This window comes from Leptolyngbya sp. AS-A5, assembly GCF_039962495.1.
Taxonomy (GTDB): Bacteria; Cyanobacteriota; Cyanobacteriia; order Leptolyngbyales; family Leptolyngbyaceae; genus Leptolyngbya.
In genome coordinates this window covers 1-57,671 of the sequence record NZ_JAMPLL010000018.1, presented here as the reverse complement: position 1 = coordinate 57,671, position 57,671 = coordinate 1, and the positions used below count along the sequence as shown (strand labels likewise).

Annotated in this window: 48 protein-coding genes, 3 tRNA genes and 1 pseudogene (1 of these 52 running past the window's edge); 24 read left to right on the top strand and 28 right to left on the bottom strand. The window is 47.9% G+C overall.

Going from position 1 to position 57,671, the window contains the following annotated elements; genetic code table 11:
• A protein-coding gene (purL, locus tag NC980_RS18325; RefSeq protein ID WP_190376094.1) for a phosphoribosylformylglycinamidine synthase subunit PurL crosses the window boundary here: on the top strand, positions 1-1,976 show its 3' portion. The gene continues 358 nt to the left of window position 1, outside the view; 1,976 of the gene's 2,334 nt are visible here — the last part of the coding sequence; its start codon lies beyond the left edge, outside the window; the stop codon is at positions 1,974-1,976.
• Positions 1,977-2,080: 104 nt separating this feature from the next.
• Complete coding sequence (purF, locus tag NC980_RS18320; RefSeq protein WP_190376070.1) at positions 2,081-3,559, top strand: amidophosphoribosyltransferase; 1,479 nt, start codon at positions 2,081-2,083, stop codon at positions 3,557-3,559.
• A gap of 58 nt (positions 3,560-3,617) precedes the next feature.
• Here the strand turns inward: purF and clpP are convergent, their stop codons facing one another.
• Entirely contained in the window at positions 3,618-4,223 is a 606-nt protein-coding gene (gene clpP / locus NC980_RS18315) for an ATP-dependent Clp endopeptidase proteolytic subunit ClpP (RefSeq protein WP_190376069.1), read from the bottom strand.
• Between the two features lie 151 nt (positions 4,224-4,374).
• Here clpP and NC980_RS18310 point away from each other — a divergent pair, with 151 nt between their 5' ends.
• Positions 4,375-5,115 (top strand): hypothetical protein, encoded by a 741-nt coding sequence (locus NC980_RS18310; RefSeq protein ID WP_190376068.1) that lies wholly within the window; start codon positions 4,375-4,377, stop codon positions 5,113-5,115.
• A 66-nt stretch (positions 5,116-5,181) separates the two neighbouring features.
• Here the strand turns inward: NC980_RS18310 and NC980_RS18305 are convergent, their stop codons facing one another.
• The gene (locus NC980_RS18305) at positions 5,182-5,538 is read right to left on the bottom strand and encodes a DUF1257 domain-containing protein (protein ID WP_190376067.1); all 357 of its coding nucleotides are present in this window, start codon (positions 5,536-5,538) and stop codon (positions 5,182-5,184) included.
• A 244-nt stretch (positions 5,539-5,782) separates the two neighbouring features.
• On the opposite strand from NC980_RS18305, the gene NC980_RS18300 reads away from it, so the two are divergent.
• Positions 5,783-6,247, top strand: a complete 465-nt coding sequence (locus tag NC980_RS18300) for a DoxX family protein (RefSeq protein WP_190376066.1) — start codon at positions 5,783-5,785, stop codon at positions 6,245-6,247.
• 92 nt (positions 6,248-6,339) lie between these two features.
• Here the strand turns inward: NC980_RS18300 and NC980_RS18295 are convergent, their stop codons facing one another.
• Entirely contained in the window at positions 6,340-6,468 is a 129-nt protein-coding gene (locus NC980_RS18295; RefSeq protein ID WP_277881337.1) for a hypothetical protein, read from the bottom strand.
• Between the two features lie 284 nt (positions 6,469-6,752).
• Positions 6,753-6,833 (bottom strand) — tRNA-Leu (locus NC980_RS18290).
• A gap of 137 nt (positions 6,834-6,970) precedes the next feature.
• Between NC980_RS18290 and murF the strand changes: the two genes are divergently transcribed.
• The gene (gene murF / locus NC980_RS18285) at positions 6,971-8,308 is read left to right on the top strand and encodes a UDP-N-acetylmuramoyl-tripeptide--D-alanyl-D-alanine ligase (RefSeq protein ID WP_190376065.1); all 1,338 of its coding nucleotides are present in this window, start codon (positions 6,971-6,973) and stop codon (positions 8,306-8,308) included.
• Positions 8,309-8,496: 188 nt separating this feature from the next.
• Positions 8,497-11,712, top strand: coding sequence for an MFS transporter (locus tag NC980_RS18280; RefSeq protein ID WP_190376064.1), 3,216 nt, complete (start codon positions 8,497-8,499; stop codon positions 11,710-11,712).
• Positions 11,713-11,945: 233 nt separating this feature from the next.
• On the opposite strand, the gene NC980_RS18275 is transcribed toward NC980_RS18280, so the two are convergent.
• The 5 genes from NC980_RS18275 to NC980_RS18255 all read right to left on the bottom strand — a co-directional run bounded on the left by NC980_RS18275 (position 11,946) and on the right by NC980_RS18255 (position 14,958).
• Entirely contained in the window at positions 11,946-12,182 is a 237-nt protein-coding gene (locus NC980_RS18275; protein WP_190376063.1) for a Calvin cycle protein CP12, read from the bottom strand.
• Between the two features lie 128 nt (positions 12,183-12,310).
• Entirely contained in the window at positions 12,311-13,267 is a 957-nt protein-coding gene (locus tag NC980_RS18270) for a hypothetical protein (RefSeq protein WP_190376062.1), read from the bottom strand.
• A complete protein-coding gene (locus NC980_RS18265; RefSeq protein ID WP_348253941.1) occupies positions 13,264-13,671 on the bottom strand; it encodes a hypothetical protein in 408 nt (135 codons plus the stop codon). Before NC980_RS18265 ends, NC980_RS18270 begins: the two co-directional genes overlap by 4 nt.
• 22 nt (positions 13,672-13,693) lie before the next feature.
• The gene (locus NC980_RS18260) at positions 13,694-14,089 is read right to left on the bottom strand and encodes a hypothetical protein (protein WP_190376061.1); all 396 of its coding nucleotides are present in this window, start codon (positions 14,087-14,089) and stop codon (positions 13,694-13,696) included.
• On the bottom strand, positions 14,086-14,958 hold the full coding sequence (locus tag NC980_RS18255) for a hypothetical protein (protein ID WP_190376060.1): 873 nt from the start codon (positions 14,956-14,958) through the stop codon (positions 14,086-14,088). The genes NC980_RS18260 and NC980_RS18255 overlap by 4 nt, the downstream gene beginning before the upstream one ends.
• Positions 14,959-15,159: 201 nt before the next feature.
• Between NC980_RS18255 and NC980_RS18250 the strand changes: the two genes are divergently transcribed.
• Positions 15,160-15,597: a WxcM-like domain-containing protein gene (locus tag NC980_RS18250; RefSeq protein WP_190376059.1), complete on the top strand. Its 438-nt coding sequence runs from the start codon at positions 15,160-15,162 to the stop codon at positions 15,595-15,597.
• A 66-nt stretch (positions 15,598-15,663) separates the two neighbouring features.
• Entirely contained in the window at positions 15,664-16,308 is a 645-nt protein-coding gene (locus NC980_RS18245) for a response regulator transcription factor (RefSeq protein ID WP_190376058.1), read from the top strand.
• A gap of 52 nt (positions 16,309-16,360) precedes the next feature.
• Here NC980_RS18245 and NC980_RS18240 read toward each other — a convergent pair whose 3' ends face one another.
• Together NC980_RS18240 and NC980_RS18235 are read right to left on the bottom strand one after the other, a co-directional pair.
• Complete coding sequence (locus tag NC980_RS18240; protein ID WP_190376057.1) at positions 16,361-16,837, bottom strand: Dps family protein; 477 nt, start codon at positions 16,835-16,837, stop codon at positions 16,361-16,363.
• A gap of 82 nt (positions 16,838-16,919) precedes the next feature.
• Positions 16,920-17,180 carry a sulfiredoxin gene (locus NC980_RS18235; RefSeq protein ID WP_190376056.1) on the bottom strand — a complete coding sequence of 87 codons (261 nt, stop codon included), beginning with the start codon at positions 17,178-17,180 and terminating at the stop codon, positions 16,920-16,922.
• A 170-nt stretch (positions 17,181-17,350) separates the two neighbouring features.
• Between NC980_RS18235 and NC980_RS18230 the strand changes: the two genes are divergently transcribed.
• A complete protein-coding gene (locus NC980_RS18230; RefSeq protein WP_190376055.1) occupies positions 17,351-18,502 on the top strand; it encodes an alanine--glyoxylate aminotransferase family protein in 1,152 nt (383 codons plus the stop codon).
• Here the strand turns inward: NC980_RS18230 and NC980_RS18225 are convergent.
• The 11 genes from NC980_RS18225 to rplI form a co-directional block, all read right to left on the bottom strand.
• The gene (locus tag NC980_RS18225) at positions 18,483-19,910 is read right to left on the bottom strand and encodes an O-antigen ligase domain-containing protein (RefSeq protein ID WP_190376054.1); all 1,428 of its coding nucleotides are present in this window, start codon (positions 19,908-19,910) and stop codon (positions 18,483-18,485) included. The two genes, NC980_RS18230 and NC980_RS18225, sit on opposite strands and share 20 nt — an antisense overlap.
• A gap of 198 nt (positions 19,911-20,108) precedes the next feature.
• Complete coding sequence (locus NC980_RS18220; protein ID WP_190376053.1) at positions 20,109-21,248, bottom strand: glycosyltransferase family 4 protein; 1,140 nt, start codon at positions 21,246-21,248, stop codon at positions 20,109-20,111.
• 17 nt (positions 21,249-21,265) lie between these two features.
• Positions 21,266-22,429: a glycosyltransferase family 4 protein gene (locus NC980_RS18215; RefSeq protein WP_190376092.1), complete on the bottom strand. Its 1,164-nt coding sequence runs from the start codon at positions 22,427-22,429 to the stop codon at positions 21,266-21,268.
• 11 nt (positions 22,430-22,440) lie between these two features.
• On the bottom strand, positions 22,441-24,273 hold the full coding sequence (hepA, locus tag NC980_RS18210) for a heterocyst formation ABC transporter subunit HepA (RefSeq protein ID WP_190376052.1): 1,833 nt from the start codon (positions 24,271-24,273) through the stop codon (positions 22,441-22,443).
• 38 nt (positions 24,274-24,311) lie between these two features.
• Entirely contained in the window at positions 24,312-25,262 is a 951-nt protein-coding gene (gene hepC / locus NC980_RS18205; protein ID WP_190376051.1) for a heterocyst development glycosyltransferase HepC, read from the bottom strand.
• 658 nt (positions 25,263-25,920) lie between these two features.
• Entirely contained in the window at positions 25,921-28,137 is a 2,217-nt protein-coding gene (locus NC980_RS18200; RefSeq protein ID WP_190376050.1) for a polysaccharide biosynthesis tyrosine autokinase, read from the bottom strand.
• Between the two features lie 56 nt (positions 28,138-28,193).
• Complete coding sequence (locus tag NC980_RS18195; RefSeq protein WP_190376049.1) at positions 28,194-29,282, bottom strand: glycosyltransferase; 1,089 nt, start codon at positions 29,280-29,282, stop codon at positions 28,194-28,196.
• A 329-nt stretch (positions 29,283-29,611) separates the two neighbouring features.
• Positions 29,612-29,812 carry a hypothetical protein gene (locus NC980_RS18190; RefSeq protein ID WP_190376048.1) on the bottom strand — a complete coding sequence of 67 codons (201 nt, stop codon included), beginning with the start codon at positions 29,810-29,812 and terminating at the stop codon, positions 29,612-29,614.
• Positions 29,813-29,880: 68 nt separating this feature from the next.
• On the bottom strand, positions 29,881-30,675 hold the full coding sequence (locus NC980_RS18185) for a SprT family zinc-dependent metalloprotease (RefSeq protein WP_242026689.1): 795 nt from the start codon (positions 30,673-30,675) through the stop codon (positions 29,881-29,883).
• 41 nt (positions 30,676-30,716) lie between these two features.
• Positions 30,717-32,078 (bottom strand): replicative DNA helicase, encoded by a 1,362-nt coding sequence (dnaB, locus tag NC980_RS18180; protein ID WP_190376047.1) that lies wholly within the window; start codon positions 32,076-32,078, stop codon positions 30,717-30,719.
• Positions 32,079-32,189: 111 nt separating this feature from the next.
• The gene (gene rplI, locus NC980_RS18175) at positions 32,190-32,648 is read right to left on the bottom strand and encodes a 50S ribosomal protein L9 (protein ID WP_190376046.1); all 459 of its coding nucleotides are present in this window, start codon (positions 32,646-32,648) and stop codon (positions 32,190-32,192) included.
• 148 nt (positions 32,649-32,796) lie between these two features.
• On the opposite strand from rplI, the gene NC980_RS18170 reads away from it, so the two are divergent.
• Together NC980_RS18170 and NC980_RS18165 are read left to right on the top strand one after the other, a co-directional pair.
• A tRNA-Gly gene (locus tag NC980_RS18170) sits at positions 32,797-32,867 on the top strand.
• Between the two features lie 120 nt (positions 32,868-32,987).
• Positions 32,988-33,527 carry an SH3 domain-containing protein gene (locus tag NC980_RS18165; protein ID WP_190376045.1) on the top strand — a complete coding sequence of 180 codons (540 nt, stop codon included), beginning with the start codon at positions 32,988-32,990 and terminating at the stop codon, positions 33,525-33,527.
• An 83-nt stretch (positions 33,528-33,610) separates the two neighbouring features.
• Here NC980_RS18165 and NC980_RS18160 read toward each other — a convergent pair whose 3' ends face one another.
• Together NC980_RS18160 and NC980_RS18155 are read right to left on the bottom strand one after the other, a co-directional pair.
• The gene (locus NC980_RS18160; protein ID WP_190376044.1) at positions 33,611-34,231 is read right to left on the bottom strand and encodes a fasciclin domain-containing protein; all 621 of its coding nucleotides are present in this window, start codon (positions 34,229-34,231) and stop codon (positions 33,611-33,613) included.
• Positions 34,232-34,330: 99 nt separating this feature from the next.
• Positions 34,331-35,380 carry a WD40 repeat domain-containing protein gene (locus NC980_RS18155; protein ID WP_190376043.1) on the bottom strand — a complete coding sequence of 350 codons (1,050 nt, stop codon included), beginning with the start codon at positions 35,378-35,380 and terminating at the stop codon, positions 34,331-34,333.
• A 112-nt stretch (positions 35,381-35,492) separates the two neighbouring features.
• On the opposite strand from NC980_RS18155, the gene NC980_RS18150 reads away from it, so the two are divergent.
• Positions 35,493-36,956, top strand: a complete 1,464-nt coding sequence (locus tag NC980_RS18150; RefSeq protein WP_190376042.1) for a hypothetical protein — start codon at positions 35,493-35,495, stop codon at positions 36,954-36,956.
• A 1-nt stretch (position 36,957) separates the two neighbouring features.
• On the opposite strand, the gene NC980_RS18145 is transcribed toward NC980_RS18150, so the two are convergent.
• A complete protein-coding gene (locus tag NC980_RS18145; RefSeq protein WP_190376041.1) occupies positions 36,958-37,698 on the bottom strand; it encodes a hypothetical protein in 741 nt (246 codons plus the stop codon).
• A gap of 191 nt (positions 37,699-37,889) precedes the next feature.
• Between NC980_RS18145 and NC980_RS18140 the strand changes: the two genes are divergently transcribed.
• The 12 genes from NC980_RS18140 to NC980_RS18085 all read left to right on the top strand — a co-directional run bounded on the left by NC980_RS18140 (position 37,890) and on the right by NC980_RS18085 (position 53,326).
• Positions 37,890-37,962 (top strand) — tRNA-Thr (locus NC980_RS18140).
• 983 nt (positions 37,963-38,945) lie between these two features.
• Entirely contained in the window at positions 38,946-41,450 is a 2,505-nt protein-coding gene (locus tag NC980_RS18135; RefSeq protein WP_347272584.1) for a glycosyltransferase, read from the top strand.
• The gene (locus NC980_RS18130; RefSeq protein WP_190376039.1) at positions 41,447-43,252 is read left to right on the top strand and encodes an ABC transporter ATP-binding protein; all 1,806 of its coding nucleotides are present in this window, start codon (positions 41,447-41,449) and stop codon (positions 43,250-43,252) included. Before NC980_RS18135 ends, NC980_RS18130 begins: the two co-directional genes overlap by 4 nt.
• Positions 43,249-45,063, top strand: coding sequence for an ABC transporter ATP-binding protein (locus NC980_RS18125; RefSeq protein WP_190376038.1), 1,815 nt, complete (start codon positions 43,249-43,251; stop codon positions 45,061-45,063). Before NC980_RS18130 ends, NC980_RS18125 begins: the two co-directional genes overlap by 4 nt.
• Positions 45,041-45,625 carry an acyltransferase gene (locus NC980_RS18120; protein WP_190376037.1) on the top strand — a complete coding sequence of 195 codons (585 nt, stop codon included), beginning with the start codon at positions 45,041-45,043 and terminating at the stop codon, positions 45,623-45,625. The genes NC980_RS18125 and NC980_RS18120 overlap by 23 nt, the downstream gene beginning before the upstream one ends.
• Complete coding sequence (locus NC980_RS18115) at positions 45,625-46,191, top strand: acyltransferase (protein WP_190376036.1); 567 nt, start codon at positions 45,625-45,627, stop codon at positions 46,189-46,191. The genes NC980_RS18120 and NC980_RS18115 overlap by 1 nt, the downstream gene beginning before the upstream one ends.
• A complete protein-coding gene (locus NC980_RS18110) occupies positions 46,184-47,365 on the top strand; it encodes a hypothetical protein (RefSeq protein ID WP_190376035.1) in 1,182 nt (393 codons plus the stop codon). Before NC980_RS18115 ends, NC980_RS18110 begins: the two co-directional genes overlap by 8 nt.
• Before the next feature lie 42 nt (positions 47,366-47,407).
• Positions 47,408-48,562, top strand: a complete 1,155-nt coding sequence (locus NC980_RS18105; RefSeq protein ID WP_190376034.1) for a hypothetical protein — start codon at positions 47,408-47,410, stop codon at positions 48,560-48,562.
• Positions 48,559-49,698 carry a glycosyltransferase family 1 protein gene (locus NC980_RS18100; protein WP_190376033.1) on the top strand — a complete coding sequence of 380 codons (1,140 nt, stop codon included), beginning with the start codon at positions 48,559-48,561 and terminating at the stop codon, positions 49,696-49,698. The genes NC980_RS18105 and NC980_RS18100 overlap by 4 nt, the downstream gene beginning before the upstream one ends.
• Positions 49,699-49,700: 2 nt before the next feature.
• Positions 49,701-50,900 carry a glycosyltransferase gene (locus NC980_RS18095; RefSeq protein WP_347272582.1) on the top strand — a complete coding sequence of 400 codons (1,200 nt, stop codon included), beginning with the start codon at positions 49,701-49,703 and terminating at the stop codon, positions 50,898-50,900.
• Positions 50,901-50,912: 12 nt separating this feature from the next.
• The gene (locus NC980_RS18090; protein WP_199298439.1) at positions 50,913-52,043 is read left to right on the top strand and encodes a glycosyltransferase family A protein; all 1,131 of its coding nucleotides are present in this window, start codon (positions 50,913-50,915) and stop codon (positions 52,041-52,043) included.
• A 56-nt stretch (positions 52,044-52,099) separates the two neighbouring features.
• Positions 52,100-53,326, top strand: coding sequence for a glycosyltransferase family 2 protein (locus NC980_RS18085; RefSeq protein WP_190376031.1), 1,227 nt, complete (start codon positions 52,100-52,102; stop codon positions 53,324-53,326).
• A 30-nt stretch (positions 53,327-53,356) separates the two neighbouring features.
• Here the strand turns inward: NC980_RS18085 and NC980_RS18080 are convergent.
• From NC980_RS18080 to NC980_RS18070, 3 genes and pseudogenes are all read right to left on the bottom strand, one after another.
• Positions 53,357-54,526, bottom strand: a pseudogene (locus NC980_RS18080) (SDR family oxidoreductase).
• A 57-nt stretch (positions 54,527-54,583) separates the two neighbouring features.
• Positions 54,584-56,074 (bottom strand): TolC family protein, encoded by a 1,491-nt coding sequence (locus tag NC980_RS18075; RefSeq protein ID WP_242026694.1) that lies wholly within the window; start codon positions 56,072-56,074, stop codon positions 54,584-54,586.
• 146 nt (positions 56,075-56,220) lie between these two features.
• Entirely contained in the window at positions 56,221-57,414 is a 1,194-nt protein-coding gene (locus tag NC980_RS18070) for an ABC transporter permease (RefSeq protein WP_190376028.1), read from the bottom strand.
• Positions 57,415-57,671 lie beyond the last annotated feature (257 nt).

The following is a 57,671-nucleotide window of genomic DNA, read 5'->3' as shown; positions in this document are numbered from 1 at the left end:
TTACGATGGGGGCACGACCGATCGCGCTACTCAATTCTCTGCGATTTGGAACGCTCGATGATGCCCGGACTCGTCGGATTGTAAACGGCGTTGTGGCTGGAATCTCACATTATGGAAATTGCGTGGGTGTTCCCACTGTTGGCGGTGAAGTGTATTTCGATCGCGCTTATTCCGGCAATCCCTTGGTGAATGTGATGGCATTGGGATTGATGGAAACGACCGAAATCGTGAAGTCAGGCGCAAAAGGATTGGGAAATCCGGTGCTGTATGTTGGCTCGACCACAGGACGCGATGGTATGGGCGGTGCGAGTTTTGCTAGTGCGGAATTGAGCGATCAATCGATCGACGATCGTCCGGCGGTGCAAGTGGGTGATCCGTTCTTAGAAAAATCTTTGATCGAAGCTTGTTTAGAAGCATTTAAAACAGGTGCAGTCGTTGCAGCCCAGGATATGGGCGCAGCAGGCATTACCTGTTCAACTTCAGAAATGGCAGCAAAAGGTGGAGTCGGAATCGAACTCGATTTGGATTTAATTCCAGTGCGGGAAACGGGGATGGTTCCGTATGAGTATTTACTTTCAGAATCACAGGAGCGAATGCTGTTTGTGGCAGAAAAGGGACGCGAACAGGAACTGATTGATATTTTTGAGAAGTGGGGACTTCATGCGACTGTTGCCGGGAAAGTGATCGAAGAAGAGATCGTGAGAATTCTCTTCCAAGGCGCGATCGCGGCTGAAATCCCCGCAACCGCTTTAGCAGATAACACTCCGATTTATCGTCGTGAACTGATCAGCGAACCCCCGGAATATGCTCAAAAAGCTTGGGCATGGACAGCCGAAAGTTTACCGAACTGTGATGAAAACGGGATTGCTAATCGGAACTGGAATGAGATTTTAGCAACTTTGTTGAATACACCGACGATCGCCTCAAAACGCTGGGTCTATCGCCAATATGATCATCAAGTCCAGAACAATACAGTATTGCTTCCCGGTGGTGCAGATGCGGCAGTCGTGAGAGTTCGTCCACTTGCTGATGCTCAGAGCGCCTCTGTCATTCCTGATTCAGCTTCATTAAACAAAGGGGTTGCCGCAACGGTTGATTGTAATCCTCGTTATGTGTACCTGCATCCCTATGAAGGTGCAAAAGCCGCTGTTGCAGAAGCCGCCCGAAATCTTAGCTGTGTCGGTGCCGATCCGGTTGCGATTACCGATAACTTAAACTTTGGCAGTCCAGAAAAGCCGATCGGCTATTGGCAACTTTCTGAGGCGTGTCGCGGACTGTCCGAAGCTTGTCGAGAATTCTCGACTCCGGTCACAGGGGGAAACGTTTCTCTATACAACGAAACCCTAGATTCTGAAGGCAAGCCAGAGCCGATTTATCCGACTCCGGTTGTGGGCATGGTTGGATTTATTCCGCAGCTCGATCGCATTGTTGGACAAAGCTGGAAACAAAGCGGAGATGTGATTTACCTCTTAGGATTGCCGATGTCGGATTCGTCCTTAACCTTGGGCGCATCAGAATACCTGGCAACAGTGCATCAAACTGTGGCAGGAAAACCGCCGATCGTTGACTTTGAACTAGAACGCAAAGTCCAAGCGGTTTGTCGATCGGGGATTCGCAGCGGTGTTATTCAATCGGCGCATGATAGTGCAGAAGGGGGAGTCGCGATCGCGCTTTCTGAATGTTGTTTCGGGCATCAGCTTGGGGCAGAGATCCAAATTCCAAATAGTGCGGCGCGAATGGACGAAGTTCTCTTTGCAGAAGGCGGAGCGCGGATCATTGTTTCTGTGAAACCGGAATCGGTTGCAGAATGGGAGGCAACTCTATCTGCGGAGCTCGGCGATCGTTGGCAAAAATTGGGAACCGTCGGCGGGGAATCCCTAAAGATTTCGGTCTCCCAATTTCATGTAATCGACGCTACGATCGCAGAGTTGTTCACAGGTTGGTCGAGTGCGATCGAGAAGGGGCTAACGGAATAGCTCTGCCGTTGTGTGCGATATTAAGGGAATGTTAAGACTCTGTGTTCAACAAGACCCGTGTTCTCAACGTTCTGATTGCTGTCTAACTACGCAAAACCAAGCTTATGCTGCCTGACGACAAGTTTTCTGTAGATCCTGCTGAGCATCGTCCTGACAAACCAGAAGAAGCCTGCGGGGTGTTTGGAGTTTACGCACCGGGAGAACCTGTAGCTAATTTGGCTTATTTTGGACTGTTTGCCCTACAGCATCGAGGTCAAGAATCTGCGGGAATTGCCACGTTTGAAGGAGATTATGTTCACCTTCATAAAGACATGGGCTTGGTGGCACAAGTCTTTAACGAAGCAAAGCTCAAAGAGCTACCCGGAGATTTAGCGATCGGTCATACTCGCTATTCGACGACCGGATCGAGTCGGGTAGTGAATGCTCAACCTGCGTTAGCAAAATCACGTTTAGGAACGCTGGCGTTAGCGCATAACGGAAACTTGGTGAATACTCGTGAACTCCGTGAAGCATTAGCTGAAACGAATCACGATTTTGCGACAACAACGGATTCTGAAGCGATCGCGCTTGCGATCGCAGAAGAAGTTAATCGAGGGAATGATTGGGTCAATGGCGCGATCGCGGCGTTTAAGCGGTGTCAGGGTGCGTTTAGTCTCGCGGTCGGGACTCCGGACGGCATGATTGGAACCCGTGACCCGAATGGGGTTCGTCCGCTCGTTTTGGGTACTTTGGCGCAGGAATCGCACGCTGCACCTTTGCGCTATGTTTTAGCCTCAGAAACTTGTGGACTCGATATCATTGGAGCCGATTACGTTCGAGACATTCAGCCGGGTGAACTGGTGTGGATTACCGAAGGCGGCATCGAGTCGATTTTCTGGGCAGAGCAACCCGCTCGCAAACTGTGCATTTTTGAAATGATTTATTTCGCCCGTCCTGATAGCATGATGCACGATGAAACGCTGTACAGCTATCGGCTGAGAATCGGACGGCAGCTTGCGAAAGAATCGACAGTGGATGCAGATATCGTGATTGCGGTGCCAGATTCGGGCGTTCCGGCTGCAATCGGGTTTTCTCAAACTTCGGGCATTCCTTATGCCGAAGGCTTGATCAAAAATCGCTATGTCGGTCGTACTTTCATTCAACCGACTCAAGGAATGCGAGAAGCGGGAATTCGGATGAAGCTTAACCCGCTTAAAGATGTACTCGCTGGAAAGCGTGTGATTATTGTCGATGACTCGATCGTGCGTGGAACGACGAGCCGCAAGATCGTGAGAGCACTGCGCGATGCAGGCGCGATCGAAGTTCATATGCGGATTTCTTCGCCTCCGGTGACGCATCCTTGTTTCTACGGCATTGATACTGACAGTCAGGATCACTTGATTGCGGCGACAAAATCAATCGAGGAAATTGCAAAGCAGATTGAGGTAGATTCGCTCCAATATCTCAGTTGGGAAGGAATGCTAGATTCAACTAGAGAAAATCCGGGTGAATTCTGCTCGGCTTGTTTTACTGGAGATTACCCGATCGCAATTCCTGAAACGGTGAAGCGATCGAAGTTAATGCTAGAAAAAACGGCGAAATAGCAAACATGCCCACCGAATTCGATTCGGTGGGCATGTTTCTTAAGAGCGAACGGCTAAACTACTGCACAACCGCAGGACGAGCCGCAGACGGACGACGATCGATCACTTGATCAACCAATCCATACTCTTTTGCTTCTTCAGCCGACATGAAGAAATCGCGCTCAGTATCTTGTTCAATCCGATCAAGCGGTTGTCCGGTGTGATCTGCCAGATACGAATTGAGTCGCTGCTTGAGATACAGAATTTCTCTCGCTTGAATTTCGATATCGGTCGCTTGTCCTTGTGCGCCCCCTAGCGGCTGGTGAATCATAATCCGCGAGTGGGGTAAGCTCATGCGTTTTCCTTTAGTTCCAGCGCTGAGCAAGAATGCACCCATGCTGGCAGCAAACCCGACGCAAATTGTAGACACCTGCGGGCGAATTTGCTTAATCGTGTCATAGATACCCATTCCCGCGGAAACCGAACCGCCGGGGGAATTGATGTAGAGATAGATATCTTTGTCCGGATCTTCGGCTTCGAGGAACAGTAGTTGCGCAACGACGAGGTTGGCAACATCCGAATCGATCGCGCTACCGAGGAACACGATTCGTTCCCGCAACAGTCGGGAGTAAATGTCAAAGGCGCGTTCGCCCCGTCCGGAAGTTTCAATAACGGTAGGAATCATGAATCCAGCCCAGTAATTTTTTTCATTTTAGCGAATGAACGCTCAGTCGTTGGGGTGTTTGCCGTACACAACGGGTGCGCTAGAGTTTGCCTAACCTGAATAAATGGACTAAATTATCGTCAAGAAATATAAAGGTTGATTTGAGGTAGCTGTGAAAAGATCAAAGATTCTACTTTTGTCATTAACAGGAATTGCAGTGGCAGCAGTATCCGGTGGTTATTATTTTTGGCGACAGTTCACCCAATTACCAGACTGGTACGCTGAGGAACAGTCTAGCCCTCGAACTTATACTCAAATTCAAGAATCCGGTGCTGCGATCGAAAGAAAAATTGCCGCTCAAATTCAAACCAATCCGCAGCCTGCCAGTACAAATATTACGCCCAATTTCCCGGAGCCTCAGCCCTCTAAGCCTGTTCAGGTTGCACTGAGTTCTCAAGAATTAAACGATTTACTTGTCACCAAAATCACTGAGAAAAGTGGCGGTAAAGGTTTACCCAATTCAGTGAAAGGGTTTCAAACTTCAGTGAAAAATGACCAGCTAAAAACTGGAGCGGTTGTGGATATTAAAGAGCTACAGAATAGCGGAATCGGATCGCAACACCAGGCATTGTTAACGCAAATTACCGAAAAGATTCCGATGAGCGATCGCAAAGTTTACATCGGAATAGAGGGCAAGCCTGAGATCCAAAACGGCAAGTTACACTTCGATCAAAACGCCAAAATTCAGGTGGGAAACATGAGCTTTACGATCACTGAAGTGGCGAACCGCTTAGGGGTGTCTCCTCAAAAAGTGCAAGACCAACTCAACCTCGAACTGAAGCTACGCAGCTTGACCGTAAAAGATATTAACTTCCAAGATGGCAATGCAGTTTTAAGCGGAGCCGCCAAATAAAACAAATCCTTTACAGGGTGCAGCAAGGACTCTGTAAAGGATTTATGAGATCTAGCGCTCGTGCAATTAGCCGCGAACCTTCACTTGAATGTTTGCATTCTGCAAACCAGGGCGTTTTGCAACCGCGCTAAGAGTTTGCTGTACTGCATACTTTTGGTTCACCGAGGTCATCAGTTCTGCAAGGTTGTGCTTTCTTGCGACACCCCACAAGTCTGCAACAATGCTGTACGTGCCATCTTCGTTATGTACCCAGCCGATGTCATAGCTACCATCTAAAACAGCAACGATGTCTGCGTGAACGCGCTGACAGCCCATTCCTCGAACTTCAGCGTTGGTTTCTACTGTGAAACCCAGATCGCGCAACGAAACTTTAAGCAATTCTGCATCGGTGATTTTACTGCGGAGTGTACTAAAGTGTGACATAAATTTTGTCCTTGCTTGAATGGGTGGTATGTAAGTTGTTTTGTTAACAGTAACAGTGGGAGAATCGAGCGATCGTCTACCTAAAGGCTTCTTTTTTAGGCTTATGTTTTTAAGCTTACAATAGTCTTGGGATAGACAGCCGTTTAGACGATTGAGTTATGTAACGATTCCAGTAACGTAAAGCTTCGATTTTTGATCTGGGTTCGGTAAGATGCAACCAGTACCATTTTTGAGAAGCTAACAAATGACCGTTACTCCGTCTGGGCGATCGCCCCTTTCAACGATTTTGCAGTCCGACCTTAGCCTCAATCCAGCGTTTCAAGCGGTTTGGTTGGGAGTGCGCGTTTTGGTGGGTGCATTAATGATTCACAATGGCTTTAGTAAATTAGCTGATGTTCAAGGCTTTGTTGATAATGTCATGAGTGTGATTGGCTTCCCGTTTCCATTATTTTTCACCTACTGTGCAGCGTATACGGAAATTGTTGCTTCAATTTTGCTAATTTTCGGATTCTTCACGCGAATCAGTGCGTTGTCCTTAACGTTCACAATGCTAATCGCGGTTTATTTCCATCTGAAAAAAACAGGATTAGACGTTGGGCCTGTAGAAACAGCTTCGCTGTATATGCTGATTTATCTTTTGTTTACTGTCGGGGGCGGCGGAAATTTCTCGATCGATCATCTGTTGTCGCGGGGACGATCGAATTCCTAAAACGAATGGTCTAGCTCGGTAAATCTGCAAAACTGCTTCAGCTTTGGAAATCTACAGGACTAGACCATTTTTTAAAAAACTTGGGTGAGGGATTATTCTTCCTCTTCGGTTTCGATCGGTTGTTCAACTGGCTCGTTTTCGGCTGTAATCTCTTCTAACGCTTTCTGAATCCAAATTCTCGATAAGTCGATTAAGCTAATGCTGTCGGGCACAGTGACCATTGATTTGTTCCTCCTTCATCTATCCTAAAGCGTAGCGAACTACACCTTTAGTGGCATGAATAGGGCTACTTATTGAAACATTTATTTACAATCTTAAATCTTGTCAAGATTGTATTTTAGATTGATTAACTTCGAGAATTGCAGAATCTCGGATTGCCCCCGTCCTTGGGAAGTTAGACGGAGACGATCATCAAATCTCTACTGTCTGTAACAGTCTCCTCGGCATTTGATTTTCATTGCAAAAATAAAAGGGAGAAGTTTATCACTTCTCCCTTCCAACTTCATGCGGATGGCGAGACTCGAACTCGCAAGGCAATGCCACACGCACCTCAAGCGTGCGCGTATACCAATTCCGCCACATCCGCCTAAGCCTTAACTACAATAGCAGATAAATCGCTATTTCGTGACAAAATTTTTCAAATTTTGTGGGATTGGCACGATCGCAGTTTTTGCACCCCCGATAGCGGTACACTCAAAACCTTACTGACTCCCGCAACTGCTCATGTCGTTTCACGCAACCCTAGATCAACTGGTTTCACTCCTCGGAGCATCAGCTCAAAATTTACCGGATGCAACTGCGATCGGTCTGACAACCGATTCGCGATCGATCCAATCGGGTGAGATTTTTCTAGCCTTGCGGGGTGAGAAGTTTGACGGGCATGATTTTGTAAAGACTGCAATCGAGCAAGGTGCGGTCGCGGCGATCGTGGATGCTCAATTTGAAGCGGGTGATTTACCTGTTCTCGTGGTTTCGGATACCTTGCAGGCGTATCAAACGATCGGGCATTGGTGGCGGAAACAGTTTAAAATTCCGGTGATTGCAATTACTGGATCAGTCGGGAAGACTACAACAAAGGAATTAATTGCAGCGGTTTTATCGAAATATGGCAAAGTCCACAAAACGCAAGCAAATTACAACAATGAAATCGGTGTTCCGAAGACACTCCTAGAACTAACTTCAGATCACGATTTTGCTGTGATTGAGATGGGAATGAGAGCGCCTGGGGAAATCGCATTGTTATCACAAGTTGCAGAGCCGGGTATTAGCGTGATTACGAATGTAGGAACCGCACATATTGGGAGATTGGGATCGAGAGCAGCGATCGCTCAGGCGAAATGTGAACTGCTGGCAGAAATGCCCAAAGATGCCATTGCAATTCTGAATCACGATAATGCTTTATTGCTCGAAACGGCTGAGAAAGTTTGGCAAGGTCAAACCATCACCTACGGATTGCAGGGGGGTGATTTACAAGGACAACTCATTGATGCAGAAACGTTACAGGTCGGTGAGTTGAAGTTTGTATTACCGCTCCCCGGTGAACATAACGCGCTCAACTTCTTAGCCGCTTTAGCCGTCGTTCAAACTCTAAATCTCGATGCTGCAAGGCTAACCGCAGGGGTCGAAGTTGAATTGCCCAGTGGCAGAGCGAAACGCTACGAATTACCCAACGATGTGGTGATTCTCGATGAAAGCTACAACGCAGGTTTAGAGTCGATGCTGGCATCTCTAAAGCTGTTAGCTCAGACTGAGGGCGATCGTAGAATTGCTGTGCTTGGCACGATGAAAGAACTTGGTGACTGGTCGGTTCAGTACCATCAGCAAGTCGGTGAACAAGTGAGAAATTTGCAGCTTGATCAATTGTTGATTCTGGCTGACCCGGATGAAGCGCAAGCCATGGCGATCGCGGCTTCTCCCGTTCCGTCCGAGACTTTCACAACACAGACAGAAGTGATATCGCGGTTGAATGAATTGATTCGATCGGGCGATCGACTTCTATTTAAAGCATCGAGAGCGGTGGGACTCGATCTCGTCGTAGCTGCCATCGTTCCATCCAAGTAAACACCTCCTATCGACTGATCCCCAAGCTAAAACAGACGATTTACTCCTTTCAGTTGAGGGGTCTATCACTTGAGAAAGATGCTTATCCGCTCTCGCCTCAGCGATTCTGGCATCAAAGGTAGTGTTTCAAAATTGCAGCCTCACTGACACATCTCTTGTGTTGGGCGAAGTCTGATGAGGGAATTTCTATGAGTCAAGTCACAAATTTAACTTGGGAACTCGGTCAGATCCTGGCACAAGTTCCAATCGATCGAGGAGTCACAACACCGGAGCAAGCTGCTTTGGTATTTTCAGGCCCTCGATTTTTTGTTGCTCTAATTTCGGGAATTGTATTAGCATTTGCATTCCAATTACTGTTTACGAATTTATCCGTTGCTGCCGGGATTTCTTACCTCGGACATTCTTCGGATGATCATGATTCGCATCATTCGCACTCTAGCGGTGGTGGCGGCACGATTCGCAAAATCGGTACTGCTGTGGGTCTCTGGACATTAATTACCGTCACCATTTCGCTGTTTATCGCTTGCTTGCTGGCGGTGAAACTCAGTTTATTAACGACCGCAGCGCTGGGTGCGATCGTCGGTCTAGTGATCTGGGCGGCATACTTTACTCTGCTCGTTTGGGTGAGTTCTACGACAGTGGGATCGCTGGTCGGTTCAGTGGTCAATACTGCAACGGCTGGATTCCAATCGATCGTCGGAACGGCAACGGCTGCACTCGGAGCAAGAGCCGTTAATCAGCAAGTTGTCTCGACCGCAGAAGCGGCAGCCGCAGCAGTCCGGCGGGAATTGGGTTCGGCGATCGATCCTGCCAATATTCGGGATTCTCTCGAAGACTACATCGAACGGCTTCGTCCTGCACAATTAGATTTTGGTCGGGTGCGGCGTGAACTCGAAACGTTGGTGAATGATCCAGAACTGCAAAGCGTGATGGGTAGTGGTTCTGCGGTCGAGGTGATGGATCGGCTGCGCCATATCGATCGCAATACGTTTGCGAAATTGATTAGCGATCGTAGCGATTTGTCGAAACAAGATGCAAACCGTTTGATCGATCAGCTTGATGCAGTTTGGAAAGATACGATCGGTCGCCATCAGCGCAAAGATCCGACGCAAGAGTTGGTGGAATATCTGAAGACTGTTCAATCCGGCCAAGTCAACATGAACGATCTCAATCGTCGTTTGGATCAGCTCACCGAAGAACTGCGCCGTCAAGGTCAGATGTTGCAAAATACGCAGCAAGATCAAGTGTCGGGAATGCGCGACCAAATGTCGGGAATGCGCGATGCGTTCTCGAACTTGGCGCAGCAAGGTGGAAAACAAGACCAAGCAGGTTTGGTCGATCGAGCGATGCAATTCGGTTTCTCAACTCTGATGGGAACCGTGATGGGGCGGACAGACCTGAAGGATCTCGATGTTGAAAAGATCATCGGACAGATTCAATCGGCTCGCGATAAGGTGATGTCGGGCGCACAAAAAGCCACGAGTCAAGTTTCGTCGGGCTTTAGTCCGATTAAAGCCGATGTTGAGAACTATCTGCTAAATACCTATTCCTGGCACTTCAATCGGGAAACCTTAGACAACGAATTCCGCGAATTGCTTCACGATCCGGAAGCCGATCCGGGTGCGGTGAGACGCGAACTCGAACGGCTAAATCGTGGCGATTTCGTCAATCTCTTAACTCAGCGTGGAGATTTACCGGCAGCACGAGTTGCTGAGATTGCCGATCAGCTTGAAACAATTCGGGCAGCGACTCTCAGCCAAGTTCAAACGGCTGAAGACCATCACGAAACGACCGATCTTCGCAGTCGCGTTGAGAACTACTTGCGATCGACGAACAAAGATGAACTCGACCCCGACGAGATCGAGCGGGAAGTGTCGCTGTTGCTCGAAGACCCCGAAGCAGGCTACGACGCGCTGAAGAATCGCTTGAGCCATTTCGATCGCGATACCCTGACGCAGTTGTTATCGCAGCGTCAGGATCTCACGCCGGAAGAGTCCGATCGCATTATTACTCGCTTTGAAAGCACGCGCGATCGTGTCCTCAACTCAGCTCAAGAAGCGCAAAACCGCGTTCGTTCTGAAGCCGAAGCCCTGCGACTCAGAGTCGAATCTTATCTGCGAAACACCAACAAATCCGAACTCGACCCCGAAGGCATTAAGCGCGATTTCCGCTTGTTGCTTGACGATCCGCAAGCTGGATCTTCTGCACTGCGGGCACGCCTGAGCCAGTTCGATCGCGATACGCTCGTTCAATTGCTATCGCAGCGTCAAGACCTCGCGCCGGAAGAAGCCGATCGGATCATCGGTCAGCTTGAAGATGTGCGAAACACGGTGATGCACGCGCCGCAAATCGCCGTTCACAAAGCGCAAGATCAAATCGATTACGTCATCAGCACGATCGAACGCTATCTCCGCAACACCCATCTCTCTGAACTTGATCCGGATGGCATCAAGAGCGATCTAAATGCGTTGCTGAGCGATCCGAAAACAGGCGGTTCTCGTCTAAGAAGAAGACTGTCGCAAGTCGATCGCGACACGATCGTCAAACTGTTAGCACAACGCCCCGATCTCAGCGAAGCGCAAGCCAATCAGATGGTCGATCAGGTGCTGTCGTCCATTCGGAGTGTAGCGCGATCGCCGCGTCGCCTGGCATCGAGAACCCAACAGCGGGTACTCAACTTCCAATCGGCTTTTGAGAGCTATCTGCGGAATACGCACAAAGAAGAACTCAACCCCGACAGCATCAAGCGCGATCTGCAATTGCTATTGCGCGATCCAAAAGCTGGATTTGGTAGCTTCGGCGATCGCTTATCCCACATGGATCGTTCAACGATCGTGGCGCTTCTAGCTCAACGAAACGACATGACCGAGGAAGAAGCGAACCGCGTGGTTGATCAAGTGCTTTCGGTGCGTGAACAGTTCATGGCACAGATCCAAGCGATCCAGAACCGGATTCAAGGTGTAATCGACGGCATCCTCGATCGCATTCGCAATTACTTGAATTCGCTGGATCGCCCGGAGCTGAACTATGAAGGCATTCGGACTGATCTGCGGACGCTGTTCCATGATCCGCAAGCGGGCTTTGATGCGTTGCGCGATCGTTTAGGTAGCTTTAACCGCGAGACGGTTGTAGCGCTGCTCTCGTCCCGCGAGGACATTTCGGAAGCAGAAGCAAACCGGATTGTCGATCAAGTGGAACACGCGAGAACTTCAGTTCTGCGACGGGCAGAACGGATTCAAACCGAAACCCAACATCGGCTTGAGGAAGTCAAGCGACAAGCCAAAAAGCAAGCCGAAGAAACCCGCAAAGCGGCAGAAACAGCAGCTTGGTGGTTGTTTGGAACCGCGTTAATCTCGGCAGGCGCATCGGCTCTTGCAGGCGCGATCGCGGTCGGTGGTCTCTAATTGACTCGCGTTTAGTCTAGCGACTTAAAGTTAGCCCTCCGCTACTCAAAAGCGGAGGGCTAACTTTTTTAAAACCAAGTTGCGAAACTGGTAAACACAGAAAGCCCCTCAAATCTCTAAAGCAAGAAGTTTTGACACCGATCCAATCTGTTGGTCTCAAAGCTTCTTACTGAGAAATTTGGGGGCAGCTATCCGCTCAAAACTAAAAACTCTGTAGCTCGCGCTCTGTCAAATTAAACATCGTAAATGCGACATTCAGCCGCATCAGGATTATCGTCGCAATAAGCAGCCAACGACCCTTTTCCATCTAATCGACGGTGCGAAATTTCAGCTTGAACTTCTTCGACTGCATCCCAAGCGGTTGCACATTCATCCGACATCGTTCCATTCGTACCGCAAGCATCACGCGCTTGATCAACAAGTTTGGTGAGGCGTTGTTTGATCGTAATGCCTTCTTTTGCTTCAGTCATAACCTTACCCCTGGTGTAGTGAAGATTGGGCGATTACTTTCAGTTTGCCTCTAGATTTCAGCGTTGTGTGGTCTTCTACCTTTAATTTAACAATTCACCTCCTATGCCTAAGACCATCTATCACAACCTTAGTTATTTCGGCTGACTCGGATATCATCGCTACGTTGGAGCGATCGTGCCATTTGCTGATGACTTTGAATTGCCTGGTAAATCGCATCTTGCCGTCGCGCCTGATCGCGCTTGATGCTGTAGTAATTGTTGCCAAGACCAGGAGCATCCCATTGATTCGTCCGAGGATCAAGATACGAATAGGTACGAGCGTGAAGAACTGCTTCCGAGCCGCGTAAACCCTCTGTATAGGCTTGCCGGAGACGATCGACATAGCCACCCTCTTCGAGTGCTGCGAGCGGTGCTTGGTTTGCCAAATCAATGCCATTTAGCTGTTCTTCGAGTCCAAGCCGCAACCCCGCAGAAATGGCATTCCGCTCGATCGCAGCATACTGATTCCGCAGGCGGGCAAGTTGACGACGATCGGCATCATCGGGAGAATCCGCACCATGTTGATAAGAGAAGCTACCCACGTTCCACACCCCGTTACCTGGATCGACGTGCCCCTTGTACGCCCAGGTTTTGCTGCCATCGGGAGTACGGGTTCCTTCCGCGCTTCCGACTGCCTTAGCAACCAGGGAGTCTGAACCGCCTTCAAACAGTTCATCAGGTGCAACTGCAACTAAGCGATCGTCCGATTGAGCGGCGGCTTGACCATTTTGATCATTGCCACAATTCCTACACGCCTCTGGCAGAGCGTTATTGGTTGCAACACTGGCTTGGGGTAATGCTTTCGGGCGCTTTACTCCTTCAGTTTCAGGAGATTGAGCAGGACGAGCAGGAGCTTGAAAGCCGATCGCGGCGGATTTCTTCGGGCTGGTTCCAGTGACAGATGATGTGATTTTAGATTGAGAAGTGACTGGATTTGCTTTAGAGGTGGGCGGGCTAAAGGTGAGTAGTCCTTGAGCTTGCGCCGATCGCATTCCGCTCAGCGTCAAGACGATGACGCTGACCATCAAAGAAGCAAGTTTTTTCATCGTGGCTTTAGAGTTCGTTGCAGTAAGCTTTTATCGGGTTCGACGAGTGCCCAGCTTTCGTCGGCTTGCTTGAGTAAGGTGGCAAATTGCAGAATGGTTCCGGTGGCGATCGCGTCTCCAGCTTTCAAGGTTCCAAGCTTCGGACGATCTAATCCACACAGACGGAACAAATATGCGGGTGTATCTGCACCTGCAAAGTACACACAGCCGCGTTTGTCGATGTACGCATCTCCGTCTGAGGGGGCATACACCGACTGACCGTTCAGAGCGATCGAAATATCTCCGAGTCCGCCCGTCACTTTTGCGCCTGCAATCTCATCTCCCGGCTTGAGTTGCCAGCTTTGATAGAGCTTGGGTTCTGAAATCAGGTTCTGACTGTGGGGGAAAGCAGAACAGCTAGACATTAAAAGCAGAATCAATCCCGCTTTAATGAATCCAGAACTTATACCCCAGATATTGATTCCCTTCATAAGAAACCACAATAAACGTTTGAGAAGTCGATCGTTCTAGTGCATCAGATGCCACTCGATAAGCTTCACGCTCAGTCTGTGTTCCAGTCCGGAGCGAGAGTGCAGAAAGGGTGCAGTAAGGCTCTTTTAAGGCTTTGCGGACTGCATCTTTCGGGTCTCCGTTTTTCAGCGTGATCAGCTTTGCAATCTGGTCTTCAGAAACGGTTTGCTGCGATCGTACTGATCCTTGACAGTCTAGCCCTGCATCTTTGCTTCCAAATGAAGGGAGTCCCATCGCTTGAAAGAAGATGCCCAGCGCTAAGATACCTGCAACCCCTGCTAACCATTGGTTAGAGGTAATTTTTTCAGTCATAGTTTGCCTCCGACGAACAATCCCAAAGTCACCAGCAACAATCGGTAAATTCCAATTCGATTGGCTTGAGGAATAAAGAAAGCGGCGTAAGCGGCTAACAATGCCGGAATACACATCAACACAATCACTGGAATGTTAAGAAATGGCATTGCTGCAACCCAGTATTTCAGCCCAATCCGCAGCCCTGCTGCTGCTAATATCCAAACGGCAGCATCGATCGCAAGTGCAGCATTCTGTTCGGGTAGTTTGAGGCAGCGCTGCAACAGGGGGTATAGAGGCTTGCGGCGACGGATACGAGTGGGATGAATGGGATTCACCCCACTCGTCGGGCGGAAGGGCGGAATCTCAGCTTGAGGCGGTCTGCGAGTAGATTGTGGAGCGCGAACGGGAGCGGGTTCAACCGGCAAGCGCACAGATGTAGATTGAGGCGGCGCTGGATGAGCAGAGCGAGTGCGCTCTTGTGCCTGCATATGTTCGACCGTGGATTTAAGCTCGTCGATCGCGACCCAAGTGGCGTTCAGTTGCTCGTTAAATTGGGCCAGCACAGCTTCGAGTGAGGGGGACGCTTCCCAGGTGAGCTTTACTCGCGTGGAAGCAGCTTGATTCGCTGCTTTATGAGTCGCTTGGCGCTTGGATGCGGAGATTTTTGTGCTAGCAGCTTTTGCAGTTGGTGCTTTTTCAGTTTTCGTGGTGCGGCGTTTTTTCGGAGAGGTCGCATCAGTGGTAGACTCATCGCTGCTTGCAGCGGACTCCGGGTTCGATTCACTCGCGCTCAGGGAATCAGCGATCGGTTGCGCAAGCTGCCGTTTTGTGCCTGGCTGAGTCTGAGTGATCCGGGTTGACTGGCTTTCTGATTTCAGTTCTGTCATCGCGGCTCCTGGGGCAAGTGAATTTTTAGTACCTTCGTACTATAATAGTATTAATGCGCTACCGGTCAAATGTCAATCTTATCGATCGAATTCATTCCAAAAAAGCGATATACCATAAAGCGTGAACTTTTGTGATAACAGGTACAAAAGTTTAATTTTGCCTCAATTAGATTAGGGAGAAAGCGGATATGGGAGGTCGGTATGGGGTTAAAGACACAGGTTGAAATTTTCCCACTCGAATCCATCAAGGGCGGCATGGCGGAGTTTTACACGCCGCAATCGAGCCATGAAACCATGCTGGTGAATATTCCGGCTCAGACGATCGACGATCTGTTCGTTCATCGCACTCAAACCGATCAGCTGCTAGTCGTGCGCGGCAGTTTTATTCTGGTTGTATTACAAAATCGTAAGTATCAATACATTCCGTTAAGCGAAGCGCAGCCGCAGGTGGTAAAAATTCCGCCGGGAGTACCGCATGGAGCCATTAATCTCAGCGATTCAGCCTGTGTATTGGTGAACGCCGTGTTAAGACATAGCGCTTCGATTGATCGAGATTATCGCCCAATGAGCCGACCAATCCCCTACGATATGAATATGGCTCACCAATTACAAAAAATTCATTCTTCTAGCCATGCTTAGTAAATTTTATTTAAGCTTGAATATGCCACTCATAACTGGCATCTAACTCTCTTTCCCCTGTGTTTCATGCCGCTCACAATTCTTGTTGCAGAAGATGATTTAGGAACCCGCCTCTCGATTTGCGACTATCTCGAATGTTCTGGTTATTCTGTGGTCTCAGCAGAAAACGGTAAAGATGCGATCGCCCTGCTCGAAACGCATCAGCCGCATTTGATCGTGACCGATGTTTCGATGCCGCTGATGGATGGGTATGAATTTGTGCGCCAAGTGCGGCGACGACCGGCGCTGCGTTTGTTACCGATCGTATTTCTCACCGGACGCACGGATACCGATGAGCGGGTGCGGGGGTATCAGCTTGGCTGTGATGTTTATCTTGCAAAACCGTTTGAGCTTCCAGAATTGGGTGCAGTCGTGCGGAATCTCCTCGATCGCAGCCAAATGATTGAATCCAGTTGGCGATCGCGGCAAGAGTTTGAAGTAGCCGCAGAAGCAGAGCGGGAAAAACCAGATATCAACATTGCTTTTACCGATCGCGAACAAGAGGTTTTGACGCTGCTGAGCGATGGATTATCGAATAATCAGATTGGAGATCGATTGCATCTGAGTTCGCGCACCGTGGAGAAGCATGTTAGTAGTTTGCTAAGAAAAACAGACACGAGCAATCGGGCTGAATTGGTGCGATTCGCAATGGAGCATCATTTAGTGCTATAAAAAACCGCCGGAGTATATCCGGCGGTTTTTTATAGCTTTATGACTTAAAATCCTACGATTCCAACAAGCTCCGCAGCATCCAAGCCGTCTTCTCATGAATCTGCATCCGTTGAGTCAGTAGATCAGCAGTCGGTTCGTCGTTGGCTTCATCCACTAAGGGGAACAACGACCGCGCCGTTCTCACCACCGCTTCTTGTCCTTCGACTAGGAGCTTGATCATTTCTTCTGCTTTCGGAACTCCCGGCGTTTCGGCGATCGAACTTAGCTTTGCATATTCGTTGTAAGTTCCTGGAGCCGGGTAGCCCAGTGCTCGGATGCGTTCTGCGATCGAATCCACTGCTAAAGCAAGCTCAGTGTATTGTGTTTCAAACATCGTGTGCAACGTTTGAAACATTGGACCTGTGACATTCCAGTGGAAATTGTGCGTTTTCAAATACAGCGTGTAAGTATCTGCTAGTAAACGCGACAAGCCTTCTGCAATTTCTTGACGCTTGTTATCTTCGATGCCAATAGCAACTTGACTAACCATAGTCTTCTCCTACTAAATTTCTAAAAAAGAGTGAGTAGTCCAAACCGTCTTGCTGGCTATTATCCCGCAGCCAACCTGAAAATTAAGCTAAATGTTGCTTAAGAACGGCTCTGGGTGCGCGTCGCACATTACACAAAATCGTTTCGTGTCCCAGTCGGCTACAGGCTTCGTAGCGATGACAGCCCGAAAATCCGTAATACTGTCCATCCACTTCTAAAACGTCGATCGGCTCTTGGAGTCCAATCTCCGAAATTGAAGCCATGAGATTTTTAACCTTCTCTTGATCGTTCTGCCGAAATAACGGGCGGCGAATCTGATTGATTGGGATTTCTTGAACTCTCATGCATCTTCTCTTCATTCAACTTCTATATCATACTCATAATGACTACGACTTGCAAGTTGTTTTTGCAGATTTGCTGACATTAAATTCAACGCGTCAAATTCCGCATTCTCAACCATCTGTGTAATCCTGGATCATGCACAAATTGTTCTAGCTTTCTAAGGGAACCCAACATGGACGACAAGCTGATGCTCATGATTCCGGGACCAACTCCGGTGCCGGAGCAGGTCTTATCGGCAATGGCAAAACATCCGATCGGACACCGGAGCGGTGATTTTGGCAAAATTGTGGCAGAAGTCACCCAAAATCTCAAATGGCTGCACCAAACGCAAAATGATTTACTCATCCTGGCTGCCAGTGGGACAGGCGCAATGGAAGCCGGAATTATTAACTTTCTCAGTCCGGGCGATCGCGTGTTAGTCGGATCAAACGGTAAATTTGGAGAGCGCTGGGCAGAAGTCACCGATGCTTATGGGCTGCAAACCGAGCGCGTCACGGCAGAATGGGGCAAACCGCTTGACCCCAAAGTATTTCGCGAGAAGTTGGAGAGCGATCGCGATAAGCAAATCAAAGCGGTGATTATCACGCACAGCGAAACCTCAACCGGAGTGATCAACGATCTCGAAGCGATCAATCGCCACGTTAAAGCCCACGGCGAAGCGTTAATCATTGTTGATACGGTGACGAGCTTAGGAGCAACCAGCGTTCCTGTCGATGAATGGGGTTTAGATGTGGTTGCATCCGGATCGCAAAAAGGCTACATGATTCCACCCGGATTAGGCTTTGTTGCCGTGAGTTCGAAAGCTTGGGAAGCGTACAAAACGGCAAAACTTCCCCGCTACTATTTGGATTTGGGCAAATATCGCAAGTCGAGTGCCAAAGATACCACTCCATTCACCCCTGCGATTAACTTGCTCTACGCAATGCAAGCCGCATTGAGAATGATGCAGGCAGAAGGATTAGAAAACATCTTTGCGCGACATGAACGGCATCGGCAAGCTACCCGTGCGGCGGTTCAAGGGTTGGGAATGCCCTTGTTTGCAGCAGATGAATGCAGCAGTCCGGCGATTACTGCGGTAATGCCGAATGGAGTTGATGCAGAAAAAATTCGTAGCATCATGCGGAAACGGTTTGATATTGCGCTGGCAGGCGGACAAGATCACCTCAAGGGTCAGATTTTCCGCATTGGACACCTGGGATTTGTTAGCGATCGCGACATTCTCACCGCGATTTCTGCGCTCGAAGCAACCCTGCAAGAACTCGGTTACGATGGCTTTACGCCTGGAGCGGGAATTACGGCGGCGGCTAAAGTTTTGGCAGGTTAGGGACGATCTCAATGGGGTTTGCTGCTTGCTGCGTTTCATACAATCGAGCCGCAGCAGTTAACCCCATAAATCCCCAAAGCACCATGCCAAACGGAATCAGCATGACGGTATTGAGACTGATTTGCGACATGATCGCAATTACAATAGCGCGACAGGCTCCGACAAATGGATCGCTCGAAGCTTGCCGGACTTGCAGCGCTCCAAACACCAGCAGTGCCATTCCTGCAACATAAGGAATGGTGCCAACCCAGCCTAAATTGAGGAATAACGTAAGAATACCGCTATCGTTTCCCCCAATATTTGAATCTCGAATCACGTATCCTAACCCGCGTCCTTCAAATTCGCTGAGGGCGTCGTTGAGAAGATTGGTATAACCGATACTGCGATCGATAAAGCTGCCATCCTGCTGCCCCGCAAAGAATGTTTGTAGCCGCGAATTGATCACCGTTGAGAATGGCTCAACCATCGTTAAGGGCAACACAACCAGCGACATCAGCATCAACGTGACGATCAATCGCATTTGCAGCCTGGGTTTCAACGATGGGAGATAGACAATCAATCCGATGAGCCAGCTTAACCAAGCGGTTCTCACCAACGTTAGCAGCAATGCAAGATATCCGAATCCTGATGATACAAGCTTCAACGGACTCTTAATCGCAAACAGTAATAAGACACCCGCCACCATCGTTGCGGCGAACGGCTGTGGAGAGTGCATCGTGCTAAAGACTCGCATCGATAACGGGTTTGGTGTTCCAAATGAATAAATCATCAGAACGTTAATCAGATTTTGTAGCCAATACTGATCCCACAAAGGCGCAACTAGGAACTGAATGACACCGTAAACGCCCATTACCAGTGTTCCCCAGAGAAATACTCGCTCTGTAACGCGCTTGAGTTCTGGAAATCGTCGCCAGTGAGAAAATAAGTAATAACCAAACACGATCGGAGTCAGCCAGTTTAACAGCGCAACGATCACCGTTTGGATCTGATATTCCATTAGTCCGATAAACGCTCCGTATAACACTGCGATCGTAGATAAGACAAACGGTAAACCATTTCCTCGAATTGCTTTGGGCAATTGAATCAGCAATGTTAGCGTCGATAATAATGACACTAGAAACGGAGTTAGTAAAACTGGATTGGGATCAAGCCATCCAACCTCCCAATCGATCAGTCGTCGGACAAAGGGTGTGAGAAACCAAAGCCACCAGGTAAATCCAATGTAGAACATTGGATAGCGAAAAAATAGCAGCGCTCCCACTGCTAAACTTCCAATAGGAAAAGCAAGTCTAAGAATTGAGGCAACGTTAACCGCAAGACACAGCACCGTAAACGCAATCAATCCCCCAATCAGAAGCCAGGGTTCAGAGAGTTGCGGGGATTTGGGTTGGGGTTGGGTACTGTACATAAAGTCGGTGGAGTGAGTCTGGGCTAGTAGAGGTGGAACGTAGGAAGAGGAGATTTTCGCTCCGGTTTGGGCGGCTTCTTGCCCCCTAACTTCTCTACGAGTGAGGGACTTTAAATTATTGGCTGAAGTCGCCCACGAGTGGGGGATTTAGAGGGCGACCTGGATTCAGCATCGAAGCGAATTTTGCCGAATTGAGATTCAGGATGTCGATCGCATTCGCCAAGCGGCATCGTAGAGCGTGAGATTGTCTTGAGCGATATTTTTCCAACTGTAGCGCTGTGCTGCTCGATAAGCATTTTGCCGCAGACGATCGAGCATGGAACGATCGAGAATCAGCGTTTCAACCGCTTGCTCAAAGGCTTCACGATCGCGACAAGGTACGATCAGTCCAGTTTCACCATCGCGCACAATTTCCAAGGGGCCGGGAGCCGTTGTAGTGACAGGAGCCAATCCACACGCCATGGCTTCTACCAGCGCCACCCCGAATCCTTCTGAAATGGTCGGTAGCACTTTGATGTGATGTCCTTTAAGCAGCTCCGGGAGTTGGTGATTTTCATAATACGGAATCACAGTCACCCGATCGCGCACTTCTGGATCGAAATCAGGATACACCTGCTCGGCGGGGCACTCGGTTCCGAATAGACTCACTTCTACTTTCGGATAGCGCTTGAGAATGGCATTGAGCGCAGGTGTGCCGTATTGAATGCCTTTACGAACGATGTAGCTACTCACTTGAGCAATTTTGATCGGCTCATTTTCTGAAGGGGTTGGCTCAAACGGCAGATTCAACATCGCTTCTGGAATCCCATTGGCGACAACATGAGCACGATCGGGATGAACCCCCAATTTCTCGACCACGTAATCCAGATCGCGATGATTCAGCAACAGCACCAAATCAGACTGTCGCATTGAGGTTGCGACTTCCCAAAGGCGAATACTGGCGCGATAGAGCGGGTATTTCCATTCGAGCTTGAGGTTTCCGCGCTGTGCTTCTTCGAGATATTCCAGGTGCTCGATATGTTCTAGCCCGTGGCAACGGCAGACGAGTAGCGGACGCGATTTGTGAAACTTTTGCAGAATCAACCCCCAAATCCAAGCATCTGCTGTCGAAGCGTCAATTACATCGATCGAAGAGAGCGATCGTAGAATTTTTGCGGTTGTAAATTCTGGAAAGAAGACAAATTTCAATAGCGGCGGTAATTGTTTCGGCAGATCATCAAGTGAATAAAACTCAGTTTGATGTCCCAGTTTTTCGTATTCCTGACCCAAGCGCCAAGTAACACCAGGGCCACCCGCATTAGGATCAGCAGGATAGTGAAACGTAAAAAGTGTTTTCATAAAAAACTAAGCGAAGGTCACACACAATGCAGTTCAAGCAAGTTCTTTTCGATACCGTCAATCATTTTCTCGTAGCTAAAATAATCTAAAACGTGTTGCCGACATCTTGTACCCAAAGAGGGATCTTTTTCTCGCCAATCCAGAACTCGATCGAGACAATTTGCTAAATTGTTCTCATCGCCTGGAGTAAACAAGAAATCCGCAAATCCGGTAAGAATTTCGGGATTTCCACCGATCCGACTGGCAATTTTAGGAACGCCGCAGGATAACGATTCAAACAAGCCTAAACTACAAGGTTCACTCCATACACTTGGTAAAACGTTGACATCGCTAGCTTGATACAGAGACACCGGATTTGCGAGATGTCCAACAAACTGGACCTGATGAGAAATTCCTTGTGCCTCAACGAGTTGATTGAGCGATCGTAGATAGTCCATTCCTTCATCTTCGCACTCACGTTTTCTGGCAAAACTGTAATGCACAACAGGCTTTCCAGCAATCAAAACTCTAATTCTTCTTCCTTTCTTGATTAAGATTTCTGCTGCTTTGATTAGCGTTTCTAGTCCTTTTTCTCGGTCAATTCTACCGATGTAAGAGATGATCTTTGTATCATCAGAAACCTGCCATTGTTGCCGAATTTGCACCAAATTCTCAGCAGGCTTGAACTTCTCTAAATCAACCCCGTTGTAAACTACTTGAATTCGATCGTGCTCAATCCCAAATGTGACCCAATCTTGCTTTGTTTGCTGTGAAACTGCGATAAATCGATCCACTCGACGCAATCCAAATTTACGCTGACGATTTAAGTTAATCGGCGGAAGTTGTAAATAGCACACATATGGCAATTGATGAAAAAACGACAGCGCAGAAGCAAATAGTGAGAAGTGATAATCGTTACAGAAAATGAGCGAATTAGGCGCGATCGCCATTTGCCCTAGCTTGATCAAACCTGGCAAAAATTGCAGCGTACTCCTGAAGCTTCGCCAATCAAAGCCATAAGCGCTAATTTGAATCGTGCGATCGCAAAAAGACCGATACTGCGGCAGTAAATCACCGGCTTTCAGATACAGCAAAGTAATCCGGTGCCCCCGTTGAAACAAGCCGCGACAAATTTCTAGCAAGTTCAATTCTTGCCCCCCACGCTGACGGGTAACGTGATTCTCCAGCACAATTAAATTCATCTTTAAATCGCTCACGCTTCATGCTGAATGCGGTGATAGTGCCAAAGTCTTCCCTGCTGCGCTAACAATGCCTGATAACTCCCCTGCTCAACCACTCGCCCCTGCTCCATCACCACAACCTGATCCGCTCTGATAATGGTCGAAAGCCGATGCGCGATCGTGATCACAGTTCGCCCGTGCGATAATCGCTCCAAAGATTGCTGAATCAACCGTTCTGATTCCGAATCTAGTGCGCTCGTCGCTTCATCGAGAATGAGAATCTCTGGATCGCGTAGCAACGCTCGTGCGATCGCTAGCCGCTGTCGCTGTCCGCCAGATAGCCGCACGCCGCGATCGCCCAACACCGTTTCAAATTGCTCCGGCAGTTCCAGAATGAACTTCAAAGCATTCGCTTGCTCGGCAACTTGCCAAACTCCTTGATCGCTGACATCATTCAATCCGTAAGCAATGTTCTCGCGTACCGACGTATTAAAAATAAACGTATCCTGACTGACGATCGCAATTCTGCGCCGCAGCGACTGAATCGCAAAGCGTCGAACATCCTCGCCATCAAATAAAACCTTGCCAGCCGTCGGATCATAAAATCGCGGAATCAAATCGACCAGCGTCGTTTTTCCCGCTCCAGAACCGCCCACGATCGCAGTCGTTTTCCCTTTCGCAATGCACAGCGAGACTTCCTTTAGCACAAGCTGCTGCGGATCGTAGCCAAAATCGACCGTCTGAAATTCGATCGAGTGCTTCAATCCGTCAAAAATCCGATCGCCCTCCTGCAAATAGGGCTTGTTATCGCGCCGCAGCAGTTCGCGCAGATTCCGAATCGAGCCAGTGACAGCCGTGAGTTGAACGCGAGTCGAGTTCGCTTCGTAAACGACAGGAACCAACCGAAATAACACAAACAAAAACGTGAGAAGCGATGCAGTCTGAAGCGATCCGTTTTGCACAAAAACCGCGATCGCAAGAATGATCATCAAAATCAGTACCGTGGTTGCAAGGCCCTCTGCCAAAGGACGCACGATTGCCGATTGGCGCACCGATCGCATTCCCGCCCACACCACTTGCGAACTTGCAGCATAAAACCGTTGACGCTCATAGTCCTGAGTCGCAAAGGCTTGCACCGTTCGAATTCCTGTGATAAATTCCAGCGCTCTACTGGTAAATCCTTTATTCGCTTCGGAAACAGCAATACTCCTTGCTCTCACCCGATTGTTAACTTGCGACAGCACAACTCCAATCAAGCTAAACAACACGAGAGAAACGATGGTGAATTTCCAGGAAATCGTAAACAGCAATACGAAATACAGTACCAAGGCTAATAGCTTAGTGATGATAAAAGCAACTAACGTACAAGCATAATTAAGCCGACCGATTTCGCTAGTGATTGTATTGATCAATTCACCCGCAGCAGTCTGATTGAAGTAGCTTAAACTCACCGCTTGCAATTGCTCAAAGATCCGCTTCCGCAATTGATCGACTAACGTTTGCTGCGTCAGTTCGGTATAAACTTGAGTCAAATAGTTAAACCCAGCCCGAACCCAAACTGATAGCAAAATCAAACTTGATACCCGCAATAGTCGCTCAGTCGCACTGCGATCGATGCCAAGAATCAAAAGATCAAACCAGTGAATTCCTGTTCTGAACGGTTCAAGATTCGGACTAATCAGACTTTGTAGAAATGCCAGCAGAAATCCCAGCCCAAATCCTTCAAAGGTCGCAGATGCAACGGCAAACAAAATTGCTGCGATCGCAATTCGAGGAAAAGATTTGAATTCTCGCAAAATAAAGGCATTTTCTTGCCAAAACCGGGTTGCTCTCAACGATCGCTTAATGCGTTGTGCGACACTCATCTTTCCTCTGGGGGGAAGCTCTAATCTGGGGGGAAGCTCTAAAACGCTCCAAAGCCCGATAAAACTTTGGGAACGGTCTGCAATAGAATCTTGAAATCTCCTCCCAATGACCAATTTTTCAGATATTCTAAATCTCTACGATTGACCGCATCAAGATCCAGCAGCGTCGATCGAGCTTCAACCTGCCATGCTCCCGTAATTCCCGGTAGCGCGTTCAATCGCTCCTGCATTTCTGGACGAATTCGCACCGCATCATACAGCGCCCAGGGTCGCGGTCCAACCAGGCTCATTTCACCCCGCAACACATTAATTAGCTGCGGCAATTCATCCAGGCTATAGCGGCGCAACCATTTGCCCAAGGGGGTAATTCTCGGATCGTCTTCGCGCTTGTGCAGACAGCCCGCGCCTTGATTCGCCATAATGCCGTGATGTGCTTGCTCTGCATCTGCAACCATTGTGCGAAACTTCAGCACTCGAAATAGTTTGCCGCGCTGACCGACGCGCCACTGGCTGAAAACTACCGCTCCCGGAGAAGAAAGCGCAATCGCGATCGCAATCCCCACGAGCAGTGGACTGAGTACAACCAAAAGCAATGCAGCGACAGCCCAATCAAGCGCTCGTTTCCAGCCCCAGAGAATGCTTCTACACTTCTGCGGCAACTGTGCTGCAGAAGGTAAGCGCAGATAAATGTCTTTCCCGGCTTGTTCGCAAACATCTGCCCATTGTTTAACGGTGGCTTCTCCTAAGCCTGGATCGATGCGAACCCGCTGAACGGGCGATCGCTGCAAGCAGTCTAAAAGCCAGCCTGGATCGCTCAGGGGTGGCAGTGGAGGCTGTTTTTCACCACTGCTAGAAGTTGGAGATGCAAATTGTAAGACCAGAAGCTGCCGTTGCCGCCAGTACAGAAAACACCGTCGGCTATTCTGCTGAAATTTTTCGCAAGTTGAGCTTGAGGTTTCTTGCAAAATTAGCGGATTAAAAGTTGTCATAAGGTATCCGGTAAAGTCGCGAAAAATCGAATCTTCTATAGAGAATTTAAACGGTCAATCTGGTATCAATCAAGCAGGATCACTCTAGTAAAGCTTTAATTTTCAGTCTAGAATCACAGCAAGTCTAGATTTATTTTAGCTTTTTGTATCCTAGTTCATTTGCTCAAAGATAAATCTGCTAAAAGTTAGAATGTGATAATTTTTGATTCTCAAAAAGTGCATATTCTACGAAGTGATATGAACTGTTCAGTTCATATCACTTGATCTTGTTTTAGTAAGTATAATTTTATACCTCTTCTCCGCTTAATCGATGAAGAAGCCGCTCTACTTTCGCCCGTCTGCCGAGCGGCAATACTGTTACTGGCGCTTGCCTTTGGAGTGCGAATTGGTAATACCCAGATCGTCATATTGACCCTCATTAGTCCTAAAGTATATTTGATATTCAGCCTAGAAAAAGCAAGCGATCGTAGTTGATGCTGCCCTAAACTCTTGTGTCAAAACTGCTCAATTATTGCTGAATCAATCTGTAATAGAAAGCATTATCTCTTAATCTGTCGAAATTTCCAAAATGATTAGAAACTAGCATCAAAAAAAAAGGACAAATCAAGCCAAGCAAATCTGATTGCCTTCTTTTTTAATTGCAATTTGTGAATTAGTTCTAAGGCGTTGTTGTCGTTGAGCGGTAATAGTAACTATTTCCACTTTCAGCACAATTTGCAACCACACCCACGAGATTTAACCGATTCAGCATCCCCACTGCCTGCGTCACTTCATCCCGATTGACTTGCCCCATCCGACCGACTAACAGCGCTCCATCACAGAAAGAAGCTGCCAATAGAGCATCCACAATTCCCAGCACGGGTGGCGCATCTAAAATCACCAGATCGTAATGCTGCTCAAACACCGTGATCAAATCGCGCATCCGTTTGGAGCTGAGCAACTTCACGGAATCGCTAGGAGTGGGGCCAGAAGTTAATACTGAGATTGGCAGATCGCTGTAAATGCTCGCAGGCTGAATCGCGGCTTGCGACAGCGCCCGATCGCTCGTCAACAATGTCGAAAGCCCGTGATCGTTCGGGAGCTGCAATTGCTCATGCAGTCCAGGACGACGTAAATCAGCATCGATTAACAGGACGCGCTGATGCAGCCGTGCTGCACTAATCGCCAAGCCCAGCGCCACAGTTGACTTGCCTTCACCCGCTAACGCTGAAGTGACCACCAGCGATCGCAGCGGATTCCCATCGGTCATCAGTTGCAGATTCTTGTAAATCAAATCCAGCGATTCGCGGAACGGTGCCCAATGCAGCACTTGCGGCATCACAATGTCTCCGGCGAGGCGTGATCGATGAGTCGCAAAACTGGTCACCGGCATGATCTCGGTCATCGGCAATTCCGGCACCATCCCAATCAGCGGAATTGCTGCCTGCTTGGTTAAGTCTTCGGAAGTCCGAATCGATTTATCTGCCGATTCGCGCAGGAACGCCGCTACACTCCCCAGCATGACTCCCGCCGCACCTCCAATCAGTAAATTGCGTAACCAATTTGGGCCAACTTGCCGACCAAACTTTGGCTGCTCTACCGCCTGCCAATCAAAACCACCCCGCGCAATTTCCAGACCCAAATCTTGCCGCGCTTTTTGCAGTTCATCCAGCGTGTCCCGGTTCAGCTTCACCGTAGGCTGGAGGCGGTTGTATTCCGATAAGAAACCTGGAAATCGCTGGAGTTGAGATTGGAGCCGCTGAGCTTCTGTCACCAGCACTTGATCCCGCGCCTGCGCCGAAAAGAACTCTACCTGAGCCTGAGTTAAGTCGTTGGCAAATTTTAGATCGTTATCCCCTAACTGTCCGGCAGAAAGCAGGGCATCGCTTGATCCTGCAACCGCGCCCGCATTTGCGCCTAAGACCCGCTGCGCCTCCTGCTGAAGCAACCCAAGCTGGCGCTGACGCTGCTCCAAAAGCTGCTGCACAAACGGAGTTTTACTGGTAAAGCGCGTTTGCTGCTGAGCTAAGGCAACTTCAGTTTTTTGAATTTCACCCAGTAAGGCTTGATATTGCTTAGATTGGCTAAGTTTTGCGGCGATCGCGACTTGCTGCGGCGATCGGGCTAACTGCTGCTGGAGCGCGTAAAACCGTGCCTGAGCGCTAGCAAGATCGCTGCGATTCGCCTGCTGATTTTTCTGCAATTCCCGCAGCGAATCAACCACCGCCCTTGATTGCACTTCAGGGTCAATCAGGTTTGCAGATTTGCGAAACCGCTCTAAAGCAGCTTCAGCTTTATCTACTTTCGCCTGCACCTGCGGAATCTGTCCGTCAATGAACGATAATCCCTTTGCCAAACGATTGCGCTGCTGTTCTAAGTTGTAGTCCTGATAAACCTTTTGCAGCGCTTTGAGGACCTCGCGGGTTTTGATCCGATCGTGATCGATGTAGCTCATTTCCACGATGTTGGTAGTGACGCGCTCATTGCCGCGCTGCTCCTGCACTTGGGCAATATTCAGCCGCCGCCTCAAGCGATCAACGCTGATATCCCTGTAGCGCGGCTTCAGATCATCTACAGCCCGTTGCAGCAGTTGAGTGCTTCGCATTAAATTGACCTGCGTTGCGGTATCGCTTTCGACGTTGGGATCAGCAAAGGAGGGACGATTATCACCCGGAGCGCGACGTTCTCGGTAGTTCGACTCGACTAGCATTTGCATGGTGCTGCGATAGGTGGGTGGCATGATCGAGGTCACGATCGCAGCTAGCGCCACGGTTCCCGCAATTGCGCCCAAAAACCAAGCTTTCCGCCGCATCAACACGCCCAGAAGTTGCCCGTACCCTGGATCGGGTTCTCGCGACGGGAATGAATTGAGGAGGGAAAGATTACCTTGCGACACGATCGTTACTCCGTTGATTTTAAATTTCAGGAAGCTAGAAAAATGAATTTGCTAAATTAGCCAGTGCCACAGACCTCTGTGATCACCGACTCGATCGACTGAAAAAACGCATCTTTGGAAAAGCGACTCACTGCGTGTTCGCGAATTCGGTGATAGTTCCAGTCGATCGTTTTGGCTTTGAGCAGAGCGCGGTAGAGGGCGTGAGGCGTTTGAGAATTGAAGAACACACCTGTCACTCCTGGAATCTGAGTATCCAGAACGCCGCCTTCTCCATAGGCGATTACGGGAGTTCCGCTTACGTTTGCCTCAACCGGAACCAATCCGTAATCTTCGAGCGCCATCACGATCACCGATCTCGATTTAGACATCAGTTGTTTGCGCTCCGCATCGCTGACATGCCCTAAAAATTGCACGTTCTGCCGCGCTCGCGCTTCTAGTGTGTCGCGCTCTGGGCCGTCTCCTGTAATCAACAGCTTCCAGCCCAGCCAATTAAACGCTTCTACCACCACATCTAACCGCTTGTAGCTAATCAAGCGAGCCGAAGCGAGATAGAAATCTTCTTTCTGAGGTGAGAAGTCAAACTGTTCGCTATCGACTGGACAGTTCGCGACGTGAGCAGGCTTGCTGTAAATCTCTTGAATTCGCCGCGCTACGGTGTGAGAGTTGGCAATGTAGACATCCGGTTCTTGGGCGTAAGCAAGGTCAGCTTTTCGCATTGCCCGAAAGATTTGCTCGATGAGGGGCAGAAAGCGCCGATAGACAGTGTATTCACGCAGATAAGTCTGAGTGTCCCAAAGAAATCGCGTGATGTTGTGACAAAAACAAATATGTTTCGCATCAGGACGCTTTCTTACAGCTTTGGCAAAGCTCGTGGTGCTGCTAATAATCAAGTCATACTCGCGCAAGTCCAGCGCCCGAAATGCTGAATAGTACAGCGGCGCTAGAAGCTTGAAGTAGCGTGAAGCTTGTGGAAGCTGCTGTAGATAGGTCGTGAACACCGCACGATCGCCAAAGTCGATCGAGGATGCGGGTTCATACAGGGAGGTATAGATATCGGCATCGGGATAGCGCTGACAGAGCATCTCAAAGACGCGCTCTGCACCACCCCGCTGAGTCAGATAGTCATGGACGAGGGCTACTTTCATGACAAGACCATAGAGAACCAACAATTCGATTCGATCGAATTGTCTGAGCAGAAACACCCCACTCGCCGAATGTGAAAACTCAGGCGAGTCTAGAGCCGATTGAGACAGCAACGAAAATCAGGAAAAGCGCCTCCAGGTCAAGTGACCGAAGAACTAAGCAAAACAATCGAAACGAAGCCCAATGGATAAACTTCGTCAACCGTATTTACTCCGAGCTTAAAACGAATTTCTACCGAAGCAACTGTAAATTTACCATGAAGAAGTCATCATCTCTCCGGTGACAGAGATGCGAAACAGGTATAAGTTATGCGAAAATATACGGAAAAGGGTTAATCTTCATCCAATTCATCGGCTCTAAGATCGCCAGGTTCGTTTGGCATTTCTGGTGTGACAGCCGGATTTTCAACAAGTTCTCGCGGGTCTCCCTGATAACTACCGCTGTAAACTAAATCGTTAGGATCAACCACCTTTTGGTTTTTAGGTGCAGAGTCATCGGTAGCTTTCGGTAAGCGTTCTGTCGGTTCTGTCATGGTTTTATCTAGAATTTTTAAAAATCCTAGAAAGTCCGATCGCTGACTTCCCCTATCGCAAGCATGAGTTAATCTCTCACCCCGTTCATTTCAAGCCACGCAGGAACACAATGGCTCGATTGCCGCAGTTCTTTGTCGATCGCTTTGTAGTTTGGATCTTTTTCTTGCACAAGTCCCCAAAATTGTGCCGAATGATTGAGATGTACGGTGTGACATAATTCATGCACAAAGACATAGCGCACCAATTCAGGGGGCAGAAACAGCAGTTTAAAGTTCAGACTGATGCTGCATTGCTGAGAACAACTTGCCCAGAGCGTTTTCTGTCCGCGAATGGAGGCTTTGTGAAACGGTAAGTTGAGTTCTTGGCTCACTGACCACAGCCAAGGTATGAGCCGCTGATAAGCTTTATGGGTTAACCACTGCTGCAACAGGGAACGACAAAGTTCTTCGTTGTGAGTGTTGCCGCGCAGAATCAACCGCGATTTACCTTTCTCGGTGAGCGTCGCCCGCGAAAATCCAGTCGGCTGATATTCGATCGTCCAGGTTTGGTCGATTGCCCTGAGGAGCAGTTGTTCAGGTAGCGCAGCAGAGGCATCAATCGACAGTTGTTGGCGCTGTTCTTCGAGGCGTTCGATCGTGCGCTCGATCCAGCTTTGCTTGGTGTGCAGAATTTCTGGGATGCGGCTTTGGTCAAATCCGCGTGGGATAATGACTTCTAAACCGCCCTGAACCGTCATTTTTAAGCTGACGTGTTTCGCTTTAATGCTTTCTCGAACTCGATACTGAGGGAGTTCCACAGGCTGACCCTGAATCAGTCTTGACTCAACCATTGGTACGCATCGTTGCAATTCCAAACCCGTCATTTATATTACTCGATTCAGCTAGGATTGGATCAGCAATTTGGTTACGAATCGAACCGATTTGGTGCCGCTAGATTCAGAAATCGCGTAAATTGCGGCTCGAATAGGAGTTTGATTGTTCCTGTTGGCCCATTGCGGTGCTTTGTGATGATCACTTCAGCAATGCCGCGATCGGGTGTGTCCTCATTGTAGTATTCATCCCGGTAAAGCATCATCACCAGGTCGGCATCTTGCTCGATCGAACCACTTTCACGAAGGTCTGACATCATTGGACGCTTGTCAGCGCGTGATTCTACACTCCGACTAAGTTGAGACAGCGCGATCACAGGCACATTTAACTCCCGCGCTAACCCTTTCAATGCCCGCGTAATTCGCGCTAGTTCTTGCACCCGGTTTTCACTGCCGCTTCCTTCCATCAGTTGCAGATAGTCGATTAAAATCATGCCGAGTACGCCGCCCTGTTCGGCTTGTAGCTTCCGGGCACGCGATCGCATCTCAACCACACTAATGTTAGGGGTGTCATCGATAAAAATCTTCAGTTCAGACAATCGGGCGATCGCATTGCCCAGTGGCTCCCAATCTTGAGAAGCAATGCGTCCCGATCGAAGTCGTCCACTCTCGATTCGCGCCTCACTGGCTAACAATCGCTGCACAATCTGCTCTTTTGACATTTCCAAGCTAAACACCGCGATCGGGAGCTTGTACTGTGCTGAAATGTTGCGCCCCAAACCTAGACAGAAGGCTGTTTTCCCCATTGACGGACGACCCGCAACGATAATCAAGTCCGATCGCTGAAAGCCCTGAGTCTTGCCATCGAGATCATAAAAACCAGAAGCCAATCCCGGTAAAGCCATCCCTGCCGATCGTTCTTCAATTTCAGAGAACGTCTTGGTCAAAATGTCCGCTGTCGGAATCAATCCCTGATTTGGGCGCACCTGTGTAATGCTAAAAACTTTTTGCTCAGCTTCATCCAGAACTTTCTCTAAGTCTTTCGCCGTTTCATGTCCAAGCTGAGAAATCTGATGTCCAGTGCTGATTAACTTTCGTCGTAGATATTTATCTACAACTAACTGTGCATATTGATCAATGTTGACTGCGCTCACCGTACGATCAACTAATTGCACCAGTTTTGATTGTCCACCGAGTTTTTCCAACAGTCCGCGATCGTTAAGCCAGGTCGAAACGCTCATCAAATCCGTGGGAGACCCTTGATAATGCAGCGCCACACAAGCTTTGTAAATCTCCTGATGAGCGCTACTGTAAAACGCTTCCGGGCGCAGAATGTCCAGCACTCGCGTAATTGCCTCTGGATCAAGCAGAATTCCCCCTAAAATGGCTTCTTCAGCATCCAAATTTTGGGGTGGAATGCGATCGTTAATGGGTTGAAAATTAAACTCTTGAACCATGATGCTGAGGGGCAATATTGCGAGAATGGATCAAAGGGGCTGAATCCCACAAAACTACGGAACTCAACCCCTACAGGTACTTCAATCTTAGCAGTTTACAGTAGGTTTGTACTAAGCTGCAACGACTCGAACCACCACCGTTGCCGTGACTTCGGGATGCAGCTTGACTTGCGCCTTGTACTCTCCGATTTTGTGAATATCGGGAAGCGTAATCGTGCGGCGATCGACCTCTTGATTGGTCTTTGCCTTGATTGCTTCTGCGACATCCTGATTGGTCACCGTTCCGAAAATCGCATCGTTTTCGCCGGCTTGCTTTTCGATATCGACTCCGCCTGCCGTTTCGATTTCTGCTGCAATTTGCACCGCTTGCTGTCTCAATTCAGCTAAGCGCTGCTCTTCAAGTTCACGCCGACGAGCGACCTGCTTGAGAATGCCAGGATTGACCGTCGTTGCCTTGCCTTGGGGCACAAGATAGTTTCTTGCATAACCGGGAGCGACTTCCACCAAGTCCCCGATGCGTCCTAATTTGCTTACGTTCTGAGTCAGAACTAGCTGAATCCGCTTCGCCATAATTTCAGTATTCTCGATTGTTTCCGCACAAATAGTCTATTTTACCGGAGAGTGCGAAAACTGGAGTAGAAGATTTTTTTAATCAAACTGCATCAATTTGCAAGAAAGGTGCTATTGTAAGAAAGCGCAAAACAAAGCGATAAGCAGCGCGGGCATAGTTTAGTGGTAAAACACCTGCCTTCCAAGCAGGATATCCGGGTTCGATTCCCGGTGCCCGCTTTAATCAATTGATTTTTAATCGTAAAACCTGTTGTAACAAAGGCAGGTTTTTGTATTATCCGTGGGATAATTCCCTGGTAGACCACTGGTAAAGGTTCTACCTTGTGAGGAGTTGAATATATGAAACAAAATCTTTGGCAACAGTCGCTTTCGGCAGTCACGATCGCAGCTCTTGCTGCCCCTGTGATCTCGCTTCCCGCATCCGCACAGCTAACAGGTCAAGCTCGCTGTGCAAAACAATCTACGGCAATCTTTGCTCAACGATCGGCAACGAGCGCTGTCGTTCGCACTCTGGCTGAGAACCAGTCCGTGACACTAAGTGAGAATGCTGCACAAAACGGATTCATTGGCGTGAGCGCTCCCACGGCAGGCTTCATTCAAACTGCAACCCTGAAACTCTGCCCACCGAAGCCAAATCCACAAGGAACCTGCCGCCGAGTGAGCCAAACGCAAGGGTTGATCGTGCGTCAACGCGCGGATATTAATTCCCCGATCGTGGGCAACGTAGCGTTTAACTCACAGGTATTTCTGACAACGAACCCTGCAACGACTGGCATCAGTGGCGGTCGGATTTGGGTCAATATTGCAAAACCACTGTCAGGCTGGATTTCTAACGGGTTCCAGAATACTCCCGGAACCAATTTGGTGTATTGCCAATAAAGACACACAATCAAGATAATGAGAAGCTTGTAGCATTTTACTAATGCAGCTACAAGCTTCTTTTTTTGATAGATTTCTGAGCGTTACTTCAGCGAACCTAACTGGTTGCGAATCTCACGCGGGATGATAATTCGATTCACAGCATGGATTACGCCATTCGACGCTAGGAGATCCGCTTGTACGACACGGGCATCATTCACAATCACACGCGAGGGTGTGACATCGATCGAAACACCGCCTCCCAAAGTTTTAAGATTGCCATTTCTGAGTTGTTTCGCGGTTAACTCACCGGGGACAACATGGTATGCCAGAATCCGCGCCAGCAGTGCGCGATTTCGGGGTTGCACTAGCTTTTCTACGGTTCCCGCAGGCAGACCGGCAAATGCGGCATCCGTAGGCGCAAAAATCGTCACTCTTTGACCTTTTTGAAGGGCATTACCAACGCCTGCTGCTTTGATTGCGGCAGCAAGGGTAGTGAACTGACCTGCACTAGATGCCTGTTGAAGTAGCTGAGTTACCGTCAAGTTGCGAGTATTCACCGGAGCCGGGGATGCTGCTGGCGTGGGACTTGCCGAGGGTGTGGGGCTTGCCGAGGGTGTGGGTGACTGAGCAATTGCACCTGAATGCGACACCACACTGCAAGCGGCAGCGATCGCCATCATCGAAGCAACTTTACGAAACTGAGATCCGAATCGATCGAACATTGAAACCCTATCCTTTGAGTAAAAGCTACCGTTAAGCTAATACGTCCATCAAATATTTTCAACATCTCTAGGTTTTGACGACTCTAGTTAAGAATAGCTCTATGATGCTGGACTTGAGAATGATTGCAGCGTCGGGTTAGGATCGCTCCAGATGTGGATACCATCGCTCCCGCCTGCAATAATGGCTTGTCCTTGCAGCGCAAATTTCACAGACAGATTACTAAAAGGCGTTGCTGGCAGTGATCCCAGGGATTGTTCATTCAGTAAATGCCATAGGTGAACTGCTCCTCCTGCGGCAGTGGCTAACGTCTGTCCATCTGGACTCAAAGCCAGATCGGAAGCGCCTGCACTGAACGTTTTTAACAGCGCTCCGTTTCTAAGGTCCCAACTCTTAATCCGGCTACTTCCTGTGATCAAGGTCTGTCCATCCTGGCAAAAGAGCAATCCAGTCACTTCCCCCGAATCTAGGGTTCTAAGACGATCGCCATCCTGGACTTTCCAAATTTCGGTTTTCGTACCATCTCCCGTCGCTAATAAGGTTCCGTCTGGACTAAACCCAATCGCTCGAATTGGCTGTTCTCCGAGGCTATAGATGCGGCGGCGAGTTGCAATGTCCCAGATTTGAACCCCAACCGGACTAAATCCGCCATCTGCCCAACGTCTGGCGCGGCTGGAACTAGCCAGAATGCGGCTATCTGGACTGAACGCCAGATTAGACGCTCTGCCTGCTCTCAGCGTTGAAACAAGCCGACGGTTGGGTAAATCCCAGAGTTTGATCGTGCCGTCTAAGCTGCTGCTGGCGAGAATCTTTTCATCTGCGCTAATGGCGATCGCGGTAATTAATTGCGTATGGTCGCGCAAAGTAGTAAGGAGTCTGCGCGTCTTGAGATCCCAGAGTGCAATTCCATTCCCTTGTCCTGCTGCAAGCAGAGTGCCGCTCGAACTGATGGCAAGCGCTGTTGGCTTATCGGGAGACAATTGCTCCGATTTTCCAAAACATAAAATATCCGCCGCATAGAGGGGGATACACACCTTCTGAGCCGTACGAGAAGAGGTAGCAGGCTCAAGCACAAGAAAAATTGCAACCAAGAGCGCGACGATCGCAGCGCCCCCAAGCCATAAATTCTGAATGAAGCGGTTTTGAGCCATATTTATTTCTGCTCCACGCTTACTGATCCTGCCAGATTATTCTCTCATCAACTCGATTCCATCAGAAAGACCCGATGTTATATTGAGAAGAATTTATTCATTCTAAAGTTAAGTGAACAAAAATCGCGGATTAATCACGATCGCTCTGATGCTAACAACGTTTTTGAGCGTTGTTCTACTTTATTTAGGAGTCGATAAATTTTACTACGTTCTCGCAGGAGGGCGAAAGTTTGCCACTTTCCCAGATCTGAGAACGCAATTGGCGATCGGAGGAAGCTACCTCCTGTTGTCGATCGTCTACCTCATCTGGTTAGCTAACCTGCTCAGTTCCTCATGGGTGCATTCAACCTGGAGTTTCCGCACGATCCTGCTTAGAACTTCCTTTTTCTGGATCTCGGCGTTTATTGCCTACCCGCTTGGGAATGATACTTACCTTTATCTCCACGCGGGATTGATGAATCTCAGCGGAGCTAATCCTTATCTGATTCGTGCCGCTTCTTACATTACACAGCTATCCCCCTATGTGGATTGGGGACAGACTTCAACCTATGGGATGCTCTCCCAAGTCCTCTTCACTTTTTCCGCAGTTTTTATCACGATTAGTCCGATCGTAGCGCTCTATGTGTTTAAGCTAATCTGCTTACTATTACACCTATTAAATAGCTATCTGATTTGGCGGTGGCTTCCAGTTCCAGAGCGCAGCAGGATTACGATCGCTTACTTGCTACATCCGCTGTTACTGATGGAACAAGTTAGCTCAGCCCACGTGGACATTTTAGTCTCAACCAGTTTGATCATTTTTGCACTATCTTTTGCTAGACAACGCTTCTGGATCACTTTTGCAGCGTTGTGGGGTGGCTTTCTCGGAAAAACACTCCCGATTATTTGGGCACCTTGGGTTGCCGTAACGCTGCTGCGCCAAGGCCATTGGAAATGGTTGATTGCGATGATCCTTGGCTCAGGTGCGATTATGACTGGGCTTTCGTTTACCGTGATGCCCAATCTGGCAGCTTGGCAGAGTATCCTTAATCCTGGTGTGGCAGGACAGTATCAATCCTCGCTAATGGCAATCTCAAAATTTGCCCTCGATCTGGTTCGGATTTTCAAGCCAGAGCAACTCACGCTGCTACAACAGCAAGCGATGCTCACAAAACTTTCAAGCGCAGCACTGCTTGGTTTTTTTGGCTTTTACTGCTGGCAACTTTGGCGCAGCGACAAACGCTGGAGTCAGACCCCCCAAATGCTGCTAGAAGATATGGGCTGGACAACACTAGTGCTGATGCTGTTTGCAACCTCCTGGTTAATGCCGTGGTATTGCTCAATTTTGATTACCTTTGCCGCATTAGTTCCACAAGCACGACTTTTTGGTCTAACAACATTAGCATTCGCGTTCTCTAGCAGCGCTCAGTATTTGTTTGGACTGAATAGTAGCTTAAAAAGCCTAATCTCAATTGGAATTCCGCTCCTAGCGCTAATCATTGGTGCAATCATGCTGCGATCAAAGCACACGCCGCCTGAAGCACCCCAACCGATCGAACGGTTGACAGGCTCAGATACGGCGGCTGAATTGAACTAGCTTACTTGCGGCGAACGGCGATCGTATAAGACGGACGCTGCTTTGCTTCGCGCTGCGTTTTCACAATCCGCAGAGTTTCATCGACATAAACATGCTCAAATTTGGGTGTTGCATGGTAAGTCTTTTCTAGCTTCTTCAATGTTGTTTTATCTACATTATTGAGCTTGAGTTGCTGAGGTAGAGCTGTTTTCTGAGTAAATTCATCCCAGCGGGACTCCAGCACTTTATGGAACCATGCTTCTGCTTTCTCGATCGCCAAAGGAATCGCTCTCCATCGCAGCGTCTGGTCGATCGCTATGTTCTGAATGAACCACTCCCCTTCGCGAATCTCAAACTTCTGCATCACCATAAAATCGTAAGCTGCAAGAATCGGAGAGAGTTTTTCAATCAGCTTTGATTTTGATCCCGGTGCATACCTTGCAATATTCGCGTAGTAGCCATTTTCTAGAAAAATTTGGTAAGAACAATCATGCAGCCGCCCTGGTAACACATCATGAAATGGGATGGTAGACCAAACAGGTGTCCACACGCCTAGAACGATCGGAACTTGCGATTCAACCGCTGGATACGGGTTACGCTGCTGGAGTTCCTCGAAGTAGGGAGCCAATTCGTTTTTGGCATATGCCACTTTTTGATTCAGCGGCTCAGTATCGCGATCACGAACGAGCGTCAAAAGTTCAGCCTTGAGTTCTTCGGTGGTAAGTTGGCTGAGGGGCTTAACCTGAATAGCATTAGCGACCATATTATTGCTCTAACCCATAAAACTGCTGCGATTTAACCAAAAGTTTAGGATTTTTAACAATAATAGTTCTCTATCAAGAGAGGCGTTCTTGGGCAGAGTTTGCTCCACTGAAAGAGAGGTTTGGTGGAAATACAGCAAGAGGAGAAAGTAGCGCGATCGCGGAATTGTCTGATAGAATACTTGAGAAATCTGCTGGTGTAGCTCAGTTGGTAGAGCAGCTGATTTGTAATCAGCCGGTCGCAAGTTCGAGTCTTGTCACCAGCTTCTCCTTTACTTTCTCAAATAGCAGTTTCAATCTGATCCGCTCCTTCTCCTTTGGGGGGGAAATTGGCGAGAATCCCGAAGATACCGCTTCAGTGGACCTAAAGTTTATGGCAGGCCATTAGAATCACAAATTTCTAATCCTGATCTAGGAGACTCGACGATCGGGTAATTCTCTATAGCCAAAACTTGCCAGTAACTAAATCATTCCTCCCGATTAGCAAAGTAGAACATCGCTAGAGGTCTGAACGTATTCTCCACTGTTCAGGGGCCACTTCTTCATGAACTCCATCTACTCAACGATAAAAACGACGTGTAATTTGCGAAAACAATTTTTCGACACTCAATCTGCGAAAGAATTCAAATGTCGCTTTTCCGGGTGAAGATATCTAGAATCCCTAAAGAAAGAGAGTTTTAGCCTTGCTGCTTATTGCGAAATTGATGTTGTGATCGCCATATTTAATGTGCGAACGTACAATACCCTTGAGCTTAATCTAATTTTTCGAGATGCCCATCTATAGGAGCATCAGTACTCAACAAAACTCTACTATCTTCCTATTGTTTTTCTAACCATCCAGATATAAACTCTTGAAAATTGGATATTACACAAAGGCTAGTTTCCATCCGCGTCTAACGCAGTAAATAGGATGATAAGCATTCTACCCGAGCTCATCCTTAACCTGTTTAAAGCCGTATTCTATTCAGGTTCGATTTGTAAAATGTCAGTTACAGAAGTATGTCTACTTCTGGTGATATTGGATGTTAAAGCTGCAGCTTCTCAAGTCATGCTTCCACATGCCATTTTGAGGTACAAATTTACAAAGTAAATTTGTACCTCAAAATGGCATGTCTTAAATATCAGCAAGAATGTCATGAATAGTTTCAATTCGAGCGTCACTCAATCGAGTGATCCAGATCCACAAATAACGTCAAAGCGCGCTTCTTTAGAGCCAAATCACAATACAAAGCTTACTTCTAGTCAACCTATCAATAGAAGTAGCAATCTATCTCAGGATCGACCAAAAGTTATAGGGAAATTCATCTTTATAAATGGAGAAAAGTTTTACATAAAAGGTACGACTTATGGTACCTTTTGCCCTAACTCAGAAGGAGAGCCATTCCCGGAGCCAGAAATTGTTGCTAAAGATTTTGCGCAGATGGCTGCTAATCACATAAATGCAGTACGCGTATATACAGTTCCCCCGCTGTGGCTACTTGATATTGCTTACGAAAATCATTTGCGCGTTATGGTGGGTTTGCCTTGGGAGCAGCATATTGCATTTCTAGACGAGACAAACCGAATAAAAAATATTAAGTACCGGGTGCGAATAGCAGTTCGTTCTTGTGCAACTCATCCAGCGCTTTTGTGTTTTGTCATAGGGAATGAAATACCGGCTTCGATTGTTCGCTGGTATGGTCCAGCGCGGGTCGTAAGATTTCTTGAGGATCTTTACTGGATAGTGAAGTCTGAAGACTTAGACAGTTTAGTAACCTATGTCAACTATCCCAGTACCGAATATCTTCAGGTTCCTTTTGTCAATTTTTATTGCTTTAATGTTTATTTAGAATCTGAGGATTGTTTTGAAAGTTATTTAGCACGCTTACAAAACCTAGCTGAAGATAAGCCTCTGGTAATGGCAGAAATTGGTCTAGATAGTCAGCGAAATGGAGAGAAAACACAGGCTAAGATTTTAGAGTGGCAAACTCACAGTATTTTTGAAGCGGGTTGTGCTGGATGTTTTATCTTTGCTTGGACAGACGAATGGTATCGTGGTGGGTTTGAGATTGAGGACTGGGATTTTGGATTGACGACCCGTAGTCGCCAGCCTAAACCTGCACTTGAGCAAGTCCACCAAAGTTTTGCAGAAATGCCCTTTTCACCTCAAGTTCAGTGGCCTCAAATTTCAGTGGCAGTTTGCTCTTACAATGGCTCTAGCACAATTCGGAATACATTAGAGGCTCTACAGCAGCTTGAGTATCCCAACTTTGAAGTGATTGTTGTAGATGATGGCTCGACCGATAACGCAGCGCAAATCGCACGAGAGTATGCGAATGTGCGTGTAATTGTGCATGAATATAATCAGGGACTTAGCTGTGCTCGGAATACAGCATTAGAAGCGGCAACCGGAGAGGTTATTGCCTATATTGACGACGATGCCTATCCTGATCCCCATTGGTTGACTTATCTAGCTTTGACGCTTTTGAAGGGAGATTGGGCAGGCGTTGGCGGTCCGAATCTTCCTCCTCCAGGTGATGGTTTGATTGCAGACTGTGTTGCAAACGCACCAGGCGGTCCAATTCATGTACTTGTGTCTGATCGAGAAGCAGAGCACATTCCTGGCTGTAATATGGCTTATTGGGTCGCGAAACTGAAGACGATCGGGGGTTTCGATGGTCAATTTCGTACGGCGGGAGATGATGTCGATATTTGCTGGCGATTACAAGACCAGGGATGGAAAATTGGGTTTAGTCCAGCAGCAGTAGTCTGGCATCACCGTCGGAACTGTGTGAAAACTTATTGGAAACAGCAGAAAGGCTACGGCAAGGCTGAAGCTTTGTTAGAAGCAAAATGGCCAGAGAAGTATAATGCCGCGGGTCATCTTAGTTGGGCAGGTCGGTTGTATGGCAAAGGTTTAGTCCAAATGCTGCCCTTGCAGAAGCAACGAATTTATCATGGTATCTGGGGAAGCGCACCGTTTCAGTCAATTTATCAGACCGCTCCGACTCTACTGGCTGCGATTCTAAGCATGCCTGAATGGTATTTAGTCGCTGTGTTATTGGCTGGGCTATCGAGCTTGAGCTGGTTCTGGCATCCCGCTTTGTTTGCAGTTCCTTTATTTGTCGCGGTTATCATTACACCTTTGATCCAAGCTGGCTGGAGCGCATCTCATGCTAAATTTACAACTCCCAATCTTTCTCTTGTCGATCGCGGCAAACTTTATGGGCTGACAACAATCTTGTACTGTCTTCAGCCGATCGCTCGGCTATGGGGACGCATTGATAATGGTCTTACTCCTTGGCGGAGGCGGGGAAACAGTTTGCCCAAATGGTCAAGCCGCCGACAGGATCAGATTTGGAGCGAAGTCTGGTGTTCTTCCACAGACTGGTTATCTAAGATTAAGCAGCATTTAAGCCAGCAGGGAGCGGTTGCCCTTCATGGAGGCGATTTTGATCCCTGGGATTTAGAAATTAGAGGTGGACTCACCGGATCAGCTAGGTTACTGATTGCTATCGAAGAACATGGAGGGGGTAAACAACTCATCCAGCTTCGCTGTTGGTCAAGGATTACCCCTGCTGCAATCGTCATTCTAGTGTTGCTAGCAAGTCTCACCGTATTTGCAGCAATCGATCGAGCAGTGGTTGCCTCTCTGATTCTTGGCAGTTTAACCATTGGGTTTGCAGTTGCGTCGAGTTGGGATTGCGCGAGCGCGATGGCTTCTTATTTAACAGCGTTGCAGCAGGTGCAGACAGAAGAGCAGGTAGAAAAATGAACTTCCAACAGTACAGGCAGCTCATTCAATATCCGCTCAGACACTGGCGATTCCTGCTACTGACGCTGAGTTTGACGGTTCTTGCTTCAATAACGAGTGCCTTTTATCCTTTGCCGATGAAGTTTTTGGTCGATTACGCTTTGAGCAATCAAACGCTGCCGGTTGAAATACGATCGTGTTTTGAATTCCTAGCAATTCGTCCTACGCCAGCCGTTTTGATCATCCTGGCAGCGATCGCTAACTTGGTTTTGTACACTTTAAATTCAGCGCTTGATGCGTGTCTTACCTGGGCTTGGAGCGCTACGGGTCAGGGGATGGTCTATGATTTGGCCAGACAGCTCTTTGCTCATCTTCAGCGCCTATCGCTACAGTTTCATCACCAGCGAACGGTGGGTGACTCTCTCAGCAGGCTGACTGGAGATACGTACTGCATTTACACATTGACGGGTGCCCTTTTGGTGTCGCCCGTTCAGCATCTGTTTACCCTCGCTACAATCGGCTGGGTTGCCTGGCGGCTAAATCCCCTTCTCACATTGCTTTCTTTTGCCATTGCCCCGATCATGGCTGGTTCAGCTTTGTTCTTTGGATCTCGTCTCAAGAGACGTACCCAGCAAAATCGAGAAGCCCAATCGCGCCTGATGAGCTTCGTTCATCAAACCCTGACTGCAATCCCAATCGTGCAAGCCTTCGGAAGCGAAGCTCTGAATCGGCAAAAATTTCTCAATCTAGCTGAGAAGGCAATCGCACTTCAACAACAGGCTGTTTTGGTAAATAGTACCTATGGTTTCGTGAATGGGAGCATCACGACGATCGGAACAGCTCTGATTCTATACATGGCGGGGCAACAGGTTTTATTAGGGACTTTGACGGTAGGTAGCCTGTTAGTCTTTCTTGCATATTTAAGGTCGATACAAGGAGCCTTCAGGGGGCTGTTAACAACCTATGGACAACTAAAATCAACTGAAGCGAATACGGATCGAGTTTTGGAGATTCTTGAGACCCAAGAAACGGTGCGAAATCAATCCGGTGCTAGACCGCTAATGGCTCCTGTCAAAGGACACATTGTGTTGCAGGGAGTGACGTTCGGGTATGAGCCAGCGTTCCCCATCCTCCACAACGTCTCCCTCGAAGCTCGCCCAGGAGAAACAGTCGCACTGGTCGGAGCAACCGGAGCAGGCAAAAGTACCCTAGTCTCCTTGATCCCACGCTTCTTCGACCCGTGGCAGGGACAAGTCCTCTTCGATGGCATCGATATTCGACAGCTGCAACTACAAAGTCTACGTGCTCACATCGCTCTGATGCTACAAGACCCCTTTCTGCTGCCGTTGAGCATTGCGGACAACATCGCTTATGGCAGACCCACAGCAAGTCGAGCTGAAGTGATAGCAGCCGCTCGTGCTGCCAATGCGGATGCGTTTATTCAGCAGTTGCCACAGGGGTACGACACGCTAATTGGGGAGCGAGGAGCAACGCTGTCGGGCGGGCAGAAGCAACGCTTAGCAATCGCGCGGGCGTTGCTGAAGGATGCGCGGGTGCTGATACTGGATGAGCCGACATCCGCACTCGATGCGCAAACTGAGTCTGGATTAATCGAAGCATTAGAGCGACTGAAGGTAGGGAGAACGACGCTGATTATTGCCCATCGACTCTCTACTATCCGCAGTGCCGATCACATTGTGGTACTGGAAGATGGAAAGATTGCTGAGACTGGGACTCATCTGGAATTATTAGCGGCAGGTGGTCTCTACCAGCGCCTTTATACGTTGCAGTTTCCTGATGCTCGGCAGGAGTTAGCGCGATGAAACATTGGTGGCTAAGGCTCACTCGCTACGCTCTGCCATACTGGCGTGGTTTACTTTTAACGATCGGGTTGACACTGCTAAGCGTTGCACTGGATGTGCTTAAACCTTGGCCATTGAAGTGGATTGTGGATCATGTGCTGACTCAGCAGTCTGTCCCCGGCGCTTTATCCTGGCTGCAACGCCTTGCCGGAGCAAGCTCACCACAAGGATTGCTAGCTTGGCTCGCAATCAGTACCATTGGTTTATTTTTCGCGAGTGAAGCACTTCGTATCGTGCAGGCTTATGTCTCGACAGGTGTGAGTCAACGAATGACTTATCACTTGGGAGCGACTTTGTTCGATCTCCTGCAACGGCTATCCTTGCGATTTCATAGTCAGCAGCGATCAGGAGATTTGATGCGGCGTGTCACAACCGATAGTGGCTGTGTAAAGGGCTTAATGCTCAACGTTTATCTTCCTGTGATGACCTCGCTGGTCAGTCTAGTTGTGATGTTCTCGATCATGCGACAGCTTGATCAGAACCTATCTCTGATTGCGCTTCTGATTGCACCTTTGCTTGTGGTTCTGATGCGGATTTTCAACCAGCCGATGGCTGAATCAACCTACGCTCACCAGCAGCTAGAAGGGGAAATGATGGCATTGAGTGAGCAAACATTAACCGCTCTGCCGATTATCCAGGCATTCGGTCGCGAGACTTATGAAGATACCCGTTTCCATCATCTCTCGCACCAGACACTTCAGGCTTATCTACGCAGCATTGTGACTCAACTTCAGTTCAAAATTGGGGTAAGTAGCGTAACCGCAGTGGGCACAGCAGGCATGATGTTGCTTGGGGGATTTCAAGTTGCTGCGGGGAAATTGTCTCTGGGGTCTCTGCTTGTATTCCTATCTTATTTAGGTTCTTTGTATATGCCAATGGAGACGATCGCTTATCTGTCGTCGGGGTTTGCTGCTGCTGCTGCCAGTGCTTGGCGAGTGTTCGATATCTTAGATTTACAGGAAGAGGTGCAGAACATTCCAGGAGCACAGCCTCTTCCTACTGACGCAAAAGCCGTTCGAGGACACATTGTGTTGCAGGGAGTGACGTTCGGGTATGAGCCAGCGTTCCCCATCCTCCACAACGTCTCCCTCGAAGCTCGCCCAGGAGAAACAGTCGCACTGGTCGGAGCAACCGGAGCAGGCAAAAGTACCCTAGTCTCCTTGATCCCACGCTTCTTCGACCCGTGGCAGGGACAAGTCCTCTTCGATGGCATCGATATTCGACAGCTGCAACTACAAAGTCTACGTGCTCACATCGCTCTGATGCTACAAGACCCCTTTCTGCTGCCGTTGAGCATTGCGGACAACATCGCTTATGGCAGACCCACAGCAAGTCGAGCTGAAGTGATAGCAGCCGCTCGTGCTGCCAATGCGGATGCGTTTATTCAGCAGTTGCCACAGGGGTACGACACGCTAATTGGGGAGCGAGGAGCAACGCTGTCGGGCGGGCAGAAGCAACGCTTAGCAATCGCGCGGGCGTTGCTGAAGGATGCGCGGGTGCTGATACTGGATGAGCCGACATCCGCACTCGATGCGCAAACTGAGTCTGGATTAATCGAAGCATTAGAGCGACTGAAGGTAGGGAGAACGACGCTGATTATTGCCCATCGACTCTCTACTATCCGCAGTGCCGATCACATTGTGGTACTGGATCAAGGCAAAGTTGTCGAAACAGGAAGCCATGAACAACTGATGGCATCCTGTGGCTTCTATTTTCGCCTAAATCAACTTTTTGAGGAGAACACGACCCATGAACGTAAGCGAATTGCATGAAATCACGGGCGATTGGAACTACCGGGAGCTGCTCCCCAATATACAGATTGGCGAACATTGCTGGTTAGAAAGAAAGGAGAGTTTCAAACGATTTCGTAGTCAACAGAACCCAGGATTGATCTTGGGAGATCGGGTTCAGGTCTATACGTGGACAACGTTTAACGTCGAGCCTTCTGGCATGATTCGAGTTGGGCATGATTCTATTTTGGTTGGGGCTACCCTTATGTGCCAGAACCAGATCACGATCGGCGATCGCGTTGTTGTTTCTTATTCTGTCACCATCGCTGACTCGGATTTCCATCCAATCAACCCGGACGATCGCAAACAAGATGCCATTGCAAACAGTCCGTTTGGTGATCGCTCACAGCGACCTGTAATTATCTCTCGTCCGGTTGTGATTGAAGATGATGTCTGGATTGGGATCGGAGCCATGATTCTCAAAGGGGTTCGCATTGGTCGAGGTGCTCGGATTGGTGCAGGGTCTGTCATTACGGCTGATGTTCCGGCAGGCGCGACCGTTGTAGGAAATCCAGCAACCCTTATGACTGGAGAATCCTACTGATGAAAGAACGCAAGCTCGAACATGATTGGTTCCCTGAACCTTTGCCCAACAACGTCTTCTTGGGGGAGCGCAACTGGCTTTACAGTAGTTTTGCCTTTCGGCACTATCGCAGCCAGCAACCTGTGGGTGTAGAGACGGGTCACGATACGGGTCTCTACAATGGAACCTTCTTCGATCTGGGACCGAATGCTGAAGTTAGGATCGGAAACTATTGCACCCTAGTAGGTGCCATCATTTGTAGCGATCGCCGGATTGTGATTCAAGACTATGTATTCATTGCTCATGAGGTTGTGCTAGCCGATTCTTTCGTAGCTACACCACCTACGAGTCCTCAAACCCGGAAGAAGGCTCAAACTTCGGAAAGCTCACCCTCAAGCATCGTGATCGGTGAGAATGCTTGGATCGGTGCGAGAGCAATTTTACTAGGAGGTGCCTGTATTGGTGAAGGGGCGATTGTGGGTGCATGTTCAGTTGTGTCCCAGACTGTCCCGCCTTATACGATCGTTGCTGGCAACCCTGCCCGCATCATTCGCACACTCGATCGAGGAAACAGTAATCATGACTGATAAGCCTCGTATCAAGGGAAAAATTATTGTTTTTGGAATTCTGTTTTGGTATCCCTTAGCCGGGGTTACTTACCAGTTTCTTCACTACCTGATCGGACTACGCCGCTTAGGTTATGACGTTTACTATGTTGAAGACTCAGAGCGTTGGCTTTATAACCCTAGAATCAATGACTTGACAGCAGAGGTAACCGAAAATATCAGTCTGATCGCTCCTATTCTCAAGGCTTATGGGTTTGAAGACCAATGGGCTTTTCGCGATTATCCCAAAGGTGACTGCTACGGAATGTCCGAAGTTCAACTGTTACAGCTCTATCGGGATGCGGATGCCTGCTTAAATGTGACAGGTGGTCAGGAAATTCGGGATGAGCAATTCGCTTGTCGTCGTCGCATCTATGTTGAATCAGATCCTGTGATTTCTCAATTCAAAGCCGCGAAAGGGGATTCAAGCATGATTGCTCAACTCGCTGCTCACGATACCCACTTCAGTTTTGGCGAAAATCTAGGAAATCCTGATTGTGGTGTTCCGACTGAACCATTTCAGTGGCAACCGACACGCCAACCTATCGTCCTGTCGCTCTGGCAACACACCTGTCCTGCTGGAAAAGCATATACGACGATCGCAACCTGGAACAACAAAGGGAAAGATATTGTTTATCAAGGCGAAACTTACTACTGGCGAAAAGCTCGCGAACTAGAAAAATTCTTAACTTTACCGCATCAGCGCCCGCTGCAATTTGAGATCGCAGCGAATGTGAGTGAGGATGAAAAAATCACCGTTCAGAAACAACTCAAACAATATGGCTGGCATCAACGAGATGCTGTTCAACTTTCGCAAAATATGCAACAGTATTGCACTTACATTCAAACGTCACGGGGAGAGTTTACTGTTGCAAAAGATCAATATACCCGATTGCGAACGGGCTGGTTTAGCGATCGCTCCGCCTGCTATCTAGCGGCAGGTCGTCCTGTGATTACTCAAGAGACTGGATTTAGCAAATTTCTGCCTGCTGGGAAGGGATTATTATCTTTTGAAACAATGGAGGATATTTTAGCTGCCTTAGATGAAATTGAGGGTGATTATGCGGGGAACTGTCTTGCTGCTCAAGACATTGCCGCTGAGTATTTCGCAGCGGAGAAAGTGCTGAGTAGCTTACTCAATCGAGCAGGGCTATAGGATTGTTTCGGCCTCAAATTTGTGGAGGGGTTCTCACGACTTATGGCACATATTGTTGTCTGTGGATACATGATTCGGCATCCAGTCGCTGGCAATCTACTAGCATTTTTCCATTATGTGCTAGGACTATCGCGGCTCGGGTATCAAGTCGTGTATTTAGAAGAAAGCGGCTGGTCTCAGTCCTGTTACAATCCGCAGTTGCAAACTTACAGCGATGATCCAACACTGGGAATTCAAGTAGTACAAACTTTGATGATGCGCTTCGGTTTGCAAGTCCCGATCGGCTATATCGATCGAGAATCTGGCATCACACATGGGTTACATTGGCAGAGTATCAAGCAAGTCTTAAAAACAGCCGACCTATTGCTCAATATTGGCGGGGTCTGTTGGTTACCTGAGTTTCGTTTATGTCGATGTCTAGCTCTGATTGACATGGATCCTTTCTTTACGCAAATCGGTGCATTTGCTAGCGAGGGACAAGAAGAATACTGCAGTCGATTTAGTTACGGAATCAATCTCGGTCAGCCTGATTGTTCGATTCCAACTCAAGGAGAGAACTGGATACCTACAGTTCCCCCAGTCGTCCCAGAGATCTGGTCAGCTAACTGTGCGAGTCTTGCCCTTGCCAATCGAGAAACTCACCCTTTTACGACCATTGCCAATTGGAAAGCTTATGGAGGAATGATCTATCAAGGAGAATACTACGGTCAAAAACGTGAAGAATTTCTAAAGATCATTCATCTACCTAGTCGAACTTCGCAATGCTTAGAGCTCAGTCTTGCTGGAGCGGATTCAGCAGAGCTAGAACAGCTAAAGTCAGCCGGATGGTTAGTTCGAGATAGCCAAGACAGCCATGACTTTGAAACTTATCAGTCTTATATCATTCACTCAAGGGGTGAGTTTAGTGTCGCTAAAAACGCTTATGTTAAAACTTGGAGCGGCTGGTTTAGCGATCGTAGTGTATGCTACCTCGCGGCTGGTCGTCCTGTAATACTTCAAGACACTGGATTCAGTGATTGGTTGCCGACGGGTCAGGGAGTGCTAGCATTTTCATCCCTGGAGGAAGCTGTGGAACAAATCGAACAAGTCAGTGTAGCCTACCAAGAGCATTGTCATGCCGCAGCCAATATTGCTGAACAAATCTTTAGCTACAAAGTTGTGCTGCCGCGGCTTTTAGAGAAAGGGGGGTTAAAATGATCATCATTTTTGCTAGTGCCATCGGTCGGTTTCCCATTGGGGGCAATACTTGGTCTGACTTACAATACCTTCTAGGGTTACGTGCTTTGGGACATGATGTCTTCTATTTAGAAGAATGTGGTGCTGAATCATGGGTTTACAACTGGGAAAGCGGGCAGCTTACCACCGAGTTGGACTATCCTAGCAACTATATTCAAAGTTGCCTAGAACCTCTTGGCTTTCGCGATCACTGGATTTATCGTGCGGGTAAACGTTCAAGGGGAATGAATGTTGATAAGTTTCTTGAGATTTGCTCTCGAAGCGATCTCATGATTATCCGTGGCTCTCCAATCTCTCTTTGGAGAGAAGATTATCAGCGTCCACGATGCCGCATCTTCATCGATGCAGATCCAGGGTTTACACAAATTAAAATTGCAACCGGTGATGCTGATTTCGTGGAAACGATCGAACACTGTGACGCTCTTTTCACGATCGGTCAACGGATTGGCACCAAAGACTGTCCCATTCCAACAACGGGCAGATTGTGGCTGAAGACATTACCACCCATTTTTCTACCCTCTTGGACATGGGTTGAAGACGAGAATGCTAAGCACTTTAGTACCATCATGCAATGGCACAGCTACCCAGAGGTTGTTTACGGAGGTATTCGCTATGGTAACAAGGATAAAGAATTTCCGAAGTTTATTGAGTTGCCCAAGCTGAGCCAACAATCTTTTCAGATTGCCTTAAGTGGAGGTGATCCCGATAACCTATCCCAGAACGACTGGCAGAGCGTCCCTGGGCATGCTGCGACCTTTACTCCAGAGTCTTATCGACAATTTGTTCAATCTTCTCGTGCAGAGTTTGGGGTTGCTAAACAGGGATATGTTGCGGCTCAAAGTGGTTGGTTTAGCGATCGCAGTGTCTGCTACCTAGCTTCCGGTAAGCCTGTTCTGCTTCAGGATACGGGTTTGAGCGATTGGCTCCCGATTCGAGAAGGAATTATCACTTTTCAGACTCTTTCTGAGGCTGTAGAGGGTGTAAACCTGATTAATGCAACCTATCATACCCAGCGTCGCGCTGCACGAACAATAGCAGAGGAATATTTCGACTCAAATAAAGTGCTGTCTTTGCTGTTAAAAGCCTGCCTGGGTTAATCATGATTCAATTTAGGAGTATTACGATGCCTACAGTCACGATTGGATTCTTCCCGCGCGAACAGTTCTCCTTAGCTGCTGAATCATTACAGCGAATTTTCGATTGCACACATATTCCTTTTGATCTAGTTGTAATCGACTGCAACACTCCCAAAATTTATTGGAAGCAAATTGCACACGTACTTGAGAAGCATAACAACGTCAGAGTGCTTCACACAGATGATTACTTGATGCCTAATCAGTCCAGAAACTTAGTGATTCAGGAGTCAAATGCTAACAATGACTTTCTGTGCTTTATTGAAAGCGATGTTCTAGTTGAGGATGGCTGGCTGTCTTATCTTATTCAGGCTTGCGAAGACTATCCTGCTGATGTTGCTATTCCCCGAATTATCGAAGGTCGTTTGGGAGCAACTCAAGTTCACTGGGACCCAAACTTAGGACAAGTTCATACAGTGCAAACGATGGAGGGTATCAAATTAGAAATTCTGCCGCCTACAGGTGATCAACAGCTTGATCAGGGCACTCACCGGCGATCGATCGAGTTGTCTGGTGAGGCTCATTGCCAACTTTACCGTCGAAGTGTTTTTGATAGAGTTACTCCCTTTGATGAGGATATCGTTTATTTAGACTGGTTTGATTCGACAATGGCTTTGTATGATGCCAAAATTCCAATTGTGTTTGAACCGAAAGCGACCGTCCATTTTTGGCATCCTTTTCCTCCAGATACCCATGACCTGGATTTCTTCTTTAGAAGATGGAATCTTCAACAGGCGAATCAGGAATTCGATCACGTTCAAAAGAAATGGAATCTAGTTCGGATAACAGCAGATTTGTTTTTTGTTGAAGAGCGCAATCGCATTGGTCATCTCTACGATTTTCAGAAAGAACTGGAGGCTCTATCTTTAGGACAGAAACCTTTCATTTTAGTAGATCAAGATTGTCTCAATGGCAACAAAATTACTGAAGGGTTTCAGACGATTCCCTTTACTGAATTGAATGGACAGTATTGGGGAGTCCCGGCAGATGATGATATGGCAATTCGAGAATTTGAACGATTGCGCCAAGCTGGTGTATCTGCAATTGTCTTTCTTTGGACAACGTTTTGGTGGTTAGAACACTTTGCGAGATTTCACGACTACTTGCGTAAAAACTTTTCTTGTATCTTGGAAAACGACCGTATCATTGTGTTTAACTTACGCTAACAGCAAAAGGATATGCAAGAGGCTCTAGCTAGCATTATTGTCAATAATTACAACTACGCACGTTTTTTGCCTGAGGCAATTGAAAGTGCCCTAAACCAAAGCTATCAACTTACAGAAGTGATTGTCGTGGATGATGGCTCAACGGATGAGTCACGTGAAATTATCAGCAGTTACGGCAAAAAAGTTATTCCTGTTTTAAAGATGAATGGAGGACAGGGTTCTGCATTTAATGCTGGCTTTGCTGTTAGTCGTGGCAAAGTAATCTGCTTTTTGGATTCAGATGATATTTTGCTACCGACTGCTATTGAAAGAGCAGTTACATTGTTGCAGGATGATCCAAACGCAGTCAAGGTTCATTGGCCTCTACGTATCATTGATCTTGATAGCAAGCTATTAGAGAAAATTGACTGTGGAGACTGTTTAGTAGAGGGAAGTTTGTATAATGAGCAGCTCAAATATGGGCTTGAGGGGCACATTTTTCCGCCTACTAGTGGTAACGTTTGGCTACGCAATTATTTGGAGAGGATCCTGCCTATGCCTGAGGAAAGCTATCGATTAAATGCAGAATCTTACCTCGGCTTTTTAGCTCCCTTCTCTGGCTGTATTAGGCGCATTAACGAGTATCAGTCGTTATATCGAATTCATCGTTATAATGGCACGAAAAAGCGCACTTATAAGTGGCGACTTAATCATTATTATTATGAAGAAAAGATTTTGAAAGAGTATTTGCTGAAATGGGGAATAAAAGACAATGCTTCATTTGAATATAGAGAAGATTCTTGTCATAACTACCTCCAGCGCATGGTTAAGCTGGGAGAGGAGTTAGACCCTTATATTTCGCAAGCAAACTACATCCTAGTAGATATGGACGAACTCGGGCATCATCAGCTTCTTGAACATCGTCAAGCGCTCCCGTTTTTGGAGAAAGATGGCATCTATTGGGGGCCACCGCCGGACGATGAAACTGCCATCCGGGAATTAGAACGAATGCGGCAAGAGGGAGCAAGTGCGATCGTCTTTGGATGGACGGCTTTTTGGTGGTTAGATTACTACGCTGCGTTCAGTCTTTATTTGCGTGACAACTTCCGCTGTGTCTTAAAAAATGAGCGGCTCATTGTTTTCAATTTGCATTTAGCAGTTTGAGTCTTTGTAAGGCCTAGTAGTTTTTGTAAGCCCTAATAGTTCAGGAGATGAACCGCATGGTGTCCAAAACTAAGGTGACGGTCGCTATCCCAACTTATAATCGTTCGGATTTGTTGAAAGTTAGCCTAGAGAGTGTTCTCAACCAGGACTATCCAGATTTTCAGGTTCTGATCCTGGACAATGCTTCTACTGATAACACAGAGGCAATTGTACGCTCATTCGATGACCCTCGAATCATCTATGTTCGTCATTCAACCAATATTGGTCTTTTGAATAATTGGAATAAAGCGATCGAGCTAAGCAACAGCTCTTATTTAACAATTCTGTCAGATGATGATGTCTTATTGCCCGGCTTTATTGACGAGTTTGCTAAAGCTTTCGACGAACATCCTTGTGTGGGTCTTGTGGCTGCACCCGCTAAATTTATTGACCAGCATAGTGCTCCACTTCAAGTCATCGATCGAGAACGCTCAGACGAATTTCCTATAGGAATACTCAGTGGAATAGAATACCTCCATCAAATTGTCAGTGGGCGAAAATGGATTTTACGAACTTCAGCCGTGATGTTTCGTATTGATGCCCTTTCAGTTATAGGCTCCATAGATGCCCCCCATGCAGTAGAGATATGTGACTTAAATCTTTTCTTACGAATCGCAGCCCAATTTGATTTCTTCTTTTTATCAAACGAACTTGCGCAAGTTCGTTTTCATAGCGAACAGTGTTCAATGGATTCTTTTCATGCTGCTGGAGGGACAGGACCACTCGCGGTGATGGCGGAGAAAACAGATGCGATCGCTTATCTGCTACAGTCTTCACGAGCAGCAGATGCTAACTATCGTCAATGGTTAGCAGAACGACTATTACACATCAGTCTATGCCGAAGCGAATTGACAACTCAGCATATTCCTAAACTGAATTTGAGTTGGTCTGAACGGCTTCAAATCGCACTCCAGCAAATTACAAATATCGTCCCTCCTCAAAAACAATTCATTCTAGTCGATGAGAATCAGTGGGGGTGTGAAAAGCGCTCAGATTTTCAAGCTTTGCCGTTTCTTGAACAGGAGGGACAATACTGGGGAGCACCGCAAGATAGCCAAACCGCCATCCGGGAATTAGAACGGATGCGTTATCAAGGTGCTAGCTTTCTCGTTATTGGCTGGACAGCCTTTTGGTGGTTTGACTATTTTGCTGAGTTCCGGAGCTATTTGAACACTAAGTTTCCTTGTACCTTAAAGAATAGTTGCCTGATGGTATTTGATCTGGAGCATCCTCTGCATTCATAAGATGAAATAGCATTCAGTACCAAAACAGAGTCACTCTACCAACTTCAAATCAAACACAACGAACCCTTCATTCTCCAAAACGCATCTGGACTTGGAACGCAAGTATCGATTGAAGTCAGCATAGTAGTCTAGCCACCAAAAAGTCGTCCATCCAACGACGATCGCACTTGCTCCCTCTTGCCGCATTCGTTCTAATTCCCGGATGGCAGTTTCATCGTCCGGCGGTGGCCCCCAATAGATGCCATCTTTCTCCAAAAACGGGAGCGCTTGACGATGCTCAAGGAAGGGATGAGACCAGTCATTAATCTCGACTAAAATATACCGTTGACCGACTGGAATGAGGGGTTCTAGTTCTTTACCCAAATTTAATCGGTGTAATCTGAGTTGATACAGACTATTTTCCTTGATCTCCTGACAACGCTGCCGCATCTTAGTCAAGTCATCTCTTACTTGTATATATCGCCCGGATAATTCATCATATTTACCAGAAGCTAGCTGTAGTACTAGCCTCATCGCCAGATCCGGTGAAACATCCAAACCTTTTTCAAAAATGTTTTGGCACCAGGAAACCCACTTTTGACCTTCAGCAGAAAACCTTGCATCTGTCATGTTTGTCCGTACGGCTCCAGGACACATAGCAAACACGCAAACGTCATATTCTTTTGTCTCAAGTGCCATGTTCTCACTCAACCGAATTAGAGCAGTCTTACTAACTACATAGGGTGAGAGATATGCTTTACCTTCTAAACTAGCCTCACTCGCAATATTAATGATTCTTCCTCACCTTCGAGCAATCATAGCGGGCAAGAACGATCGCGTCACCAGCAAAACTCCTTGTAAGTTCACTTCTATATTGCGCCACCATGCTTCAGGATCGATTTCCCAGATTGGTCCAAAAGGGGGAAAAACGCCTGCATTATTAATCAATAAGTCCACAGGTCCAAGCTGTGTTTCAATTTGCTGTGCAACCTCCTCGATCGCGCGTTGATCCGTAACATTTGCAATAAACGCAGCCGCCCTTCCACCGTTCTGAGCAATCAATGCAACGGTTTCCTCAAGTTGATCGGCAGAGCGGGCGATGATTGCAACTGATGCACCCACCGCGGCAAGACCGATCGCGTAAACCCGACCTAATCCTCGACAACCAGTCACAACTGCGACTTGATTGCTTAAGTCAACGGCTGCTAGATCAGTCTCCATCTCAACTTGCTCCCGATTTACAGAAGAATGTAGCGTATAGGTCGAGTAACAATCCGCTTATTTTTTAACCGAGGTAGGACGGTCTTGACCTTCCTTCAGCACAGGGCTATTTTCTATTTGGACTTTCCAACTTTCTAACGTCATCCCGACTGTTCGCTCAAGCTCAACACTACTATTGAGAAAGGCAATTTCCGCCAGCAATTGAGCATTCTGTGCATCCACTAAATTTTGCTCCTGACTGATTACCTGGAAAATGCTGACACCACCAATCCCGCGACTAAATCTGACCCGATCAGCTTCAAGTTGACGTTGAGCATTTTCAGTCGCTTGCCGAGCAGCTTGTACCCGAGCCAAGTTTGATCGCACATCTCCCAGCCGGGTTGTAACATCATTCCGAATCGTTTCTCGTACTTGAGCTAAGCTATTTTCTGCCTGCTGAAACCCTACCTCACTTTGAACTCGATTGATCTCAAGAAACGGTTCTGGAAAGGTTTTAGTTGCCACCAAGCCAACCGTACCTTGCGAAAAGTCGCCCAGATTGCCGTTCACTTGAACATCTAATTGCCATCGCAAATTATCTTTCGCTACCAATCGATTAATCTTCTGAATATCGATATCAAGTTGAGCGCGTAAGTAGTCTGGGCGGATCTGATAAGCAGTCTGAATCAATCTCTCTAAGTCGTACCGCTGCATCTGCTGAAGTGCCGTCTGAAATAATTTCTGTACAGTTTCTCCTGAAGCAACAAATTGGAGAGACTGATCTGTTCCAATCAGGTTGAGAATATTAGTATTCGTTTGAGCTAGCAGATTTTGTGCCACGATTAAGTCGCGCTCGGCATCTGCGATCGCTCGCTCTGTATCAAATAACTCCACGGGTGCTCGTCGTCCGGCTTTCACCAACGCTTGCAAGATTTCAAGCTGACGGCGGCGGCGCTCTAGTGCCATTTCTTGAATGCGAACCGCTTCTTGAGCCTGGATCAGGGCAGTATACTGGATCATTGAAGTCGTGATAGTATCAATAGTCTGCTCTCGCAGAAGCAGTTGATCTTTACTATCGACTAAACGAGCCTGGTTGACAGAAGCCTGATTGACTGCGGCACCAGATCCGCGCATCAAGGGTTGACTGATCCGAAAACTGAGCGGTTGCCCATCTGAGAGGGGATCAACGATAAGCCCCAGATTCGTTCCCACTGGCGTGAGCAGGGATGCCCCTACAGCAGCTCCCCGAATGACAGCAGTCCGCCTACTTCTCCCAGCCAGTCCCCCACTCACCCCAAAAGGAGTGTCCAAATCTCCACTAATCGAGGCAGAAGATAAACTTTGAGCCACGCCGACCGAGAGAGCAGGGGTAATACGGGGATCAAACTTTTGTTCCGCAGCCCTCAGTTCCTGACGCTGAACAAGACGCTGCAAGCTCTGGTTACGCAGGGTTCGGTTCCCTTGTAGAACCAGGGTGATCAGATCCGGCAATGTGATAGAAACCTGTTGCTGTGCGACCCCTTGCTTAATAGAAGTCGGGTTCACGCGAGCAGACGATGGTTTTGCCATCGGTGCTAGCTGTGCATCACTTCGGATTGAATTGGATAGGCTCCAACCGAGCATACTGAGAACCAGAATGAGGAAACAGCGAATCGAAGCGTTTATTTTCACAGGTAAGATCCTCTCTCCCTTCATTGACTAATCATCTCGCTAGGCTAATCGCCCTGTAGAGCTTGAACTACATCGATTTGGCTCACTCTTAATGCTGGCAAGAAACTAGAGCCTACCCCGACCACCAACGCTGCGACCATCGAAACTGCTGCATTTCTGAACTGAAATTGATAAGGCACCTCAAACAGATTTTTTGTGGCAGCTTCCGTCAGAAAGTGAACCGTGACAATTGCAGTGATCCCGCCAATAAAACTAAGAAAAACTGCCTCGGTAATGAACTGTAGTATGACTTCAAAGTTGGTTGCTCCGATCGCTCGCCGTAAACCAATTTCACGGGTCCGCTCAACCACTGCTGCTACGGTAATGTTAGCAATGCCGACACCGCCGGTCACTAAAGCGAGCAATCCGACCACTTTCAGCATTTGAATCGATTTTCGTTGTTGTTGATCCTCTTTGTAGAGATCTTCTGCATTTCCCATAAAATAAATAGAAAAATTAGGGTAGCGCTTGGTGAGAACTGCTTCAGCTTGTTGCTGTACTGCTTGATAGCTATCCAGCTGACTAAGGGCAATTTGCGGGCTGCCACTCGTAATTTTTCCTTGAATCAAGTGACCATAGGTTTCAGGAACCCACAGTGTGCCGCTTGGTTTTTCCTTACCCCAATTGTTTTTCGATTCACTGACACCAATCACTAGAAGGCGGCTGCCATCCAGAAAAATACCTTCTCCGATCGGTTTTTTGGGTCCAAACAGCTCTTTGGCTAAAACTTTATCAATGATGGCAACCGGATGATAGTTAGTAAAGTCACTGGGTTCAAAGAATCGTCCTTGCAGAATCCTGCGACCTGTTGTTCTCTGATAGTTCTTAGATACTCCTAGGATCTCTAAGCCGGACACTAATTTGCCTAGGTACTGAACTTGGCTCGCCTTAATCCAGTTGACTCGGCTAATATCCTTAATCCCTGAAACTTCTCTCTTTAATTGAGCTAAATCTTCTTCCTTGAGTTCTGGAGCGGGCTTTGTCTTGTCCGCGTCATAAACCCAAACGGTGAAGAAGGGATTATCTCGCGCATCTAGTTTCTGCTGAATCAAGGTCGTTGAAATTGCATCGATGTTAAGAATTGCATTCACAGCCGTTACTCCCATAAAGATCCCTAGCGCTGTGAGGCTGGAGCGAACCCAGTTACTAGATAAATCACGTAAGGCAGTGAATGCTAGATCTAAGGGAGAAAGTGCCATTATTTATTCAATCCGCAGCTTTAGTTTAATAGTTCTGAGCGGCATTATCAACTTAACGGAACAGATTCAAAATTAGGCACGATAATTCCTGAGCAGTCTTGATCCCTCTGATTACGCAGCGGAATTCAGCCCAGCAACTTCTCGCCACTCTTCAAATCGTTGACGCAGCTGTTTTCGGTAGCGTTTTGCACTTAGTTCATGTTGCTTTGGATGAAAGTGTCCTCGAAGCGGTTCAAACGCGGAGAGAAATCGTTGCG

What these genes read in the sequence shown, in the direction of transcription:
- purF (WP_190376070.1), top strand. Translation starts at nt 2,081, where the DNA reads ATGCTGCCTGACGACAAGTTTTCTGTAGATCCTGCTGAGCATCGTCCT.
- clpP (WP_190376069.1), bottom strand. Translation starts at nt 4,223, where the DNA reads ATGATTCCTACCGTTATTGAAACTTCCGGACGGGGCGAACGCGCCTTT.
- NC980_RS18305 (WP_190376067.1), bottom strand. Translation starts at nt 5,538, where the DNA reads ATGTCACACTTTAGTACACTCCGCAGTAAAATCACCGATGCAGAATTG.
- NC980_RS18300 (WP_190376066.1), top strand. Translation starts at nt 5,783, where the DNA reads ATGACCGTTACTCCGTCTGGGCGATCGCCCCTTTCAACGATTTTGCAG.
- NC980_RS18295 (WP_277881337.1), bottom strand. Translation starts at nt 6,468, where the DNA reads ATGGTCACTGTGCCCGACAGCATTAGCTTAATCGACTTATCGAGAATT.
- murF (WP_190376065.1), top strand. Translation starts at nt 6,971, where the DNA reads ATGTCGTTTCACGCAACCCTAGATCAACTGGTTTCACTCCTCGGAGCA.
- NC980_RS18280 (WP_190376064.1), top strand. Translation starts at nt 8,497, where the DNA reads ATGAGTCAAGTCACAAATTTAACTTGGGAACTCGGTCAGATCCTGGCA.
- NC980_RS18275 (WP_190376063.1), bottom strand. Translation starts at nt 12,182, where the DNA reads ATGACTGAAGCAAAAGAAGGCATTACGATCAAACAACGCCTCACCAAA.
- NC980_RS18270 (WP_190376062.1), bottom strand. Translation starts at nt 13,267, where the DNA reads ATGAAAAAACTTGCTTCTTTGATGGTCAGCGTCATCGTCTTGACGCTG.
- NC980_RS18265 (WP_348253941.1), bottom strand. Translation starts at nt 13,671, where the DNA reads ATGTCTAGCTGTTCTGCTTTCCCCCACAGTCAGAACCTGATTTCAGAA.
- NC980_RS18260 (WP_190376061.1), bottom strand. Translation starts at nt 14,089, where the DNA reads ATGACTGAAAAAATTACCTCTAACCAATGGTTAGCAGGGGTTGCAGGT.
- NC980_RS18255 (WP_190376060.1), bottom strand. Translation starts at nt 14,958, where the DNA reads ATGACAGAACTGAAATCAGAAAGCCAGTCAACCCGGATCACTCAGACT.
- NC980_RS18250 (WP_190376059.1), top strand. Translation starts at nt 15,160, where the DNA reads ATGGGGTTAAAGACACAGGTTGAAATTTTCCCACTCGAATCCATCAAG.
- NC980_RS18245 (WP_190376058.1), top strand. Translation starts at nt 15,664, where the DNA reads ATGCCGCTCACAATTCTTGTTGCAGAAGATGATTTAGGAACCCGCCTC.
- NC980_RS18240 (WP_190376057.1), bottom strand. Translation starts at nt 16,837, where the DNA reads ATGGTTAGTCAAGTTGCTATTGGCATCGAAGATAACAAGCGTCAAGAA.
- NC980_RS18235 (WP_190376056.1), bottom strand. Translation starts at nt 17,180, where the DNA reads ATGAGAGTTCAAGAAATCCCAATCAATCAGATTCGCCGCCCGTTATTT.
- NC980_RS18230 (WP_190376055.1), top strand. Translation starts at nt 17,351, where the DNA reads ATGGACGACAAGCTGATGCTCATGATTCCGGGACCAACTCCGGTGCCG.
- NC980_RS18225 (WP_190376054.1), bottom strand. Translation starts at nt 19,910, where the DNA reads ATGTACAGTACCCAACCCCAACCCAAATCCCCGCAACTCTCTGAACCC.
- NC980_RS18220 (WP_190376053.1), bottom strand. Translation starts at nt 21,248, where the DNA reads ATGAAAACACTTTTTACGTTTCACTATCCTGCTGATCCTAATGCGGGT.
- NC980_RS18215 (WP_190376092.1), bottom strand. Translation starts at nt 22,429, where the DNA reads ATGAATTTAATTGTGCTGGAGAATCACGTTACCCGTCAGCGTGGGGGG.
- hepA (WP_190376052.1), bottom strand. Translation starts at nt 24,273, where the DNA reads ATGAGTGTCGCACAACGCATTAAGCGATCGTTGAGAGCAACCCGGTTT.
- hepC (WP_190376051.1), bottom strand. Translation starts at nt 25,262, where the DNA reads ATGACAACTTTTAATCCGCTAATTTTGCAAGAAACCTCAAGCTCAACT.
- NC980_RS18195 (WP_190376049.1), bottom strand. Translation starts at nt 29,282, where the DNA reads ATGAAAGTAGCCCTCGTCCATGACTATCTGACTCAGCGGGGTGGTGCA.
- NC980_RS18190 (WP_190376048.1), bottom strand. Translation starts at nt 29,812, where the DNA reads ATGACAGAACCGACAGAACGCTTACCGAAAGCTACCGATGACTCTGCA.
- NC980_RS18185 (WP_242026689.1), bottom strand. Translation starts at nt 30,675, where the DNA reads ATGACGGGTTTGGAATTGCAACGATGCGTACCAATGGTTGAGTCAAGA.
- dnaB (WP_190376047.1), bottom strand. Translation starts at nt 32,078, where the DNA reads ATGGTTCAAGAGTTTAATTTTCAACCCATTAACGATCGCATTCCACCC.
- rplI (WP_190376046.1), bottom strand. Translation starts at nt 32,648, where the DNA reads ATGGCGAAGCGGATTCAGCTAGTTCTGACTCAGAACGTAAGCAAATTA.
- NC980_RS18165 (WP_190376045.1), top strand. Translation starts at nt 32,988, where the DNA reads ATGAAACAAAATCTTTGGCAACAGTCGCTTTCGGCAGTCACGATCGCA.
- NC980_RS18160 (WP_190376044.1), bottom strand. Translation starts at nt 34,231, where the DNA reads ATGTTCGATCGATTCGGATCTCAGTTTCGTAAAGTTGCTTCGATGATG.
- NC980_RS18155 (WP_190376043.1), bottom strand. Translation starts at nt 35,380, where the DNA reads ATGGCTCAAAACCGCTTCATTCAGAATTTATGGCTTGGGGGCGCTGCG.
- NC980_RS18145 (WP_190376041.1), bottom strand. Translation starts at nt 37,698, where the DNA reads ATGGTCGCTAATGCTATTCAGGTTAAGCCCCTCAGCCAACTTACCACC.
- NC980_RS18130 (WP_190376039.1), top strand. Translation starts at nt 41,447, where the DNA reads ATGAACTTCCAACAGTACAGGCAGCTCATTCAATATCCGCTCAGACAC.
- NC980_RS18125 (WP_190376038.1), top strand. Translation starts at nt 43,249, where the DNA reads ATGAAACATTGGTGGCTAAGGCTCACTCGCTACGCTCTGCCATACTGG.
- NC980_RS18120 (WP_190376037.1), top strand. Translation starts at nt 45,041, where the DNA reads ATGAACGTAAGCGAATTGCATGAAATCACGGGCGATTGGAACTACCGG.
- NC980_RS18115 (WP_190376036.1), top strand. Translation starts at nt 45,625, where the DNA reads ATGAAAGAACGCAAGCTCGAACATGATTGGTTCCCTGAACCTTTGCCC.
- NC980_RS18110 (WP_190376035.1), top strand. Translation starts at nt 46,184, where the DNA reads ATGACTGATAAGCCTCGTATCAAGGGAAAAATTATTGTTTTTGGAATT.
- NC980_RS18105 (WP_190376034.1), top strand. Translation starts at nt 47,408, where the DNA reads ATGGCACATATTGTTGTCTGTGGATACATGATTCGGCATCCAGTCGCT.
- NC980_RS18100 (WP_190376033.1), top strand. Translation starts at nt 48,559, where the DNA reads ATGATCATCATTTTTGCTAGTGCCATCGGTCGGTTTCCCATTGGGGGC.
- NC980_RS18095 (WP_347272582.1), top strand. Translation starts at nt 49,701, where the DNA reads ATGATTCAATTTAGGAGTATTACGATGCCTACAGTCACGATTGGATTC.
- NC980_RS18090 (WP_199298439.1), top strand. Translation starts at nt 50,913, where the DNA reads ATGCAAGAGGCTCTAGCTAGCATTATTGTCAATAATTACAACTACGCA.
- NC980_RS18085 (WP_190376031.1), top strand. Translation starts at nt 52,100, where the DNA reads ATGGTGTCCAAAACTAAGGTGACGGTCGCTATCCCAACTTATAATCGT.
- NC980_RS18075 (WP_242026694.1), bottom strand. Translation starts at nt 56,074, where the DNA reads ATGGCAAAACCATCGTCTGCTCGCGTGAACCCGACTTCTATTAAGCAA.
- NC980_RS18070 (WP_190376028.1), bottom strand. Translation starts at nt 57,414, where the DNA reads ATGGCACTTTCTCCCTTAGATCTAGCATTCACTGCCTTACGTGATTTA.